This is a genomic window from Enterobacter cloacae complex sp. S1 (assembly GCF_014930525.1).
GTDB lineage: Bacteria > Pseudomonadota > Gammaproteobacteria > Enterobacterales > Enterobacteriaceae > Enterobacter > Enterobacter hormaechei_C.
This window is the reverse complement of record NZ_JADBRE010000024.1, coordinates 1-51865: the sequence shown is the minus strand read 5'-3', so window position 1 is coordinate 51865 and position 51865 is coordinate 1. Positions and strand designations below refer to the sequence as shown.

Genomic DNA, 51865 nt, shown 5'->3' with positions numbered 1-51865 from the left:
AGTTCTTCTGAAGTGACAAGCACTAAATACAAAAAAAATTTCGTTCGCTCATTTTTCAAACTCAACGCTTATTTATCCCGCGCATCGTCCGTTAAACGCGCAATTTCACGGGCAAAACTGGCGACCTGGGCCCAGTCGGTATAAACCACTTCTTTACGCGTATCCGTTTCCCCGCCCGTCATTTTCATGATCAGGCGGATCATAAAGCGGTCATACCAGCGGTAACGCGGGTAACGCAGCGCGCCAGCAAAGACAGAACAGATATCGGGCTGCCATGGCGAACTTAGCAAAAACTTGCGCGTATAGCTGTTGGTCTGCGGCGTACGCTTCTCCGCTTTACGGGCAACCAGGTTGACCGAGTAAAACGCGCCAGGCAGTTGAGCGAGCTCCGCCGTATGCTTTTTCACAAAGCGATCCAGCGCCGGATGGAAATGGCCGTAACGAATTGAAGCGCCAATGACCACGCGGTCGTAATCCTGCCAGGCAATCTGCTCTGTGCGATTCAGGTTCACCACATCAGAATAAATGCCCAGCTCTTTGAGTTCAGAAGCCAGATATGAAGCAATCTCACGCGTTTGTCCGTCACGCGTTGAGAAAAGAATTAACGTTTTCACCAATGTCTCCTTACTCACGCCAGAATGTTGGGGTAAACAGCACCAGCAGCGTAAAGACCTCAAGACGCCCAAACAGCATATTGGCGATTAAGATCCACTTCGCCACCGGGTTCATACTGGCGAAGTTATCCGCCACGACGCCCAGCCCCGGCCCCAGGTTGTTTAACGTTGCCACCACAGAGGCGAAGGCAGAGAAATCATCCACGCCCGTGGCGATAATCGCCAGCATACTGACAATAAAGACCAGCGCATAAGCGGAGAAGAATCCCCACACCGCTTCGAGGATGCGCTCCGGCAACGCGCGGTTCCCCAGCTTAATACTGTAAACCGCATTCGGGTGGACCAGACGTTTCAGCTCACGGTTCCCCTGCTTGAACAGCAGCAGAATGCGGATCACCTTCAGACCGCCGCCCGTTGACCCGGCGCAACCGCCGATAAACGCAGAGCACAACAGCAGCACCGGCAGGAACAGTGGCCAACGCGCAATACTGTCCGTGGTGAAACCAGCGGTTGTCGCCATCGATACCACCTGGAAGAAGGCCTGGTTCAGGGTCGTGACCGCCGAGTTATAAACATCGTGGAACCACAGTACCAGGGTACAGATAACCACCAGGGTCAGCTGGACGCCAATAAACATCCGGAATTCCGGGTCGCGCCAGTACACCTTCAGGCTCCTTCCGCTAAGCAACGAGAAGTGTAGACCGTAGTTACAGCCTGAGATCAGCAAAAAGATGGCAATGATGGTATTGATTGTCGGGCTGTCGAAGTAGCCGACGCTGGCATCGTGGGTGGAGAACCCGCCGATAGCAATAGTCGCAAAGCTGTGCCCGATGGCATCAAACGCAGGCATCCCGGCAAACCACAGCGCCAGCGCGCAGGCCACCGTCAGCAGGACATAGATAAGCCACAGGGTCTTCGCCGTCTCCGCAATACGCGGGCGCATCTTGTTATCTTTCAGCGGGCCGGGCATCTCCGCCCGGTAAAGCTGCATCCCCCCGACGCCCAGAATCGGCAGGATAGCCACCGCCAGGACGATGATCCCCATACCGCCGAACCACTGGAGCATCTGCCGGTAAAAGAGAATCGCATGCGGGAGCGAATCCAGCCCCACAAGCGTGGTGGCGCCGGTGGTCGTTAATCCGGAGAACGATTCAAAAAACGCATCCGTGACGGTGAGATTCGGTTGTTCGGAGAAGATAAACGGCAGCGCACCCACGCTTCCCAGTACCGTCCAGAACAGGACCACAATCAGAAACCCCTCCCGGGATTTCAGTTCACCTTTCTCACGGCGGTTTGGCCACCACAGCAGGGAGCCAATCGTCAGCGCGACAAAAAAGGTTTGCGTAAATGCACGCCCCGCGCCGTCCCGGTAGATGAGCGCCACCAGTCCGGGAATGATCATTGTCCCGGAGAAAAGTATGACCAGCAATCCAACGATTCGGGTAATGGCACGAAAATGCATCTCTGCCGCTTCCTTAGGTATTCAAAATTGTGAGGTGGGGATTATTCTTCAATCGGCAGTAATTGCAATGAACCGCGACTAAAATCAGCGAGTTTTGCTGAAAAAGCAGCCAGTTCCGCCTGAGGAAGCGCCACGCGTAATTGCACCATTGCCTGATAATCACTGTGTGCGATGACACCGTTAAACTGTTTAAGCAGTGCTTCGATACCCGATAGCTGGGCGTAATCGCATAACAAAGTATATTCCGTAAGAGGCGTTTTGCGGGTTGTTATCAGCAGATTAAGCGCCTGCTGGACACCACCTCCGTAGGCTTTAACCAGCCCTCCGGTGCCTAACAAAATGCCCCCGTAGTAGCGGACAACAACGGCGGTGATTTCACCCACGCCGCTGCCCATCAACTGGGATAGCATCGGTTTTCCGGCCGTACCCGCCGGTTCACCGTCGTCAGAAAACCCGAGCTGCTGTGAGTCGTCTGGCGGCCCTGCGACCCACGCCACACAGTGATGGCGGGCATCGGGGTGCTGCGCGCGGACGGACTCGACGAACGCCTTCGCCGCCTCCACGCCGTCGGTATGCGCCAGCAGCGTGATAAAGCGGCTTTTCTTGATTTCCTCAACAAAGGTGACCGGCTCGGCCGGTATCAGCCAGCTTTCCATCAGGCCAGCTTCAGATCTCGCGTCATGTTCTCAATGCTGTTCTCGTGAATAACCACGTTATCCTCGATACGAATGCCGCCATACGGCTTCAGCGCTTCAATTTTCTCCCAGTTGAAGTGCTTGCTGAATTGCCCTTCGCGCCACGGTGCCAGCAGGGATTCAATAAAGTAGATGCCCGGCTCGATGGTCAATACCATACGCGGCGCCAGAACGCGGGTGCAGCGAAGATAAGGATATTTAGACGGTGCCGCCAGGTGCGTACCGGTATCATCCTGCATAAAGCCCGCGACGTCATGAACCTGCAAACCCAGCGGGTGACCGATACCATGCGGCATAAATGGCCCGGTCAGATCGTTCTCAACCATCGCCTCTTCGCTCATGTCTTTGACAATCTGATGCTTACGCAGCAGTTTAGCGATGCGCTGATGGAACTGGATGTGATAATCCACGTAGCTGGTTCCGGCCTTCATGGTGCCAATCAGCGCCAGCTGTTCGTCGTTCACGTCTTTGATCAATTGCGCAAAATCGGTGTCCGCATTCGCCGCCCAGGTACGGGTCAGGTCTGCCGCATAACCATTGTACTCAGCCCCCGCGTCCAGCAGGAAGCTGCGCATCTCAGCCGGAACCTGATGATCCAGTTTGGTGTAGTGCAGAACCGAGGCATGTTCATTCAGCGCCACGATGTTGCTGTACGGCACGTCGGTATCGCGGTGGCCGGTCGCCGTCAGGTAGGCCTGATTAATATCGAACTCGCTCATACCGGACTGGAACGCTTCGTGCGCCGCACGGTGGCCATTCACCGCCGTTTTTTGCGCTTCACGCATGCAGTAAAGTTCGTAGTCGGTCTTGTAGGCGCGATAGTAGTGCAGATAATCCAGCACGCCTTTCGGGTTGAGTTTATCTGCCGGAATATCCAGACCCAGCGCACGCTCAGGAACCGGACCAATGTAGCCGATGTTGCCGCGCGCCGCTGGCAGCTGGCTGCCAATGCCGTCTGCTTTTGGCAGCGCAATCACGTCAATTTCTTCGGTCCAGAATGAGGTCGGCAACGGCTCAACGTTGTGCCAGTAATCGACCGGCAGGTAGAACCACAGTTTCGGCTTGTTCACGCCATCCACCAGCAGCCAGCAATTTGGAACCTGCGTGACAGGCACCCAGGCTTTAAACTGCGGGTTAACCTTGAAGGGATAAGCATGGTCATCAAGAAAAGTATTCATCAGCTCGCCGGAGTGGATCAGCAGGGCATCCAGCTTGAAGCGGGCCAGTACATCGCGGGTACGTTCCTGTAGGGTAACGATATGATTTTTATAAAGCGAAGCCAGTGAGTCCATCATTCTTCCTTTCGTTTTTTTGACCTCAAGTCATCGCATCTTAGCACACCTCACTGCGGCTGCGTGATTTCCACCGACCGTGATCAGCGCAGCAATTTCTTAATGACTAATTTGCATTTTATTAACATAAATTCCACACTCCGTTTCATCTGGTATGACCAGATCCAATTGCTGGATTCAGGAGACCGACATGCTCTACAAAGGCGACACCCTGTACGTAGACTGGCTGGAAGATGGCATTGCCGAACTGGTGTTCGATGCCCCCGGCTCAGTGAACAAGCTTGATACCGCGACGGTGGCCAGTCTTGGCCAGGCGCTGGATATACTTGAAAAGCAATCAGATTTAAAAGGGCTGCTGCTGCGCTCCAACAAAGCGGCCTTTATCGTTGGCGCGGATATCACCGAATTCCTGTCGCTGTTCCTGGTGCCCGAAGAACAGCTGAGCCAGTGGCTGCACTTCGCGAACAGCGTCTTTAATCGTCTGGAAGATCTGCCTGTCCCGACCCTTTCCGCCGTTAACGGTTACGCGCTGGGCGGCGGCTGTGAATGTGTATTAGCCACCGATTACCGTCTCGCCACGCCGGACCTGCGTATCGGCCTGCCGGAAACCAAGCTGGGCATCATGCCGGGCTTTGGCGGTTCCGTGCGTATGCCGCGCATGCTGGGTGCCGACAGCGCGCTGGAAATCATTGCCGCAGGTAAAGATGTGGGCGCGGAACAGGCACAGAAAATCGGACTGGTGGACGGCGTGGTTAAGCCTGAAAAACTGGTTGAAGGCGCTGTCGCCATTCTGCGTCAGGCGATTAACGGCGATCTCGACTGGAAAGCCAAACGTCAGCCAAAGCTGGAGCCATTAAAGCTCAGCAAAATTGAAGCCACCATGAGCTTCACCATCGCCAAAGGCATGGTGATGCAGACGGCGGGTAAACACTACCCGGCGCCGATCACGGCGGTGAAAACCATTGAAGCGGCAGCCCGTCTGGGCCGTGATGACGCTCTGAAGCTTGAAAACCAGAGCTTTGTCCCGCTGGCGCACACCAACGAAGCCCGCGCGCTGGTTGGTATCTTCCTTAACGATCAGTTCGTGAAAGGCAAAGCCAAACAACTCACCAAAAACGTTGAAACGCCAAAACACGCGGCGGTACTCGGCGCGGGCATTATGGGGGGCGGCATCGCCTATCAGTCTGCCTGGAAAGGCGTGCCGGTGGTGATGAAGGACATCAACGAGAAATCCCTGACGCTGGGCATGACCGAAGCGGCCAAGCTGCTGAATAAACAGCTTGAGCGCGGCAAAATTGATGGTCTGAAGCTTGCAGGCGTGATCTCCACCATCCAGCCAGTGCTGGAATACAGCGGTTTCGACCGTGTGGACGTGGTGGTTGAAGCGGTCGTCGAGAACCCGAAAGTGAAAAAAGCGGTGCTGGCCGAAACCGAAGACAAGGTGCGTCCGGAAACCGTGCTGGCCTCTAACACCTCCACCATTCCTATCAGCGAACTGGCGAGCGTGCTGAAGCGTCCGGAAAACTTCTGCGGGATGCACTTCTTTAACCCGGTGCACCGCATGCCGCTGGTCGAAGTGATCCGAGGGGAAAAAACCTCCGACGAAACCATCGCCAAAGTGGTGGCGTGGGCGAGCAAGATGGGCAAAACGCCGATCGTGGTTAACGACTGCCCGGGCTTCTTCGTTAACCGCGTGCTGTTCCCGTACTTCGCCGGTTTCAGCCAGCTGCTGCGCGACGGCGCAGACTTCCGCAAAATCGACAAAGTGATGGAAAAACAGTTCGGCTGGCCGATGGGCCCGGCGTATCTGCTGGACGTTGTCGGCATCGACACTGCCCATCACGCGCAGGCGGTGATGGCGGCGGGCTTCCCGCAGCGCATGCAGAAAGATTATCGCGACGCCATTGACGCCCTGTTCGACGCCAACCGCTTCGGGCAGAAAAACGGTCTGGGCTTCTGGCGCTATAAAGAAGACAGCAAAGGCAAACCGAAGAAAGAAGAAGATCCGGCGGTGGATGGCCTGCTGGCCGACGTCAGTCAGCCAAAACGCGACTTCACCGACGATGAGATCATCGCCCGGATGATGATCCCAATGGTCAACGAAGTGGTGCGCTGCCTCGAAGAAGGCATTATCGCCAGCCCGGCAGAAGCGGATATGGCGCTGGTGTACGGCCTCGGCTTCCCTCCGTTCCACGGAGGCGCGTTCCGCTGGCTGGATACGCTCGGCAGCGCCCGCTATCTCGATATGGCTCAGCAGTACCAGCACCTCGGCCCGCTTTATGAGGTGCCGGAAGGGCTGCGTAACAAAGCGCGCCATAACGAACCCTACTACCCAGCAGTTGAGCCAGCCCGTCCGGTTGGCGAACTGAAAACGGCTTAAGGAGTCACAATGGAAAAGGTTGTCATTGTTGATGCGATTCGCACCCCGATGGGCCGTTCAAAAGGCGGTGCATTCCGTAACGTGCGCGCGGAAGATCTCTCCGCGCATCTGATGCGTAGCCTGCTGGCGCGTAACCCGGCGCTGGACCCAGCAGCGCTGGACGATATCTACTGGGGCTGCGTGCAGCAGACGCTGGAGCAGGGCTTCAACATTGCCCGTAACGCGTCCCTGCTGGCGGAGATCCCGCATTCGGTTCCGGCCGTCACCGTCAACCGTCTTTGCGGTTCGTCGATGCAGGCGCTGCACGACGCGGCGCGGATGATCATGACCGGCGATGCGCAGGCCTGTCTGGTGGGCGGCGTGGAGCATATGGGCCACGTGCCAATGAGCCACGGGGTCGATTTCCATCCTGGCATGAGCCGCAACGTGGCGAAAGCCGCCGGTATGATGGGCCTGACCGCCGAGATGCTCTCCCGTCTGCACGGCATCAGCCGTGAGATGCAGGATGCGTTTGCCGCACGCTCGCATGCCCGCGCCTGGGCCGCCACGCAGTCTGGTGCCTTTAAGAATGAGATCATCCCAACCGGCGGTCACGACGCAGACGGCGTACTGAAGCAGTTCAGCTACGACGAAGTTATCCGCCCGGAAACCACGGCCGAAGCGCTTTCTACCCTGCGTCCGGCGTTTGATCCGGTCACCGGTACGGTAACGGCGGGCACCTCGTCTGCCCTGTCCGACGGTGCCGCCGCGATGCTGGTAATGAGCGAAAGCCGCGCCCGCGAATTAGGCCTGACGCCACGCGCCCGCGTGCGTTCGATGGCGGTCGTGGGCTGCGATCCTTCCATCATGGGTTACGGTCCGGTTCCGGCGTCAAAACTGGCGCTGAAAAAAGCGGGGCTGAGCGCAAGTGATATCGACCTCTTTGAGATGAACGAAGCGTTCGCCGCGCAGATCCTGCCGTGCATTAAAGATCTGGGGCTGATGGATCAGATCGACGAGAAGATTAACCTCAACGGCGGCGCGATCGCCCTCGGTCACCCGCTGGGCTGCTCCGGGGCGCGTATCAGTACCACGCTGATTAACCTGATGGAACGCAAAGATGCCCAGTTCGGACTGGCAACGATGTGTATTGGGTTGGGTCAGGGTATCGCGACGGTGTTTGAGAGGGTGTAAAGAAAAAGTATCTCAAAGTAACGTAGGCCCGATAAGCATCGCGCCATCGGTCTTTTGCCGGGAGGCGCTACGCTTTCCCGGCCTACGAAGAGAAAAAGTTTAGTTGCCGTTCTTCCCGCCTGTCAGGGGCGGGTTTTTTACGTTATTGCAGCAGCGAAATATCCGCCACGCGCAGGAACAGCTCACGCAGTTTCTCAAGCATTGAGAGACGGTTAATCCGCAGCTCTTTATCTTCCACGTTCACCATCACCTTCTCGAAGAAGGCGTCGATGACGTCACGCAGCTCCGCCAGCTCCACCAGCGCTTCCTGGTAGCGACCTTCCGCAAAATACGGCTCCAGCTTGTCGCGCAGCACCACAACCTGCATCGCCAGAGAAATCTCTTCCGGCTCTTTCAGGGTTGCAGCGTTGACGCGCTCGTTCAGCGTTTCGTCGGATTTCGCGAGGATGTTGGATACACGCTTGTTGGCCGCGGCCAGCGCAGACGCCGCTTCCAGCGTACGGAAGTGGGATACCGCTTTCATACGCGCATCGAAATCTGCCGGACGGGTCGGACGACGCGCCAGCACCGCCTGAATGGTATCAACGGAGTAACCTTCGTCCTGATACCACGCGCGGAAACGACCGAGCATAAAGTCGATAACATCATCCACAACCTTCGCGTTGGTCAGCTTATCGCCGTACAGACGTACCGCTTCTTCGGTCAGCGTTTGCAGATCGAGATTGAGGTTCTTCTCTACGATGATTCGCAGCACGCCCAGCGCAGCACGACGCAGCGCGAACGGGTCTTTGTCGCCTTTCGGATGCTGACCGATACCGAAGATACCCGCCAGGGTGTCCATCTTATCGGCAATCGCCACGGCGCAGGCAACCGGGTTAGACGGCAGATCGTCACCGGCAAAGCGCGGCTGATACTGCTCGTTCAGGGCTACCGCCACGTCTTCCGCTTCGCCATCGTGACGCGCGTAGTGCATGCCCATCACGCCCTGGGTGTCGGTAAATTCGAACACCATGTTGGTCATCAGGTCGCACTTGGAGAGCAGGCCCGCGCGGGTAGCGTGGTTAACGTCGGCGCCAATTTCACGGGCAATCCAGCCGGACAGCTCCGCGATACGGTCGGTTTTGTCGCGCAGCGTACCCAGCTGCTGCTGGAACAGTACGGTTTGCAGACGCGGCAGGTTATCTTCCAGACGTTTTTTACGGTCGGTGTTGAAGAAGAACTCGGCATCCGCCAGACGCGGACGCACCACTTTCTCGTTACCGGAGATAATCTGGCTCGGATCTTTCGATTCGATGTTCGCCACGAAGATGAAGTTTGGCAGCAGCTTGCCGTCGTTGGCGTAAACCGGGAAGTACTTCTGGTCACCCTTCATGGTGTAAACCAGCGCTTCTGCCGGAACGGCCAGGAATTTCTCTTCGAATTTCGCGGTCAGTACAACTGGCCATTCGACCAGCGAGGTCACCTCTTCCAGCAGGCTGTCGCTCAGATCGGCATTACCGCCAATTTTGCGCGCCGCGTCTTCTGCGTCCGCTTTGATTTTGGCTTTACGCTGTTCGTAGTCAGCAATGACCTTGCCGCGCTCCAGCAGGATCTGCGGGTACTGGTCAGCATTGTCGATAGTGAACTCCGGCTCGCCCATAAAGCGATGGCCGCGGATCACGCGATCGGACGCCACGCCCAGAATGGTCGCCGGGATAACGGTATCGCCCAGCAGCAGGGTCACGGTGTGAACCGGACGCACAAAGTGTACGTCGGACGCGCCCCAGCGCATCAGCTTAGGAATCGGCAATTTTGCCAGCGAGGTCGCGATCATGTCAGGCAGCAGCGCTTCGGCGCTTTCGCCTTTCACATGGGCACGGTACAGCAGCCATTCACCTTTGTCGGTGGTCAGACGCTCAGCCTGATCAACGGTGATGCCGCAGCCGCGCGCCCAGCCTTCTGCCGCTTTGCTCGGCTTGCCTTCCGCGTCGAACGCCTGAGCAATGGCCGGGCCACGTTTTTCAACTTCGCGATCCGGCTGGGACGCCGCCAGGTTTGCCACTTTCAGCGCCAGACGACGCGGCGCAGCAAACCACTCAATTTTACCGTGCGCCAGGCCAGCGTTATCCAGCTCAGCAGTGACGTTCGCAGCGAAAGATTCAGCCAGGCTGCGCAGGGCTTTTGGTGGCAGCTCTTCAGTGCCGATTTCCACCAGGAAAGTTTTCTCAGACATGGCCGCCTCTTATTTGTTTCGGTTGCACATCGGGAAGCCAAGGGCTTCACGGGACGCGTAGTAAGCTTCTGCAACGGCTTTGGTCAGGGTACGAATACGCAGAATGTAGCGCTGACGTTCAGTCACGGAGATCGCTTTGCGGGCATCCAGCAGGTTGAAGCTGTGGGCAGCCTTCAGAATACGCTCGTAGGCAGGCAGCGGCAGCGGAGTCTCCAGCGCCAGCAGCTGCTGGGCTTCTTTCTCGTACTGCTCGAAGCAGGTGAACAGGAAGTCCACGTCCGCGTATTCGAAGTTATAGGTGGATTGCTCCACTTCGTTCTGATGGAACACGTCGCCGTAGGTGGTTTTACCCAGCGGGCCGTCGCTCCAGACCAGGTCGTAAACGCTGTCTACGCCCTGAATGTACATGGCCAGACGTTCCAGACCATAGGTGATTTCGCCGGTAATCGGTTTACATTCCAGACCGCCAACCTGCTGGAAGTAAGTGAACTGGGTCACTTCCATGCCGTTCAGCCACACTTCCCAACCCAGACCCCAGGCACCCAGCGTTGGGTTTTCCCAGTTATCTTCCACGAAACGAATGTCGTGAATGGTTGGATCCATACCCAGCTCTTTCAGTGACCCGAGGTACAGTTCCTGAATGTTGTCGGGTGATGGCTTAATCACCACCTGGAACTGATAGTAATGCTGCAAACGGTTCGGGTTTTCACCATAACGGCCATCGGTCGGACGACGGGATGGCTGCACATAGGCGGTCGCCATTGGCTCTGGCCCTAACGCACGCAGGCTGGTCATCGGGTGTGAGGTGCCTGCGCCAACTTCCATGTCCAAAGGTTGAACAATGGTGCAGCCCTGACGAGCCCAGTAATCCTGTAAGGTCAGGATCAGGCCCTGGAAGGTCTTGGTATCAAACTTTTGCATAGTATTTCGTGCTGGATACGTGTGGTTTTAAATGGAAGGGATCAGTATACCCGCTGGCTGCAAGATATACAGTACGAAACGGGGTTGTTTAGGGAAAATTGGGGAATAAGCCCTACAGCCAGAACCTGCGAAGGCTCTGGTTGCTGCTTATACGAGCAATTTAACGCATTGAGAGATGTAAAAACTGGCCGTCTGCATCAAAAGAGCAGACAAAGCCCTCTTTACGCGCCGTATAGCCTTTCAGTTCATAGCTGCCCTGAAAGCGCTCGAAGCCGTTTATATGAATTTTCTGTGCTTCGGAATTATAGCGGTGAGCCGCCTGATCCCTGCACAGCTGTTCCATATTCAGGGAACGCTCCGGGCTCATTTTCCCCTGCTGCGCTTTTTGGACAGGTATCTCCTCAGAAGCACTGCATCCTGTTAATAAGAGCAGCAGAAAGAGTGACACCCCACGCTTCATCATCATTTTTATTACCGCCCTGGTCAGTGGCTGTTATTTTTAGTAGCAACACGTTTATAGATTAAAGTCCGTCATTCTGCGAATCTCGCCAGCTCCCTACAAGTTAGCCTGGCTAAACTCAGAATTTTCCAAGGGAAAAGTTTTACACAATCGCAGTCACACTTTTTTTATCAGGAATACAGAGGAACTGATGCAGTCAAAAATTAACTGGATTGATAACCTGCGGGGAATAGCCTGTCTGATGGTGGTGATGATCCACACAACGACCTGGTATGTCACGAACGCGCACAGTATCAGCCCTGTTAACTGGGATGTCGCCAATATTCTGAACTCGGCCTCCCGCGTGAGCGTCCCGCTGTTCTTTATGATTTCCGGTTTTCTCTTTTTTGGCGAGCGTAGCGCGCAGCCAAGACATTTCATCCGTATTGTCTCCTGTCTGCTGTTTTACAGCGCCATTTCGCTGCTCTATATCATCCTGTTCACTTCAATTAACGCTGAACGTTCCCTGCTCAATTTGTTGCAAAAACCGGTATTCTATCATCTGTGGTTTTTCTTCGCGATAATCGTTATCTATCTGGTGTCACCGTTAATTCAGGTAAAAAACGTCAGCGGTAAAATGCTGCTGGCCTTGATGGTAATAATCGGGATCGTGGCCAACCCGAATACCGTTTCACAGAAAATTGATGGCTTTGAATGGCTGCCCGTTAACCTTTATATCACCGGGGATACGTTTTATTACGTGCTGTACGGCATGCTGGGGCGCGCCATTGGCATGATGGAGACGCAAAAGCGAGGAATAAACTGGCTATGCGCGGCCGCGTTTCTCGTCGGTGTGTTTATTATCTCTCGCGGGACGCTGCATGAGCTGCAATGGCGCGGCAACTTTGCCGATACCTGGTATCTCTACTGCGGGCCGATGGTCTTTATCTGCGCGATCTCTCTGCTGACGCTGGTTAAAAACACCCTGAATGCCCGCCCGCTTCCGGTGCTGGGGTTTATCTCTCGCCACTCGCTGGGCATTTACGGTTTTCACGCGCTGGTGATCCACGCCCTGCGCACCCGCGGCGTTGAGCTTAAAAGCTGGCCGGTGCTGGATATTGTCTGGATATTTACCGTTACGCTGGTTGTCAGCCTGCTGCTGTCAATGTTGCTGCAAAGAATCGATACGCGCAGGTTTGTAAGCTAACCCGGTTGAAGGCTGGTAGGCCGGGTAAGCGTTAGCGCCACCCGGCTCCTGTTTATGACATTAGCGGCAAAAGCTGCTGATAGATTTTGCGGAACACGTCTCGTCTTTCAGCATAGCGAGCATGATTTTTCGCATCAGGACGATGCTGCCGTTCAAGCGGCAGCTGGGGCAAAAGCTGGTGCAGTGGTTTATCCGGGTTCAGCGCAATTTGCGCCAGCCGTGCCGCACCGAGCGCCGGGCCGACATCGCCTCCCGTACGATAGTCCAGCTGCAACCCGCTGATATCGGAAAGCATTTGCCGCCAGTAGCTGCTTCGTGCACCGCCGCCAATTAACGTAATGCTGGATGGCGTCAGTCCACAGTCATGCACGACATCCATTCCGTCCGCCAGAGCATAGCCAACGCCTTCAAGCACCGCGCGCGCAAGCTCTGCCGGGCCGTGCTGATGGGTAAGACCGAAGAACACCCCTTTCGCTTCCGGGTTGTTATGCGGCGTCCGCTCGCCGGAAAGGTACGGTAAAAACCAAACCGCACCGGCATTATCATCTGCCTGCTGTGCCGCTGTGATAAGCGCCGGGACGTCCGCCATTCCGGTTAGCTTTGCCGCCCAGTCGAGGCAGGAAGCCGCGCTCAGCATCACCGACATCAAATGCCATTTACCCGGCAACGCGTGGCAGAAGCTGTGTACGGCGCTTCCAGGGTTGCTACGATACCCGTCACTGACGGCAAAATAGACGCCGGAGGTACCGAGTGAGAGCATGGCCTGCCCTGCCTCGACCATCCCCACGCCGACCGCACCCGCCGCATTATCGCCGCCGCCGGCAACGACAGGTACGGCTGGCATGTTCCAGCGTTCAGCAACAGAAGGCTGTAAAGCCCCCGTGATTTCACTGCCTTCAAACAGCGCAGGCATATGGTCGCGCGTCAGCTGGCAGGCATCCAGCATCGCCTCGCTCCAGTCCCGTTTCGCCACGTCGAGCCACATCGTGCCCGCGGCGTCAGACATGTCGCTGGCAAAATCCCCCGTCATGCGAAAACGCAGGTAGTCTTTCGGCAACAGAACCTTCGCCACCTGACGAAAAATCTCAGGCTCATGGCGCTGCACCCACAGGAGTTTTGGCGCGGTAAAACCGGGCATCATCAGGTTGCCCGTAATTTCGCGGGACGCAGGCACACGCTCCTCAAGGATCGCGCACTCTTCCGCACAGCGGCCATCGTTCCAGAGAATAGCCGGGCGCAGAACGCGATGCTGGCTATCCAGCAACGTTGCGCCATGCATTTGCCCGGCAATGCCCAGCGCTTTCACGTCGCGCAGGCTGTGCTGCTCGCCTAAGGCTTTCATCGCACGGTCCGTCGCCTGCCACCACTGCTCCGGATCTTGTTCCGACCAAAGCGGATGCGGGCGTGAAACCTGCAACTTTTCAGTCTGCGTGGCTAATACATCGCCCTGCTCGCTTAACAGGATGGCTTTCACCCCCGACGTGCCAAGATCGATCCCGATATACATGTGGTGGCTCCTTTGACGAAAATGCCCGGTGGCGCTGCGCTTACCGGGCCTGGATGCTGTTATTTATCGAACAGGTAGTGATTGACCAGGTTTTCCAGCAGTTCCTGATGGCCGCTCTGATGCTGCGGCGCAAGCTGATGCTGTTCAGCGTACTTCGCGATCTCCGCAAGCGATAACTGACCTTTCAAAATTTGCTGGCCCAGCTCACTGTTCCAGCCGCTGTAGCGCTTCGCCACGCGCTTATCCAGCCCACCGTCTTCAATCATACGGGCCGCCACTTTCAGCGCCAGCGCCATGGTGTCCATCGCGCCAATATGCCCGTAGAACAGATCGTATTTGTCGGTGCTCTGGCGACGCACTTTGGCGTCGAAGTTCAGGCCGCCGGTAGTGAAACCGCCCGCTTTGATGATTTCGTACATCACCAGCGCATTCTCTTCCACGCTGTTCGGGAACTGGTCGGTATCCCAGCCCAGCTGTGGATCGCCACGGTTAGCATCGACAGAGCCGAAGATGCCCAGCGCAATCGCAGAGGCAATTTCGTGATGGAACGAGTGGCCCGCCAGGGTAGCGTGGTTAGCCTCAATATTCACTTTGATCTCTTTTTCCAGACCAAACTGCTTCAGGAAGCCATACACGGTGGCGACATCATAATCATACTGATGCTTGGTTGGCTCCTGTGGTTTTGGCTCAATCAGCAGCGTGCCGCGGAAACCGATTTTGTGTTTGTGGTCCACAACCATCTGCATAAAGCGACCAATCTGCTCACGCTCCTGACGCAGGTCGGTATTCAGCAGCGTTTCATAGCCTTCACGACCGCCCCAGAGTACATAGTTCTCACCGCCCAGCTGATGCGTGGCGTTCATCGCGGTCACGACCTGGGTTGCCGCCCAGCTGAAGACTTCCGGGTCCGGGTTGGTTGCCGCACCCGCGCCATAGCGAGGATTGGTAAAGCAGTTAGCCGTACCCCAGAGCAGCTTCACGCCGCTTTGCTGCTGTTTTTCAGCCAGTACGTCGACCATCTGCGCGAAATTGTTCAGATACTCTTTCAGCGATGCCCCTTCCGGCGACACGTCCACATCGTGGAAACAGTAGTACGGCACGTTCAGCTTATGGAAGAACTCGAATGCGACGTCGGCTTTACGCTTCGCCAGCTCAATGGCCTCGCCCGGCTGTTGCCATGGACGGTCAAAAGAGCCCACGCCGAACATATCGGCACCGTTCCAGCAGAAGGTGTGCCAGTAGCAGGCGGCAAAGCGCAAGTGATCTTCCATGCGCTTACCCAGCACCAGCTCATCCGGGTTGTAGTGACGAAATGCTAAAGGATTGGTCGTTTTCGTGCCTTCGAAACGAACGCGATCGAGTTGGTCGAAATAAGCTTGCATATTGAGCTCCATAATCAGGGTATGCGGCGTGGTCTTGCTTCTGGAGTAATAGTGAATAGACATTGGAGGTTGCTCAATTACGTTATTTCACACTGCTATTGAGAGAATGCGCAATTGTGCGCTGGCTCGCAAAATAATGCGCAGACAAACTATTTTTCGGCGCGCATTCCAGAATCAAATGTAATTAATAGGTTACGCTTTTTAAAATCCGATCGCGGTCATAAATTCAGAAATAAACCAAATATCGTAATGAGAAGATAAAAATCTGTAATTGCCAGCAGGCCTTTCCACGTTAAAAATTTGCTGCGTCTCAGCAGTGAACGTTTCTTTTATCTCAGCTACACATACCCCTACAAAAAGGCCTAATAATTATGAAGATAAAGAACCTGACCCTAACGCTCTGCACTACTCTCCTGCTTGCAAGCTTTGCCGGACACGCCAAAGAGGTCAAAATCGGCATGGCGATTGATGACTTACGCCTGGAGCGCTGGCAAAAAGATCGCGATATCTTTGTTAAAAAAGCGGAATCTCTCGGCGCGGAGGTGTTCGTTCAGTCCGCTAACGGCAACGAAGAGACGCAAATGTCGCAAATCGAGAATATGATCAACCGTGGCGTCGATGTGCTGGTCATTATCCCGTATAACGGCCAGGTATTAAGCAACGTGGTGAAAGAAGCGAAACAGGAAGGGATAAAAGTCCTGGCTTATGACCGCATGATTAATAATGCCGATATTGATTATTATATTTCGTTCGATAATGAAAAGGTGGGCGAATTACAGGCTAAAAGCCTGGTCGCAAAAGTGCCACAAGGGAATTATTTCCTGATGGGCGGCTCGCCCGTGGATAACAACGCCAAACTGTTCCGCCAGGGACAAATGAAAGTGCTGAAGCCGTATATCGACGAGGGCAAAATTAAAGTCGTCGGCGACCAGTGGGCTGACGGTTGGTTACCGGAAAACGCGCTGAAAATTATGGAAAACGCGTTGACCGCAAATAACAACAAAATCGATGCGGTGGTGGCCTCTAACGATGCCACTGCGGGTGGCGCCATTCAGGCGCTGAGCGCGCAGGGTCTGGCCGGGAAAGTCGCTATTTCCGGCCAGGACGCCGACCTTGCGGGTGTAAAACGCATCATCGCGGGTACCCAGACCATGACGGTGTATAAGCCCATTACCGAGCTTGCCAATACGGCCGCCGAAATTGCCGTTGAGCTGGGCAATGGCCAGCAACCTAAAGCAGACGCGACGTTAAATAACGGCCTGAAAGACGTACCTGCTCGCCTGCTTACCCCTATCGAAGTCAACAAAGAGAATATTGACGCCACCGTGGTGAAAGACGGTTTCCATAAGAAGAGTGAACTGTAATCCAGCGCAGCCCCTGCCCGGCAGGGGCGCATTGACCTGCCCTGTTCATCTGTTGGGCTATGCGGAGCAGTTATGTCTTATTTACTTGAAATGAAAAGCATCACCAAAGCCTTCGGAGCGGTGAAAGCAGTCGATAACGTAAGCCTGCGGCTGAATCCCGGCGAAGTGATGTCGCTGTGCGGCGAAAATGGCTCGGGAAAATCCACGCTGATGAAAGTGTTGTGCGGGATCTACCCGCACGGCAGCTACGAGGGCGAAATTGTTTTTGCCGGTGAGGTGCTCCAGGCCACGCACATTCGCGATACCGAACGTAAAGGCATCGCTATCATTCACCAGGAGCTGGCGCTGGTGAAGCACCTTACCGTGCTGGAAAATATCTTTCTCGGTGCCGAACTCTCACACCACGGCGTACTGGATTACGACACCATGACGCTGCGCTGCGAAAAACTGCTGGCTCAGGTGAGCCTGGCTATCTCACCGGATACGCGCGTGGGCGACTTAGGTTTAGGCCAGCAGCAGCTGGTCGAGATCGCCAAGGCGCTGAACAAACAGGTGCGCCTGCTGATCCTCGACGAACCAACCGCCTCACTCACCGAACAGGAAACCGCCGTACTGCTCAATATCATCCGCGATCTGCAAAACCACGGTATCGCCTGCATCTATATTTCGCACAAGCTCAATGAGGTGAAAGCCATTTCCGACACCATCTGCGTCATCCGCGACGGGCAGCACATTGGCACGCGTGAAGCAGAAGGCATGAGCGAGGATGACATCATCACCATGATGGTGGGTCGCGAACTCACCGCGCTGTATCCCAACGAACCGCACACCATCGGCGAAGAGCTCCTGCGCGTGGAAAACCTGACTGCGTGGCATCCCGTTAACCGCCATATCAAGCGCGTGGATAACCTCTCCTTCTCGCTGCACCGCGGCGAAATTCTCGGCATTGCGGGTTTAGTGGGTGCCGGAAGAACCGAGGCCGTGCAGTGTCTCTTTGGCGTCTGGCCGGGGCGCTGGGAAGGCAAAATTTATATCGACGGTCAGCCGGTAAAAATCGACAACTGCCAGCAGGCTATTGCTAAGGGCATTGCCATGGTGCCAGAAGATCGCAAAAAAGACGGCATCGTGCCGGTAATGGCGGTGGGAAAAAATATCACGCTGGCGGCGCTCAGCCAGTTTTCCGGCGCGCTGGGCAGCCTGGATGATGCCGCAGAACAGCAGTGTATTCTCCAGTCGCTTGCCCGGCTTAAGGTGAAAACCTCCTCGCCGGAGCTGGCGATAGGACGCCTGAGCGGCGGCAACCAGCAGAAAGCGATTCTGGCGCGCTGCCTGCTGCTTAATCCGCGCATTTTAATTCTGGACGAACCCACCCGCGGGATCGATATCGGCGCGAAGTATGAAATCTACAAGCTGATCAACCAGCTTGTGCAGCAAGGGATTGCCGTCATTGTTATCTCGTCCGAATTGCCTGAAGTGCTGGGGCTGAGCGACCGCGTGCTGGTCATGCATGAAGGGAAACTCAAAGCCAACCTGAACAACCAGAACCTGACGCAAGAGCAGGTGATGGAAGCTGCCTTAAGGAGCGAACGCCATGTCGAAAAGCAACCCGTCTGATATCAAAGTCGCTGTTCCGACGCCCGGTGCGTTCGCAGGACTTAAATCGCTGAATCTGCAAGTTTTTGTAATGATTGCCGCCATTATCGTGATCATGTTGTTCTTTACCTGGATGACCGATGGCTCCTATTTAAGCGCACGTAACGTCTCTAACCTGCTGCGTCAGACCGCCATCACCGGGATCCTGGCGGTGGGGATGGTCTTTGTGATTATCTCAGCGGAAATTGACCTGTCGGTAGGGTCGATGATGGGTCTGCTCGGCGGCGTGGCGGCAATTTTTGACGTCTGGCTAGGCTGGCCGCTGCCGCTGACGATTGCGGTCACGCTGGTGCTAGGTCTGCTGCTGGGGGCGTGGAATGGCTGGTGGGTGGCCTACCGTAAAGTCCCGTCGTTTATCGTCACCTTAGCGGGGATGCTGGCCTTCCGCGGCATTCTGATTGGGATCACCAACGGCACCACCGTCTCCCCGACCAGCGCCTCGATGTCCCAGATTGGCCAAAGCTACCTCTCTGATGGCGTCGGTTTTACGATCGGCGTGGTTGGGCTGATGGCGTTTGTCGCGTGGCAATGGCGAGGACGCATGCGTCGCCAGGCGCTGGGGCTGGCCTCGCCTGCCTCAACCTCGGTTGTCGGCCGTCAGGCGCTTACTGCGGTGATTGTGCTGGGCGCCATCTGGCTGTTAAACGATTATCGCGGCGTCCCAACGCCCGTTCTGCTGCTGGCGCTGTTGCTGTTAGGTGGAATGTTTATGGCCACACGTACCGCATTCGGTCGCCGTATTTATGCCATCGGCGGCAATCTGGAAGCCGCGCGTTTATCTGGTATCAACGTAGAACGCACCAAACTCGCCGTCTTTGCCATCAACGGCCTGATGGTGGCCATCGCGGGGCTGATCCTCAGTTCGCGACTGGGGGCGGGCTCCCCGTCTGCGGGTAATATTGCCGAGCTGGACGCCATCGCCGCCTGCGTGATTGGCGGGACCAGCCTCGCCGGGGGCATTGGCAGCGTGGCGGGGGCGGTGATGGGCGCATTTATTATGGCTTCGCTGGATAACGGGATGAGTATGATGGACGTGCCGACGTTTTGGCAGTATATCGTCAAGGGTGCCATTCTTTTGCTGGCAGTCTGGATGGACTCTGCCACCAAGCGGCGCGCCTGATAACACTATCGTGACTAATTTGGGAAATGAGCCATGTTTGAAAAGCGTCACCGCATTACGTTGTTATTCAATGCCAACAAAGCCTATGACCGGCAGGTGGTTGAAGGGGTTGGCGAATATTTGCAGGCGTCGCAATCCGAATGGGATATTTTCATCGAAGAAGATTTTCGTACCCGTCTGGAGAACATCAAAGACTGGCTGGGAGATGGGGTCATCGCTGACTTTGACGACCCCGTGATTGAACAGTTGCTGAGTGGCGTCGACGTGCCTATCGTGGGCGTTGGCGGCTCTTACCATACACCGGAACATTACCCCCCCGTTCACTACATCGCCACGGATAACCATGCTCTGGTCGAGACCGCCTTCCTCCATTTAAAGGAGAAAGGCGTACATCGTTTTGCGTTTTACGGATTGCCCGCCACCAGCGGAAAGCGCTGGGCGATGGAGCGTGAATATGCCTTCTGCCAGCTGGTTGCCCAGGAGAAGTATCGCGGCGTCGTTTATCAGGGGCTGGAAACCGCGCCAGAAAACTGGCAGCACGCACAAAATCGCCTGGCTGACTGGCTGCAAACTCTGCCGCCCCAGACAGGGATTATCGCCGTGACGGACGCCCGCGCCCGCCACGTATTACAGGTGTGCGAACATTTGCATATTCCGGTGCCTGAAAAGCTGTGCGTGATTGGTATTGATAACGAAGAGCTTACGCGCTATCTGTCGCGCGTGGCGCTCTCATCCGTGGCTCAGGGTACCCGTCAGATGGGCTATCAGGCCGCAAAGCTGCTGCACAGACTGTTAGACAACGAATCCCTGCCGCTCCAGCGTCTGCTGGTTCCGCCCGTTCGCGTGGTCGAGCGTCGCTCAACTGACTACCGCTCCTTAAACGATCCGGCCGTGATTCAGGCGATGCACTACATTCGCAATCATGCCTGCAAAGGGATTAAGGTCGATCAGGTGCTCGATTCGGTCGGCATTTCACGTTCGAATCTGGAGAAGCGGTTCAAAGAGGAAGTCGGTGAGACGATTCACGCCGTGATCCATGCGGAAAAGCTGGAGAAAGCGCGCAGTCTGCTGATCTCCACCTCGCTGTCGATCAACGAGATTTCACAGATGTGCGGCTATCCGTCGCTTCAGTATTTCTATTCGGTGTTCAGAAAAGAGTATGACACCACGCCGAAGGAGTACCGGGAACGGTACAGTGAAGTCCTGCTCTAGAAAAAAGAACGCCTTCCAGTGGAAGGCGTTTTTCATTACATATGTGCGGCAATCAGTCGCTGGTTATCCTGGTACATGGAGAACAGGTAATTGTTATAACGCTGTCCCTGAGTAGAATAACCTTTCAGCTTGTGGATCATCGCCGTAGCCGTTACTTCCTGATCCGCCTTACGCAGCTGAGCGCGTGACTTACGGAACGAGGAGTAGGCCGGATGGGTGTTCAGGTTCACCACATAGGCATTCACGGAATCTTTCACCGATTCAAACTGTGAATAGCCCTTCACCTTGCCGGGTGCATTAGTACAACGACCTTTTGCGCATTTCATGCCAAACAGATTGTTGTTGTTGCGCGCCAGCTTCGAGGTGCCCCAACCGCTTTCGGCGGCGGCCATTGTCGCGACCATACTGCCTGGAATAATGTCCACACGCTCTAACAGAGTGTTCCACGGCACACGACGCGTGTTCCCGCTCCACTTCACTTTATAGCGTTTGGCGATGTCTTTCAGGCGAGTGCGCTCAGACGGCGACCAGCGGCTATCGTACTGTTTGGAAATCAACCAGTTACGATCCGCAGTAATCGCGGCATTTTGACTTTTAATGTAAGGCATTACCGTCCGGAGAAACGCTTTTTTCCTTGGTGTCCCGGAAGGGTATTTTCGCAAATCAGGAAGTGAACTACTCTTTGCACTATTGCGAGAATACTCTTGTTTACTGCTAACCTTACTGCTTGTCGTCTTTATTACGTGGGCTTTCTTACTCGTTGTATCCGCGTGCGTCTTTGCAAGCACCTCACCTGAAAATGCCATGGTGAGTAACATGAGTATCGCGGCCCCATATCGTCGAATGGGAGTCGATATCATTAGGTCTCCTGGTCGGATATAAACATTCCAACACCTTATTTTCTTCAAAAATTTGAGAGCGGAATCTCAAATCATACCAAAAATAGTCCTCAAGAGCACGTATACAAATAGTCCAATTCCGAAACTATGTCATCCGGAACATGCTCATTAAATCACCAGCACTAGAAAAATGTGCGCGATATCGCAGATAACTGCCTAATTTTGCGCGGGATCACTCATCCCTTCGCGTCCTCCTGGCAGAAAGCCTCAGAGGAGGAGTTTTTCCCCTGAGCCGAGTGGCACACTGGTCAAAAATGCCGCGACAGGAAAATGGAATGAAACGCACTGCATTAGCTGTTCTGATGTTACCCGCATTCGCGCATGCCGACTGGTCATCGCCGGGATTTAACGCGTTTAGCGCTGAAGGTACCGGCGTCTTTACCAGCCAGGCAACGCTTGCGAAGGGTACCCGCCCGCTGACGTTGAGTCTTGATAACGCGTGCTGGCAGCCGACAGGTGCCATTAAACTCAACGAGATGTTGTCGCTCAAACCCTGCGAAGGGACCCCACCGCAGTGGCGGTTATTCCGTGACGGCGTTTATCAGATGCGTATTGATACGCGCTCGGGAACGCCGACGCTGATGTTGACGGTACAAAGTGCGGCGCCACAGCCTGTCGCAAACGTTACCCGCCAGTGCCCGAAGTGGGACGGCAAACCGCTCACGATCGATGTCGTTAACACCTTTCCGGAAGGGACGGTGGTGCGTGATTTTTACAGCAAACAGACCGCGACCGTTCAAAACGGCAAAGTAATTCTTCAGCCAGCCGCCAACAGCAATGGTCTGCTACTGCTTGAGCGCGCCGAGACGGACAAACCCGCGCCGTTCAGCTGGCAAAACGCCACCGTCTATTTCGTGCTGACCGATCGCTTCGTGAATGGCGACCCCACCAACGACAACAGCTATGGCCGCCATAAAGACGGTATGCAGGAGATTGGTACTTTCCACGGCGGCGATCTGAAAGGGCTTACCAGCAAACTGGATTACCTTCAGCAACTGGGCGTGAATGCGCTCTGGATAAGCTCGCCGCTGGAGCAAATCCACGGCTGGGTTGGCGGCGGCACCAAAGGGGATTTCCCCCACTACGCCTATCACGGCTATTACACTCAGGACTGGACGAAACTCGACGCCAACATGGGCAGCGAAGATGATTTACGCCTGCTTGTCGACGACGCGCACAGGCGCGGTATCCGCGTCCTGTTTGACATTGTCATGAACCACGCGGGTTATGCGACGCTTGCAGATATGCAGGAGTATCAGTTTGGCGCGCTCTATTTGCAGGGCGATGAGCTGAAAAAAACCCTCGGCGAGCGCTGGACTGACTGGAAGCCAGGCGCGGGTCAAAGCTGGCACAGCTTCAACGATTACATCAACTTCAGTGACAAAGCCGCATGGGAAAAATGGTGGGGTAAAAAATGGATCCGTACCGATATCGGTGATTATGACAACCCGGGCTTTGACGATCTGACCATGTCGCTGGCCTTCCTGCCGGATCTGAAAACGGAATCTAAGATCCCGTCAGGTTTGCCGAACTTTTATCAACACAAGCCCGACACCAACGCGAAAGTGATGACGAATTTCACGCCGCGAGATTACCTGACCCACTGGCTCAGCCAGTGGGTACGTGACTACGGCATCGACGGCTTCCGGGTCGATACCGCTAAGCACGTTGAGCCTGAAGCCTGGCAGCAACTGAAAAACCAGGCCAGCCAGGCGCTGGCCGCGTGGAAAGCCGCCAACCCGGACAAAAAACTCGACAATGCGCCATTCTGGATGACCGGTGAATCCTGGGGCCACGGCGTGATGCAGAGCGATTATTACCGCCACGGCTTCGATGCGATGATCAACTTTGACTATCAGGAGCAGGCGGCAAAAGCGGTGGACTGCCTGGCCGATATGGATTTGACCTGGCAGCAAATGGCAGAAAAGCTGCAAAGTTTTAATGTGCTGAGCTATCTCTCCTCCCATGATACGCGTCTGTTCCGTGAAGGGGGCCAGCGCGCCGCTGAGTTACTGCTGCTGGCGCCGGGAAGCGTCCAGATCTATTACGGCGATGAATCAGAGCGTCCATTCGGCCCGACGGGCTCCGATCCGCTACAGGGAACCCGTTCGGATATGAACTGGCAGGACGTCACGGGTAAACAGGCGTTAACTGTCGCCCACTGGCAGCTTCTGGGGCAGTTCCGCGCCCGTCATCCGGCGGTGGGTGAAGGCAAGCAAACAACGCTGTCGATGAAAGAAGGCTACGGTTTTGTGCGCGAGCACAAGGGCGATAAGGTGATGGTGGTGTGGGCGGGTAATCAATAGACCCTCTCACCCTAACCCTCTCCCCAGGGGGAGAGGGGATTGCACGGTGCGCTCTTTCTCCCTCGCCCCTTTGGGGAGAGGGCCGGGGTGAGGGGCATTCACCAGAACAATTCACCACACAAATACAAACCTACCACATAAAACAACAAATCCGACCACATTCGCCGATTTGCACCAACACGGTGCTGGCGTTATGGTTACTGCCTTTCATATTAAGCCCGACAGATCACCTGCTATGACGTTTTCACTATTCGGCGACAAATTTACCCGCCATTCAGGCATTACCCGCCTGATGGAGGACCTCAACGACGGGCTGCGCACCCCAGGCGCTATCATGCTTGGCGGCGGAAACCCGGCTCAAATTCCGGAGATGAACACCTACTTCCAGACGCTGCTGGCAGAGATGCTGGAGAACGGTAAAGCAACCGATGCGCTATGTAATTACGACGGCCCTCAGGGTAAAACAGAACTACTGACGCTTCTGGCGGCAATGCTGCGGGAAGCGCTGGGTTGGGATATCGAACCACAGAATATTGCACTGACAAACGGCAGTCAGAGCGCGTTTTTCTACTTATTCAATCTGTTCGCCGGACGCCGCGCCGACGGCACCACGAAAAAAGTGCTGTTCCCGCTGGCACCGGAGTATATCGGCTATGCCGATGCCGGCCTCGAAGAAGACCTGTTTGTTTCCGCACGTCCGAATATCGAGTTGCTGCCAGAGGGCCAGTTCAAATATCACGTCGATTTTGAACATCTGCATATCGGTGAAGAGACGGGCATGATCTGCGTATCACGTCCCACCAACCCGACGGGCAACGTGATCACCGACGACGAGCTGATGAAGCTGGATGCGCTGGCGAATCAGCACGGCATCCCGCTGGTGATCGATAATGCCTATGGCGTACCGTTCCCGGGGATCATCTTCAGCGAAGCGCGTCCGCTATGGAACCCGAATATCATCCTCTGCATGAGCCTCTCCAAGCTGGGCCTGCCGGGCAGTCGTTGCGGCATTATCATTGCTAACGAGAAAATCATCACCGCCATTACCAACATGAACGGCATTATCAGCCTTTCCCCTGGCGGCATCGGCCCGGCGATGATGTGCGAGATGATCAGGCGTAACGACCTGCTGCGCCTGTCGAATGAGGTGATTAAGCCGTTTTACTCTCAGCGCGTTCAGGAAACTATCGCCATCCTTCGCCGCTACTTACCCGAAGAACGCTGCCTGATCCATAAACCGGAAGGGGCAATTTTCCTGTGGCTGTGGTTCAAGGATCTGCCCATTACGACAGAGCTGCTTTATCAGCGTCTGAAAAAACGTGGCGTACTGATGGTGCCAGGGGATTACTTCTTCCCGGGGCTGGATAAGCCGTGGCCGCACACGCACCAGTGCATGCGCATGAACTACGTCCCGGACCCGGAAAAAATCGAAGCGGGTGTGAAAATTCTCGCCGAAGAGATTGAGAACGCCTGGTGCGAGGCCGGTTAATAAAACCTCAGGCCAGATTACGCAGCCGTTCCGCGCGTAATCTGGCGGGGTCTATGCAGCGCAGCGCGTGGGTGGGACAGGCTTCGACGCAGGCGGGACCGCCCTCGCGATGCGCGCACAAATCACATTTCAGCGCCTGAACGCGATCTTCCACGACCCGAACCTGCATTGCCCCGAACGGGCACGCCACCATACAGCTTTTGCAGCCGATACAGCGAGCCTGCTCAACGAGCCAGGCTCCCGCAGCGCGGTGAATGGCCCCCGTCGGGCAGACATTCGCGCAGGGCGCATCTTCACACTGGTGGCAGCCCACCGCCGTAGTGAAGGTACCCCCCTTAACCACGCGGATCCGTGACGTAAGCGCTTCTGGCGTGGCGCTGCTTTGATGCGACATCATGCACGCCACCTCACAGGTGCGGCACCCGATACATTTTTCTGGATCCGTCAGAATAAATCGGTTCATCAGTTACGCCTCGCGCACGTTAAACCCCAGTTCTTTCGAGATAGCTTCCGCCGTGTCACGCAGCGGTTTTAGCAAGTTTTTCTCACCCACCTGCTTCATGCGCGACGTCGACAGCGAAATGGAGATGGCATAGGGCACGCGCCCGTGAATATCAAAGACCGGCACGGCGATACATGACACACCCAGTTCGTTCTCTTCTTTATCCATCGCCATACTGTGATCGCGAATTTCCGCCAGCTCATCATACATCGCGCTCAGTTCGGTGATGGTGTTGCGGGTCAAAGGTTGGATCTGTTCCTGGTGGCTTTCCCAGTAGCTCGCCACGTAATCCTGATGACCAAACGCCATATAGATTTTGCCCATCGCAGAACAATAGAGCGGCATATGCTGGCCGATATATGCGCGCGTGCGCAGCATACCGGTTGTCGGCTCAAGCTTATAAATCAGGATCGCGTGATCATCTTCACGGCTGGAGAAGTTGACCGTTTCGCCGGTGGCAATGTTCAGCGCCTCGAGGTGCGGCGCCGCCACGTGAATAATATTGAGCGATGAAAGCGCCTTTTGCCCGACGGCGATAAATTTGGTGGTCAGACGATAGCTCCCTGCCGCCGGCGCCGGCGTCACGTACCCGCACGACTGCAACCCCTGCAATAACCGGTGCACGGTGCTTTTATTCAGCCCCGCCAGTTCTGATAAATGCGCAAGCGGACACCCGTTCGGATAGTTACTGAGGATTTCAATCAGCATCAGGCCGCGAAACAAGCTCTGGCTACCTGCTGGCCTCTCTTTTTCTTGCGTCATTTCGCTCTCTTTTATGCTCATCAAATGGCTCCTGTTTATCGCGCCCTGATGGTAGCGCAAAGTGTGGTTTAGTTCACGATCTCAACAGAAAAAACACAACCATTTGATTTTAATCGATTTTGAAAAACGTGAATGTCGTTGATCTGACAAAATTTGATCGTTATATTTGAAATCAGATTTCGTATAGTGAAATTTAGTGATAAAAAAGCACTCGCACTTGCCCCTAAAAAAACAGGAGAACAGGGATGAAAGTGACCTTCGAAGAGTTGAAAGCGGCGTTCAATCGGGTTCTGCTCGATCGCGGTGTAAAAGCGGATACTGCAGACGCCTGCGCCGAGATGTTCGCCCGCACCACGGAGTCCGGCGTTTATTCACACGGCGTCAACCGCTTCCCGCGATTTATTCAGCAGCTTGACGCAGGCGACATCATCCCTGACGCCCAGCCGAAACGCGTAACGACATTAGGCGCCATCGAACAGTGGGATGCCCAGCGTTCCATCGGCAACCTGACGGCGAAGAAGATGATGGACCGTGCTACCGAGCTGGCGTCCGATCACGGGATCGGCCTGGTGGCGCTTCGTAACGCTAACCACTGGATGCGCGGCGGCAGCTACGGCTGGCAGGCGGCGGAGAAAGGCTATATCGGCATCTGCTGGACCAACTCTATTGCCGTGATGCCCGCGTGGGGATCAAAAGAATGCTGCATCGGCACAAACCCGCTGATCGTCGCTATCCCGTCGAATCCAATCACCATGGTCGATATGTCGATGTCGATGTTCTCCTACGGCATGCTGGAGGTGAATCGCCTGGCCGGACGCGAATTACCGGTCGACGGCGGCTTTGACGATGAAGGCAATCTGACCAGAGAGCCGGGCGTGATTGAGAAAAACCGTCGCATTCTGCCCATGGGCTACTGGAAAGGTTCCGGCTTGTCGATTGTGCTCGACATGATCGCCACCCTGCTCTCTGACGGCGCGTCCGTCGCGGAAGTGACCCAGGACAACAGCGACGAATACGGCGTATCGCAGATCTTTATCGCCATCGAAGTGGATCGCCTGATCGACGGTCCAACCCGCGATGCCAAACTACAGCGCATCATGGACTTCATCACCACCGCAGAACGCGCTGATGAAAATGTCGCCGTCCGTCTGCCAGGCCATGAGTTCACACGCCTGCTGGAGGAGAATCGCCGCAACGGCATCACGGTTGACGACAGCGTGTGGGCGAAAATCCAGTCTCTGTAAGGAGTGGGTCATGATATTCGGACATATTGCACAGCCAAATCCATGTCGCCTGCCGCTGGCGATAGAAAAGGCGCTTAATTTTCTGCGTACCACGGATTTCACCACCCTGGCGCCGGGCGTGATCGAAATTGAAGGCCGCAACATTTTTGCCCAGGTTCTCGACCTCACCACAAAGGAACAGCACGAGAACCGCCCTGAAGTCCATCGCCGCTATCTGGATATCCAGTTTCTGGCCTGGGGCGAAGAGAAAATCGGTATTGCTATTGATACCGGGAATAACAAAATCAGCGAATCATTGCTGGAGCAACGGGATATTATTTTTTATCACGACAGCGAACATGAGTCATTTATCGAAATGATACCTGGCAGTTACGCCATATTTTTCCCGCAGGATGTTCACCGTCCTGCCTGTATTAAAAACAAGGGATCCGCAATTCGTAAAATTGTGGTGAAAGTGGCCATCAGCGAATTAGATTAATTTTCTGATAAATACAGGAATGCGAAATGACCAACACCGGTTTTATTATTGGTGCGTACCCCTGTGCACCCTCATTTCACCAGAAAGGGGAGCAGGAAGAATACGCCTTCTGGCGGGAACTTTCCGACACGCCAAATATTCGCGGGCTGGAACAACCTTGCCTTGAAAATCTCCATCCGTTTGGTGATGAATGGCTGTTTCGTCATACGCCGGGCGACTGGCAGATCGTTGTCACAGCCGTTATGGAAACCATGCGCCGCCGCGGCAGCAACGGCGCGTTTGGCCTGGCGTCCGCGGACGAAGAACAGCGTAAAGCGTGCATTGAATATTACCGCCATCTGCATCAAAAGATTGATGCCGTTAACACCCGCTTTCCCGGGAAAGTGATCGCTCTGGAAATGCAGGCCGCACCGCAGGCGGGTAATGATTCTGTCGAGCAAGCGACAGAAGCATTCTCCCGCTCGGTACGGGAAATCGCGAGCTGGGACTGGGGCTGCGATCTGGTGCTGGAACACTGTGATGCGATGAATGGCCCGGCGCCGCGTAAAGGGTTCTTGCCCTTAGAGCAGGTGCTGGAGGTAGTGAAAGAGACCGATATCAGCGTCTGTATCAACTGGGCACGTTCGGCCATCGAAGGTCGCAACACCGCCCTTCCGCTGGAACATGTTCAGGCGGCACTCGCTGCCGGGAAGCTGGGGGCGCTGATGTTTTCGGGCACGACCCCTCACGGTGAGTATGGAGAATGGCAGGATCTGCACGCGCCGTTTTCTTCGTTCTGCGCCGACAGTCTCATGTCCACTGAACATGTAAAAACGCTGTTTACTGCGGCGAGCGCCGCAACATTGAAATTCTCCGGTATTAAATTACTGGAAATAAATGCTAATGCTGACGTCAGCCATCGCATCGCTATTTTGCGCGACGGCATTAGCGCTATGAATAAAGCGTCACAATAAAAATAAAGAATACATTTTCCGGTTACCTTCAATGAGATATTAACTATGAATATTTCTTCTAATGCTCTACACGCGGACATTCCGCGCCAGCGCTGGCTAAGGATCATTCCCCCTATTCTTATCGCCTGCATTATTTCCTATATGGACCGCGTAAATATAGCTTTTGCGATGCCCGGCGGTATGGATGAAGAGCTGGGCATTTCCGCCACGATGGCGGGCCTGGCGGGGGGGATCTTTTTTATCGGCTATTTGTTCCTGCAAGTTCCCGGCGGCAAAATTGCCGTGCACGGCAGCGGTAAGAAGTTTATCGGCTGGTCGCTGGTTGCCTGGGCGGTGATCTCGGTTCTGACCGGGCTTGTGACCAACCAGTATCAGCTGCTGGTACTGCGCTTCTTACTCGGCGTGGCGGAAGGTGGGATGCTGCCCGTTGTGCTCACGATGATCAGTAACTGGTTCCCGGATGCCGAGCGCGGCCGCGCCAACGCGATTGTGATCATGTTCGTGCCCATCGCCGGGATCATCACCGCCCCGCTGTCGGGCTGGATTATTACCGCTCTCGACTGGCGCTGGCTGTTCATTATTGAAGGTCTGATGTCCGTTGTTGTGCTGGTGCTGTGGGCGTTCACCGTCTACGACCGACCGCAGGAAGCACGCTGGATCTCTGAGGCCGAGAAAAACTACCTGGTACAAACGCTGGCGGCAGAGCAGCAGGCCATTGCGGGTAAAGAGGTGAAAAACGCCTCGCTCAGCGCGGTGCTGTCTGACAAAACCATGTGGCAGCTGATCGCCCTCAACTTCTTCTACCAGACTGGCATTTACGGTTACACCCTCTGGCTGCCCACCATTCTGAAGGAGCTGACGCACACCAGCATCGGCCAGGTGGGAATGCTCGCCATTCTGCCTTACATCGGCGCCATTGCCGGCATGTTCCTGTTCTCTACGCTCTCTGACCGCACCGGCAAGCGCAAGCTGTTTGTCTCCCTGCCATTGATTGGCTTTGCGCTCTGCATGTTCCTCTCCGTGGCGCTGAAAGAGCACACCTGGCTGGCCTATGCCGCGCTGGTGGGCTGTGGCTTCTTCCTGCAATCCGCAGCGGGGGTGTTCTGGACCATCCCGGCGCGTCTGTTCAGCGCTGAGATGGCGGGTGGCGCTCGCGGCGTGATTAATGCCCTGGGCAACCTCGGCGGGTTCTGCGGTCCTTATGCGGTAGGCGTACTGATCACCCTGTACAGCAAAGACGCAGGCGTTTACTGCCTGGCAGTTTCGCTGGCGCTGGCATCGCTGCTGGCCCTGCTGTTACCGGCGAAATGCGATGCCGGAGCAGAGCCTAATCCCACGGTGAACTCGCATAAGCGTGCGGCCTGAGGCCCTCACCTGACCCACTAAACCAAACCGTAGGCCGGGTAAGCGAAGCGCCACCCGGCAATTAAGCGAGAAGAAGATGAGTGAAAAAGAGCACTTCTGGCTGGGTATCGATTGTGGCGGTACTTATCTGAAAGCCGGTTTATACAACAGCCAGGGCAAAGAAGTCTGTATTGAACGCCGCTCAGTGGCCACGCTCAGCCCCCGCGCCGGCTACGCCGAGCGGGATATGCACCAGCTCTGGCAGCACTGCCACAAAACCGTCGCCCTGCTGCTCAAAAATTCAGGCGCTGACGGCGGTCAGATCAAAGGCGTTGGCATTTCAGCCCAGGGCAAGGGGCTGTTTCTGCTCGATAAACAGGATCGCCCCCTGGGTAACGCCATTCTCTCCTCCGATCGCCGTGCGCTGGAGATCGTACAACGCTGGCAGCAGGACGGTATACCCGAAAAGCTCTATCCGCATACTCGCCAGACGCTGTGGACGGGGCATCCGGCCTCACTCCTGCGCTGGGTTAAAGAGAACGAGCCGCAGCGGTATCAGCAAATCGGCAGCGTGATGATGGCGCACGATTACCTGCGCTGGTGTCTGACCGGAGTCAAAGGCTGCGAAGAGAGCAATATCTCGGAATCCAATCTCTACAACATGCATACCGGGCAGTACGATCCGCAGCTCACGCGCTGGCTCGGCATCAGCGACATTGACGGTGCCCTGCCGCCCATTATCGGTTCAGCAGAAATTTGCGGGGAAATCACCGCTCAGGCAGCCGCACTGACCGGTCTCACGGCGGGTACTCCCGTCGTTGGTGGACTGTTTGATGTGGTTTCCACCGCGATCTGCGCCGGGCTGCATGACGAACATACGCTGAATGCCGTAATGGGGACCTGGGCCGTGACCAGTGGGATTGCCCACGGCATCCGCGACAACGAGCCGTTCCCCTACGTCTATGGCCGCTACGTCCATCCGCAACTGTTCATCGTTCATGAAGCCAGCCCCACGTCGTCCGGCAACCTGGAATGGCTGACGGCCCAATGGGGCGATATGTCATTCGATGAGATTAACCACGCCGTGGCCAGCCTGCCAAAAGCTGAAAGCGATGTGTTCTTCCTGCCTTTCCTCTACGGCAGCAACGCCGGGCTGGAGATGACCAGCGGCTTCTATGGCTTGCAGGCGCTGCATACCCGCGCGCACCTCCTCCAGGCGGTTTATGAAGGGGTGGTATTCAGCCACATGACCCACCTCAACCGTATGCTCGAACGCTTTCCCCACGTGCAGGCCTTGCGTGTGACGGGCGGCCCAACCCATTCGGACGTGTGGATGCAGATGCTCGCAGACGTCAGCGGCCTGGCGATTGAACTCCCGCAGGTGGAAGAGACCGGCTGTTCCGGTGCGGCGCTGGCCGCGCTCGTCGGTACAGGCCTTTATCCCGATTTTTACGCCGCTCAGCGCGCCCTCAGGCATGACATCCGGATGATTGAACCTGACATGCGTGCCCATGCCGCCTACCAGCGCAAATATCACCGTTACCAGCTACTGATTTCAGCATTACAGGGCTATCACGCCCGTGTTAAGGAGTACGACCTATGAGCCGACCATTATTGCAGCTGGCGCTCGACCACACTTCGCTTCAGGCCGCACAGCGCGATGTCGCGACGCTTTCCGATCACGTCGACATCGTCGAAGCCGGCACCATCCTGTGCCTGACCGAAGGGCTAAACGCCGTTCGCGCCCTGCGCGCGCAGTGTCCGGATAAAATTATCGTGGCGGACTGGAAAGTCGCCGATGCCGGAGAAACGCTGGCTGAGCAGGCGTTTGGCGCAGGCGCAAACTGGATGACCATCATCTGTGCCGCCCCGCTGGCCACCGTTGAACGTGGCCACGAGGTCGCACTGCGCGGCGGCGGCGAGATCCAGATGGAGCTGTTTGGCAACTGGACGCTGGACGACGCGCGCGCGTGGCACCGCATCGGGGTGAAGCAGGCGATTTACCACCGCGGGCGCGACGCACAGGCCAGCGGCCAGCAGTGGGGCGAGGCGGATCTCAGCAAAATGAAGGCGCTGTCCGATATCGGTTTGCAGCTTTCTATAACTGGCGGTATCACCCCCGCTGACCTGTCGCTGTTTAAGCAGATCAACGTCAAAGCCTTCATTGCCGGGCGCGCGCTGGCAGGCGCCGATAATCCGCCGCAGGTAGCACAGGCATTCCATTCGCAAATTCGCGACATCTGGGGAGAGTAACCATGCGTCAGCATCCGTTAGGCATTTACGAAAAAGCGCTGCCAAAAGATCTCTCCTGGCCGGAGCGCCTGGTTCTGGCAAAAAGCTGCGGCTTCGATTTTGTGGAGATGTCGGTGGATGAGACCGACGAGCGTTTATCGCGCCTTGAATGGAGTACCACGCAGCGCGCCTCTCTGGTGGAAGCGATGCTGGAGACCGGCGTGGCCATCCCGTCGATGTGCTTGTCTGCCCACCGTCGCTTCCCGTTTGGCAGCCGGGATGAAATCGTGCGTCAACGCGCCCGCGAGATCATGACCAAAGCCATCCGGCTGGCCCGTGATTTGGGTATTCGCACCATCCAGCTTGCGGGTTATGACGTGTACTACGAGGAGCATGACGAGGGCACGCAACAGCGCTTTGCCGAAGGGCTGGCGTGGGCCGTAGAGCAGGCCGCTGCCGCGCAGGTAATGCTGGCGGTAGAGATCATGGACACCGCGTTTATGAACTCCATCAGCAAGTGGAAAAAGTGGGACGACATGCTCGCCTCGCCGTGGTTCAGCGTTTACCCGGACGTCGGCAACCTGAGCGCGTGGGGCAACGACGTCACCGCCGAGCTGACGCTGGGCATTGACCGCATCGCCGCTATCCACCTGAAAGATACCCGGCCCGTTACCGAAAAAAGCCCCGGACAGTTCCGCGACGTGCCGTTTGGCGAGGGCTGCGTCGATTTCGTGGGCGTGTTTAACACGCTGAATCAACTTAACTATCGCGGCGCATTTCTGATTGAAATGTGGACCGAGAAAGCCAAAGAGCCGGTACTGGAGATCATCCAGGCGCGCCGCTGGATTGAAGCCCGAATGCAGGAAGGAGGCATGACATGTTAGAACAACTTAAAGCCGAGGTGCTGGCGGCAAATCTCGCCCTGCCCGCCCACCAGCTGGTGACGTTCACCTGGGGCAACGTCAGCGCGGTTGACCGTGCCAGCGGCATGATGGTGATCAAACCATCCGGCGTGGAGTACGACGTGATGACCGCAGAAGATATGGTGGTGGTAAATATCGCCACGGGTAAAGTGGTCGAGGGGAGTAAAAAACCCTCCTCCGACACCCCGACCCATCTCGCGCTGTATCGTCGTTACCCGGAAATTGGCGGCATTGTGCATACCCATTCCCGCCACGCCACCATCTGGTCGCAGGCGGGGCAGGATTTACCCGCGTGGGGAACGACGCACGCGGACTATTTTTACGGTGCGATCCCCTGCACGCGGCTGATGACCCCGGCTGAAATCGCGGGTGAATATGAATACCAGACGGGGGAAGTCATTATCAAAACCTTCGAGGAGCGCGACATAAGCCCGATGCAGGTCCCGGCGGTGCTGGTTCATTCTCACGGCCCGTTTGCCTGGGGCAAAGACGCTGCCGATGCGGTACACAATGCCGTGGTGCTGGAAGAGTGCGCCTATATGGGACTTTTCTCGCGCCAGCTTGCACCTCAGCTTCCGGTTATGCAGCAGGAATTGCTGGATAAGCATTACCTGCGCAAGCATGGCGCAAATGCCTATTACGGCCAGTGATCATCCGGAATTAATATGCTCTTTACAGTACCGCCGTTTCCAGACGGCGGGCGTTAACCCGGTATGTTTTGAGAATATTTGCCGGAAATAACCCACGTCATTAAAACCGCACCGGGCGGCCACTTCAGTTAATGAGGCCGCATCGTTCAGCAGCAGTTTTTCAGCGGCCCTGACGCGCTGGCGGTGAATTGCCTCCGTCAGGGTTAAATGAACATCCGGTGACTCACACGCTGACGTTACCGATGCCGGTCCGCCGCGTGTACGGCAAACACACAGGTGCGCCAGCAGGCGAGGAAAGTCGCATTGCAGCGTGGACCGCTGGTTTACTGCCTGGAAGAAGCCGATAACGGCGCAAATCTGCATAACCTTTCTTTGCCTCATGACAGCGCGTTTCGGGTTTTTGAAGGCAAAGGCATTTTCGCGCACAAGATGCTGATACAGGCGGAAGGGATCGGGTGTCAGGCGAAGGACGCTGACCTTTATTCCGTAGTTTAGCTGGGCAAACCGGGGAGAAGGGGAAATGCGGATATGGGTGGATGAAAGCTGAATAACTGCGGCCTGTTGCCCTCACCCCAGCCCTCTACCACGGGAGAGGGAGTAAAAAGTAGGCCGGGTAAGGCGAAGCCGCCACCCGGCTTTAACCCGGCTCAGGTCACCCTACCCGGAACGACCTGAGCCCGGAGATTAAAACAGCCCCAGCGGTTTATCGGAGTAGCTGACCAACAGACATTTCGTTTGCTGGTAGTGCTCCAGCATCATCTTATGGGTTTCACGCCCGATGCCCGACTGTTTGTAGCCGCCAAACGCCGCATGAGCCGGATAGGCGTGATAGCAGTTTGTCCATACGCGTCCGGCCTGAATGCCGCGGCCCATTTTATAGGCCAGATTACCGTTACGACTCCAGACGCCCGCCCCCAGGCCATACTGCGTGTCGTTAGCGAGCTCCAGCGCCTCGTCCATGGTTTTAAACGTGGTGACGGCAAGCACCGGTCCAAAAATTTCCTCCTGGAAAACGCGCATGTTGTTCTTACCGAACAGGATGGTCGGCTCAAGGTAGTAACCCTCCTGCAAATCGCCGCCCAGCACCTTACGACGACCGCCGGTCAACACATCGGCCCCCTCTTTTTTACCGATATCAATATAGTTGAGGATGGTTTCCAGCTGGCCATGCGATACCTGCGCTCCCATCTGGGTGACGTTATCCAGCGGATTACCGCTGCGAATCGACTCCACGCGCCGGATCGCCCGCTCCATAAAGCGCTCATAAATGGATTCCTGCACCAGCGCGCGGCTCGGACAGGTGCAGACTTCACCCTGGTTGAACGCGAACAGCGCAAACCCTTCCAGCGCTTTGTCGAAGAAGGCGTCCTCTTCATCCATCACGTCGGCAAAGAAGATGTTCGGCGATTTCCCGCCCAGCTCCAGGGTGACCGGAATGATGTTCTGGGTCGCGTACTGCATGATCTGCTGACCCACTTCCGTTGAGCCGGTAAACGCCACTTTAGCAATACGCTTTGAAGTAGCCAGATATTCGCCGATCTCTCCCCCGGCCCCGTTGACCACGTTAATGACCCCCGGCGGCAACAGGTCGCCAATCACCTCCATCAGCAGCAGTACCGAAAGCGGCGTTAAGCGTGCAGGTTTCAGCACAACGCAGTTACCCGCCGCCAGCGCGGGCGCCATTTTCCAGCTCGCCATCAGCAGCGGGAAGTTCCACGGAATAATTTGCCCCACCACGCCGAGCGGCTCGTGGAAGTGATACGCCACGGTATCTTTGTCAACTTCACTTATTCCCCCCTCCTGGGCACGAATGCAGGACGCAAAATAGCGGAAATGGTCGATCGCCAGCGGCACGTCCGCCGCCATGGTTTCCCGGATCGGCTTGCCGTTGTCCCACGTTTCCGCCGTTGCCAGCAGCTCCAGATTCTGCTCCATCCGATCGGCGATTTTGAACAAAATGGCCGCTCTGTCCTGAACGGACGTTTGCCCCCACTTATCTTTCGCCTTATGTGCCGCATCCAGCGCTAAATCGATATCCCGCTTGCCCGAACTGGCAATTTCACACAGCGGCTGGCCGGTAACGGGCGTCAGGTTGGAATAGTATTCACCGTCGACGGGCGCCACCCAGTCGCCGCCGATAAAGTTGTCATAGCGGGGCTTCAGCTTAAGAGGAAAACCATACTCGCCTGGCTGGATACGCGATGAGGGAGGATTGTTTGTCATGACCGTCTCCTTGCAGTAGGTGTACAACAAGGGTAGTTCCGGCTGGTGATTTTCTCGCCAGTCGGTAACGGGTTTACGAGCCGTATCACGGATTACCGTACTTTACGTTTCGTTTCTGCCGCCGGAGCCATACTTAATAGCTCAGGGGCTCATGAGGAACGATGCAATGCAGCTATTTATCGGCTTTGACGTGGGCGGAACCCACATCAAACACGGCGTGATCAACGAAAACGGCGAAGAACTGACATCCGATGAATATGATACGCCTGACGATGAAAGCACCTTCAAACAGAAGTGGAAAACGGTGGTGGATAAGTACCGCCAGGAGCATGAGATCGTCGGCATCGGCGTGAGTTTTCCGGGCCACATCAATCACCATACCGGCGAAGCGGCCAAGGCCGGGGCGCTGGATTACCTTGACGGTGAAAACCTGTGTGAGCTTTTCTCACAGCTGACCGATCTTCCCGTAACAACCGAAAATGACGCCAACTGCGCGGCGCTGGGCGAACGCTGGCAGGGCGCCGGTAAGGACTATGAGCATTTTGTCTGCATCACCATCGGCACCGGCATCGGCGGCGGTATCGTCATGGAGGGCGATCTCTACCGTGGGTCGCACTACCGGGCGGGTGAGTTTGGCGTGCTGCCCGTTGGCAACAACGGCGAGCCGATGCACGAAGTGGCGTCCGCCAGCGGCCTGATGAAAGCCTGCCGCCGCGCGCTGGCCGTGTCGGAAGATGAGATGCCTGATGGTGAGGAGCTGTTTAGACGCATGGACAGCGACGTGCATCTGCGTGAGGCCATAGAAGAGTGGGCGCATTTCCTCTCGCGGGGCATCTACAGCGTGATCTCCATGTTTGATCCGCAGGCGGTGCTGATTGGCGGCGGCATTAGCGAGCAGGAGAAAATCTATCTCCTGCTGGATAAATACCTACAGCGATTCGAGGAGTGGGAAGCGCTCCGGGTGCCCATCCTTCCCTGCGAGCTGGGTAACCAGGCGGGAAGGCTGGGCGCGGTCTGGCTGGCTAAGCAGAAGCAGGCGCGCAGCGCTTAACGCTTAGGGAAATAACTGCGCGTCGCGTAGCACATGGTCATTGCCACGACGACGCGTAAACCCGATGCGGTTGAAATACTCCAGGATCTGAATCGCCAGTTTGCGTCCCACGTTCAGCCGATCGCGGAAGTCTGCGGCGCAGGTTGATCCGCGCGCCTGATCCAGCTCCCGGATCAGGTTCGCAAACGCCACGATCCGATCGTTGCGGTAATAACGATCTTTCACGATCGCCACAATCATCCCCTGCTGCGCCGCATGGCGCAGTACCTGACGCATCAGCTGCTCATCGGTATTGGTTTCACGCGCCAGATCGCGCACCCACCACGGTTCATCGCCAAACAGCGCCGCCACTTTTTGCCAGACCGCGTCCTGCTCAGCGGTAAAACCGGCCTTGTGTTCCGGCAGGTGCAGCCAGCCGTGATGACTTGCAATCACGCCGCTTTCACGCATGTTTTCAATCAGCAACAGCACCAGCGCGTCGTCTTCCATGGGCAACGCCATGCGCCGCAGACGTTCACGGCCCGGGCCGGGCTCATCCTGATGCTGTTCATGGTAGGTCGCCAGCGTGCTCAGCACTTTGCGCTGCCAGCGCGCCGCCACTGGCGCGTTCAGCAGGCTGTTCCCGGCCTGAATAAAACCTGGCTCCTGCGTCAGAAGACGCAATCCTTCGCCGCTGAGCTGGCGCGCCCAGGCGAACGCCGCCAGATCCACCGCACCACGCTCAAGGTGGATATCTAACGCAGACTTATCATCGCGGGCCTGGGCCAGTGCGGCCAGCCACTGTAAATACTCGGGCTTACGCTTGCCGCGACGGGGCGGATCCAGCATGACCACGCGCGCGCCCGCCAGCGTTTCCCGCGCCGAAATATCGCGCAGAACCAGGCGGTCGTTATCCGCCAGCCAGAGCGGGGAGTCGAACACCAGTTCGGCGAGATCGTTTTCCAGCAGCGACACGCGTCCGGTGATGTGGCTGGCCGCGTGGTGGATATGCAGCGGCTGCCACTGGGTCAGCGGGGTATGGGTCTGGAGAGAAACGATGAGCCGTTCAGAAGGCTCCGGCGGTGCGTCGGCCAGCAACCAGTCGCCGCGGTTAAGCTGGTCTTTTTCGGCATCACCGGCAATATTCAGCGCGATACGCTGCCCGGCATGGGCCTGTTCCACCGGCTGGTTTTGCGCGTGAAGCCCGCGCACGCGCATCGGTTTGTTCACGCCCGTCAGCCACAGGGTATCGCCAACGTTCACTTCGCCGCTCAGGGCGGTACCGGTCACCACCAGCCCAGCCCCTTTCACGGTAAATGCCCTGTCGATCGCCAGACGGAAGCGGTGATGGCTGGCATGTTCACGAGACGGGATCTGCTGCAAATGGTCGCGAAGAGCGTCGATACCGCGGCCTTCTGTCGCCACGGTGACAAACAGTGCGGCATCCTTAAAACCGTATTCACTCAGCGCCGCCAGCACCTCTTCACGCACCTCGTCGATACGCGCCTCATCCACACGGTCCGCTTTGGTGAGGGCGACGGTCAACTGCGGGTTTCCCGTCAGCTGGAGGATCGCCAGATGCTCGCGCGTTTGCGCCATCACCCCGTCATCGCACGCGACCACCAGCAGGGCGTGATCGATCCCGCCCACGCCCGCGAGCATATTGGAAAGAAACTTCTCGTGGCCGGGCACGTCGATAAAGCCCAGCACGCGACCGTCGGGCTGCGGCCAGTAGGCGTAACCCAGGTCAATGGTCATGCCGCGCTTTTTCTCTTCCGGCAGGCGATCGGCATTCACGCCCGTAATGGCCTGCAATAACGTGGTTTTGCCGTGGTCAACGTGACCGGCGGTGGCAATAATCATTTCAACATCATCTCCAGAAACCGCACTTCATCTTCCAGACAGCGTAAATCCAGCCACATGCGACCGTCACCGATCCGGCCAATCACCGGCGTCGGTAATGCGCGCCAGCGCGCCGACAGCGCCTCAAGCTGGCTTCCGCGTCCGTCGCGCGGGGTGAACGTCAGCGCTTCGCTCGGTAACCTGTCCACCGGCAGCGAGCCGCTGCCAATTTGCGACAGGCAAGGCTCGATACGAACGTCAAACTCAGGGTAATGAGGAGCAACCTGCGGCAGTAGCGCTTCCGCCTGCGCGCGAATGGAGGCCGCATCACGGCTCAGCAAACGCAACGTGGGCAGGCGGTCAGCCAGTTTCTCCGGGTGGAGATAGAGCCGCAGCGTGGCTTCCAGCGCGGCCAGCGTCATTTTATCGGCACGCAGGGCGCGCTTCAGCGGGTGCTGCTGTAGCTGCACAATCAGCTCGCGCCTGCCGACGATAATCCCCGCCTGCGGCCCGCCCAGCAATTTATCACCGGAGAAACTGACCAGGCTTACGCCCGCGGCAACCATTTCCTGCACCATGGGCTCTTTCGGCAGACCGTACTGGCGCATATCCACCAGCGACCCGCTGCCGAGATCGGCAATCACCGGCACGTTTAGCTCGCGCCCGATGGCGGCCAGTTCGGCCTCTTCCACCGTTTTGGTGAAACCCTCAATGTGGTAATTGCTGGTATGCACTTTCATCAGCAGGGCGGTGTTTTCATTCACCGCCGCGCGATAATCTTTTGCATGGGTACGGTTGGTTGTGCCCACTTCATGCAGCGTGCAGCCCGCCTGGCGCATGACATCCGGAATACGAAACGCCCCGCCGATCTCCACCAGCTCGCCGCGAGAGACGACAACCTCTTTTCCGCTCGCGGTGGCCGCCAGCATTAACAGCACCGCCGCCGCGTTGTTATTCACAATGCAGGCATCTTCCGCGCCGGTGATCTGGCAGAGAAGATCCGCCAGTGCGCGATCGCGATGCCCACGCCCGGCGCCGTCCAGATCGTACTCCAGCGTCACCGGCGAGCGCATGGCACGGGTGACGGCCTCTGTTGCCTCTTCTGCCTGCTGTGCCCGGCCCAGATTGGTGTGCAGAACCGTGCCCGTCAGGTTAATAACCGGGCGCAACGCGCTTTGCCCGTGCTTGCTCAGCCTGCGTTCAACTTCCTGCTCCCACGCCTCGCACCAGCCGGGTAGCGCGTTCTTAGCCTGAATATGGCGACGCGCATCGTCCTGAAGCTGGCGTAGCATGTCGACCGTTGCAGTATGGCCAAACTGCTCCAGCACCGCAGTGATGCGCGGGTCACGAAGCAGTCGATCGGTAGCGGGGATCTGGCTGTAGAGGGAATGATGAGTAGTCATGAATGCGCCTGGCGAGTAAATATCTTCCCCCCTCCCGACGGGAGAGGGAGTTAACATGTGGGGGGATTGTACCGCCTCCCGCCAGGAAGTGTTATAACCCGCATCAAGCCTTTGGCGGTTCAGTCCGGGCAAAACTTTCGCGCTGGAAGAGCGTTTCCGCCAGTTTGACCAGCAGCGGACGATCCACGCACCAGCCCGGCGAGACGCGGCGGAAATTGAGGTAGCCAATGGCGCAGGCGATGGCGATCGTCGCCAGATTCAGGCTATCGCTCTGAATTTTCCCGTCGCGGATCAGCTGTTCGCACATATCCAGGCTGCGGCTGATTTTTTCGCGCTGGCGTAGCAGCTCATTTTCTGACTGCTGGGCGGCGGGCCTTGCCTGCTCGCGTACGGACGTCAATGCCGCATCCATAATGCCATCCGCCAGGGCTTCAATTTGCTTCATCACCAGCGCTGCTTTTGGATCCGCCGGCAGCATGGCTGGCGCAACGCCAAGCAGCTCGATGTACTCCGCAATGATCGGGGAATCAAACCAGTAGTCGCCCTCGTCCGTTACCAGCGCCGGGACTTTCCCCAGCGGGTTGTACTGCGCAACGCCGTTCTCTGCGTTGTAGGGCTGTTCATTCACGAATTCAAATTCAATCCCTTTCTCCAGCAGGAGAATCGAAATCTTACGCACGAAAGGACTGGTATAACTGCCGATGAGTTTCATTGCTTATCCTTAATGCCCATAAAGAGGTCAGTATGGATCAAGCCGTGGAAAAAGGCAGGTATGCGTATCGCATTCCTGCCATGAGGGGATACGGGAGAAATCTGCATAAAAATATTTTGTGAATCAAATCACAATTTGGAAACAAACAGCCCACTTAACATTGTGATATAAGTCACAAAACAACGCCCATTTTGGCGTAACTTTGAGCGATGTATTTTTTTTACACACTCATTTTGTGATCATGATCACTTCATTAATATCCTCACCCCCTACATTCATGTGATTCAGATCACACAAAATTTCACTGTCTGGACAGTTGAACGATTCAGTGCCAGATTTCACAGCATCAGAACAGGGCCCGGCTACCTCTGCCGCCGCACATTAACGATAAACCTCGGGCCACAAGCCTAAGCGTAAACATAAGAAGGGGTGTTTTATGTCATCCGATTTCAAGATCAAAGTGCAAAGCTTTGGTCGTTTCCTCAGCAACATGGTGATGCCAAATATCGGCGCGTTTATCGCGTGGGGTATTATCACCGCATTATTTATTCCGACAGGGTGGTTGCCTAACGAAACGCTGGCAAAACTTGTTGGCCCAATGATTACCTATCTCCTGCCACTGCTCATCGGTTATACCGGTGGTCGTCTGGTGGGCGGTGACCGCGGTGGCGTCGTGGGTGCCATCACAACCATGGGGGTGATTGTCGGTGCGGATATGCCGATGTTCCTCGGTGCGATGATTGCCGGTCCTCTGGGCGGCTGGGCGATCAAGAAATTTGACGTCTGGGTTGATGGCAAGATCAAATCCGGCTTCGAAATGCTGGTGAACAACTTCTCTGCGGGCATCATCGGGATGATCCTCGCGATTCTGGCGTTCCTCGGCATTGGCCCGGCGGTTGAAGTGCTGTCCAAGCTGCTGGCGGCGGGCGTTAACTTCATGGTGGCACACGACATGCTGCCACTGGCGTCTATCTTTGTTGAACCAGCGAAAATCCTGTTCCTGAACAACGCCATCAACCACGGTATCTTCTCACCGCTGGGTATTCAGCAGTCACACGATCTCGGCAAGTCCATCTTCTTCCTGATTGAAGCGAACCCGGGTCCAGGTATGGGCGTTCTGCTGGCGTACATGTTCTTTGGTCGCGGCAGCGCGAAACAGTCTGCTGGCGGCGCGGCGATCATTCACTTCCTGGGCGGTATTCACGAAATTTACTTCCCGTATGTGCTGATGAACCCACGTCTGATCCTGGCCGTTATCCTTGGCGGTATGACCGGCGTGTTCACCCTGAGCGTACTGGGCGGTGGTCTGGTGTCTCCTGCTTCTCCAGGCTCTATCCTGGCGGTGCTGGCGATGACCCCGAAAGGCGCCTACTTCGCGAACATCGCGGCGATCTGTGCGGCCATGGCGGTCTCCTTCGTGGCCTCCGCTATCCTGCTGAAAACCAGCAAAGTGAAAGAAGACGACGATATTGAAGCGGCAACCCGTCGTATGCATGACATGAAAGCCGAATCCAAAGGCGCAACACCGCTGACGGCGGGTGATGTCTCTAACGACCTGAGCCACGTGCGCAAAATTATCGTGGCCTGTGATGCCGGTATGGGCTCCAGCGCAATGGGTGCGGGCGTACTGCGGAAGAAAGTGCAGGATGCGGGTCTGACCAACATCTCCGTCACCAACAGCGCGATTAACAGCCTGCCGCCGGACGTTGACCTGGTGATCACGCACCGCGATCTGACCGAACGCGCTATGCGTCAGGTACCGCAGGCGCAGCACATTTCCCTGACCAACTTCCTCGACAGCGGCCTGTACGCCAGCCTGACCGAACGCCTGGTGGCGGCGCAGCGCCATGAAGATAACGAAGTGAAAGTGCGTACCAGCCTGCAAGACAGCTTCGACGAGAGCAACGCGCATCTGTTCAAACTGGGCGCTGAAAACATCTTCCTTGGCCGCACGGCGACCAATAAAGAAGAGGCCATTCGCTTCGCCGGTGAGCAGCTGGTGAAAGGCGGCTACGTTCAGCCTGAGTACGTTGAGGCGATGCTGGAACGCGAAAAGCTGACCCCAACCTACCTGGGTGAATCCATCGCGGTGCCACACGGTACGGTGGAAGCCAAAGACCGCGTGCTGAAAACCGGCGTGGTGTTCTGTCAGTATCCTGATGGCGTGCGCTTCGGTGAAGAAGAGGACGACATCGCCCGGCTGGTGATTGGTATCGCCGCTCGCAACAACGAGCATATCCAGGTGATTACCAGCCTGACCAATGCGCTGGATGACGAAACGGTTATTGAGCGTCTGGCCAACACTACCAGCGTTGAAGAAGTTCTGGCCCTGCTGAACAAGTAACAGCGCCTCTTCCCTCTCCCCCCGGGGAGAGGGCTAGGGTGAGGGGAAAACGTTCCTCACCCCAGCCCTCTCGGGTAAAAACATTGATGAAGGTTAACACTATGAAAGCATTACATTTTGGCGCAGGTAATATCGGTCGTGGCTTTATCGGTAAACTGCTGGCAGACGCGGGCATTACCCTGACATTCGCCGATGTGAATCAGGTGGTTCTGGATGCCCTGAATGCCCGTCATAGCTATCAGGTTCACGTGGTGGGTGAAAACGAACAGGTTGAAACGGTCTCTGGCGTCAACGCGGTAAGCAGCATTGGCGACGACGTGATTGACCTCATCGCGAGCGTTGATCTGGTCACCACAGCCGTCGGTCCGGTGGTGCTTGAGCGTATCGCCCCGGCGGTTGCGAAAGGCCTGGCGAAACGTAAAGCACAGGGCGTTGAAACGCCGCTGAACATCATCGCCTGTGAAAACATGGTGCGCGGCACCACGCAGCTGAAAGGCCACGTTATGGCAGCCGTGGCTGACGAAGATAAAGCCTGGGTTGAAGCGCACGTGGGTTTTGTGGATTCCGCCGTTGACCGCATCGTTCCGCCGTCAGCATCCGCCACCAACGACCCGCTGGAAGTGACCGTGGAAACCTTCAGCGAGTGGATCGTTGATAAAACCCAGTTTAAGGGCGCGCTGCCGACCATTCCGGGAATGGAATTAACCGATAACCTGATGGCATTTGTCGAACGTAAACTCTTCACGCTGAACACCGGGCATGCTATAACCGCGTACCTCGGAAAATTGGCCGGTCATCAGACGATTCGTGACGCGATCCTCGATGAGAACATCCGTGCGGTGGTCAAAGGGGCAATGGAAGAGAGCGGCGCGGTGCTGATCAAACGCTACGGTTTTGATGCTGATAAACACGCGGCATACATCCAGAAAATCCTCGGTCGTTTTGAAAACCCGTATCTGAAAGATGACGTTGAGCGCGTGGGTCGTCAGCCGCTGCGTAAACTAAGCGCGGGCGACCGCCTGATTAAACCGCTGCTGGGCACGCTGGAATACGGCCTGCCGCACGCTAACCTGGTGAAGGGCATCGCTGCCGCCATGCACTACCGCAGCGAGCAGGACCCGCAGGCGATTGAGCTGGCTCAGCTGATTGATGACAAAGGCGCGCAGGCTGCGCTGGCGCAGATCTCCGGTCTGGATGCCAACAGTGACGTAGTTGCGGAGGCGGTCAGCGCATACAACGCAACCAAATGATGCAGAGTCCGGCGCAGGTTAGCCTGCGCCCGAATAACAGATTGTCAGATATGCAGGCAATAATGGAACAAACCCAGGCCTTTGAAAATCGTGTGCTTGAGCGTCTGAATGCTGGCAAAACCGTACGAAGTTTCCTGATTGCCGCCGTCGAGCTGTTAACCGAGGCGGTGAACATTCTGGTGCTTCAGGTGTTTCGCAAAGACGACTACGCGGTAAAGTATGCTGTAGAACCGTTACTGGACGGAGACGGACCGCTGGGCGATTTATCGGTACGGCTGAAGCTGATTTACGGTCTTGGCGTGCTGAACCGCCAGGAGTATGAAGACGCCGAGCTGTTAATGGCGCTGCGCGAAGAGCTCAATCATGACGGTAATGAGTACACCTTTACCGATGATGAGATACTGGGGCCCTTCGGCGAACTGCACTGCGTATCCGCGCTTCCTCCCGCACCTCAGTTTGATAACAGCGACCCTGAGCTGTACGCGATGCAAAAGCTGCGTTATCAACAGGTTGTGCGCTCCACCATGGTGCTTTCCCTGACTGAGCTGATTTCTAAAATCAGCTTAAAAAAAGCGTTTCAGAAGTAAGCCCGCACACATTGGTGTATCCTTCCCTGTAAATTCCCCGTTTTCAGAGTTATTTGTCATGAAAGAAGTCGAAAAGAACGAAATTAAACGCCTGAGCGACCGTCTGGATCTGATCCGCCATCAGATGGCTGGCCTCTCCCTGGTCGATTCCGCCGAGAAATATGCCGAGCTGGAAAAAGAGTCCGTGAAGCTGGAGGCGGAAATTGAACGCCTGCGCGAAGTGAAAGGCCAGAAGCTGAGTAAAGAAGCGCAGAAGCTGATGAACATGCCGCATCGCCGCGCGATCACCAAAAAAGAGCAGGCCGACATGGGCAAGCTGAAGAAAAGCGTCCGTGGCCTGGTGGTGGTGCACCCGATGACTGAGCTTGGTCGCGAAATGGGCCTGAAAGAGATGACGGGTTTTTGTAAGACCGCGTTCTGATCGTCCTCCCCTGCCGCTGCGGCAGGGGAAACTCAGTTGTAAATCAGGTTAAACGTCGCCATCGCATCCGCTTTTCCCGCCGTCACATTCTCTTCCGTCTGAAGGTAATGCGCATCAAACCAGAAGGTTTGCGTCTGGTTATCCCCCACTTGCCCAAATGCTGACACCTGTGGGGTGTTCCATGGTACCACCTGCCCCTGAACCGAACCGGTATTGTCACCGTAAAGCAGTTCGATCCCGACACCGCTGGCGCTATCCTCCTGCTTCGTCAATGCCAGCGCCCGATCGTTGCCCGGCGTGGTATCGCCAAAGAAACCCATCTTCACCGCCGTGTTATTTTCGCAGGTCACCGGAATGCTGAAGCGCCTGCCTCCGGCCCGTGAGCCTATGCCATGAAATTCACGCTGGCTCACGCTCCCCATGGGAACAAGAATGCTGCGAGAGCCCACTGAACAGCTGGTACGCCTGACGGTGAAGCTGGCGAGATGGATCTGTACCGGTGTCGCCACGTTGGTGGCGCTGGCTTGATTTTCTCCCGCCTGCAATATCAGCGATCCGACATTTTGCTCCTGGGAATTGGCGTTATCGTCAGGCATGGCGCTGGTCGTTGGAATTTTGTAAAACACCACCCAGAACTGCATTTTATACATTGAGGCGCTGGCAAAGGCGGGGTTTTGCGATGCGTCGCAAATGCGCCTGGACTCATTGCCATTCACCTGACTTGTGCCGTCAATATAGCGTACCGCATCGGCGCCGCAGTACTGCTGTTCCCGGAACCCCAGCGCGTAGCCGATGCCGTCGATCTGAGTTTTATAGACGTGACGTGACGCGCCGTCTTCACCAACCACGGTGCCGACGGGGTTATCCACGTCGACAAAGCCGATACTACGCCAGGCATCATTCCCGCCATCACAGCTGTAGAAATCCGCCCCGGTAGACTGTATCGGCGCAGATATCGGCGTCCAGTCCGCCGTGCCGGGCGCATACCCTATGGCGTAGGGCACCTGAACGACCCACTGATCGCGCGTGGTGCGGCAAGATGAGGTCTGAGCATGGGCATGAAAACTCAGCATGCCAAAAAGCGAAAGAAGGCTCAGGTAGAAAAACCAGTGAATAAAACGACGCATGATATTCCTCTAATGGCACTCAACGGATAGCGTGGCGATACCGGGGGCCATATGAGCTTTCCCCAGTCTGAAAGGTGTCTGGCATTGCTGCTGCTCCCCGTCCTGATACCAGCTGACGCGCAGGGTGCCGCGCTCTGGTACCCCGCTCAGGTAGGCCTGACCGCCGTCAGCGACCATGCTTCGGTTTGCAGAATGGCGGTTCTGCTCCACCACTTCAGCCTGCGCGCCAAACGGCAACGGTTCGCCGTGGTAGCGCAGGGAAAACAGAACGCGATAACCAATGTGGGTTTTGTAATTGGCCAGCACCACCGCGCCGCTGGTGGGAATGAGCGTCAGACCGCTCTGCTCAACGTCGACGTTCTCACCCAGCGTTGCCGTATCAAGGCTGACGGTATTTTTGCGATACGCCGAGAGCGTTGGCATGACCGCATAGCCGCGGCTGTCGGTATGGATCCCGTTGTAGCCCTCCGGCTCAACGTTCGCCGCACCGGGCACGCGTAGCAGGGCGACGGTATCGCCCAGCGGCTGGCTAAGCGTGACGCCATACTGCGTGGCGATAACGCCTCCGGCGAGTCCGAGACTCGCGTTGCTACCGCTTCGGCTGTGGTCATAACCGAGACTGACGTTGCCATAGCCACCGTTGTATTGCAGCGCCAGGCTGGTACTGTCGGCTTGTCCCTCGCTGGCCTTACTCTGCTGAACGCTGTAATTAAGGTTGCGATTCGCCAGCGCACTGCCGTTGAGTGACACCTGCTGAGTGGTCATCCCACGATTGTTGTGGTTGATGAAGTAACTGACCGAGCTGTCCGGTAACCAGTGACCAAGCGGAACATTGACGTTAAACGACACGGTACGATCGGGATGCTGCTCAAGCGCTGAGTCGGTGTAGTCATACCCCGCGCCCCAGGTAATGCCCCGCCAGCTGGTGTACCAGCCAATGTGGATGGTTTTATCCTGCCCGGACGTCTGCCAGTAATCCTGCATCCATGCCGAAACGCTGAGGCTGCCGAACTGACCCAGCGTCTGTGAGAAGGTGACCTGCGAGCGGCTACGGCGATTATTGAGTTGCAGCTGTTGGCTGTCAGACTGATTCAGTTCACTGAATTCATAGTAATTGCGCGAGGCATAGCGATAACTCGCCAGGTTGAAGGCGGTGCCGGTAGCGCTGAAATCTTTCTGATACTGAATGCGCCACGCCTGCCCCATCGCGCTTTTGCCATTGGGTAAACGGCTTTTTGCCAGCGTATCGTCAATGCCCAGCGAGCCAAATGCGCCAAACCCTCTGCCTACGCCAATTGCACCGGCCTGATAGTTGCTCGCCGTACGAAAGCCGCCATACACCGTCATTCTGGAGAGCAGGCCGTAGAAGAAAGCGCCTTCAACAAACTCAGGTGAACGCGCATCGCCGGAGCCGGAGTGAAATCGTCCGGCATTGAGGCTGTATTTCAGGCTGCCCAGGCGTCGCATAAACGGCACCGCAGAATAGGGTTGGGTAAAGACGCGCGTTGAGCCGTCACTTTCCGTGACCGTAACCTGTAGATCGCCACTTTGTGCGCCGGGGAACAGATCGTTAATGATAAATGGCCCGGCGGCCACCCAGGTTTCATAGATCACATAGCCATTTTGCGAAACGGAGACTTTAGCGAAGCTGTGTGCGACGCCGCGGATGGTTGGTGCGAAGCCGCGCTGGCTGTCGGGCAACATGCTTTCGCTTGATGTGAGCTGTACCCCGCGAAACGCCACGCTATCAAAGACGTCGCCTGCGGTCCGGGCATCGCCGATCCGTAGCTGGCTGTTAAGACGGCGAATATCCCGGGTCAGCCAGCTACTTTGCGACTGAAAATGGTCGCCGCCCGCGTCGCTGTGGCTCCAGGCGGAGGTGTTGCGCAACCGCCACGCCCCCAGATTGATACCGTTACGCAGGCTCAGATAGCTGGATGTCGTGACGCCACGCTGATGATGTGCCTGGCCGCCCGACAGACTGTAATCAGTAAATGCCGCCGGGATACCATCGTCCCACAGCGACTGCGGCACGTAGCCACGGCTGCGGTATTTCATCGCCGCCTGCGGCAGGCTGAGAAAAAGACGCTGCTGGTTGAAATCATAGGAGGTTCGCGCTGCCGGAATGAAATCCGCGAGGTGCGTGAACGTTTCTCCCTCCCGCAACCGTGAGAATGCAGGAATGGCCCTGACATTCACCCCAAGCGCTTCCAGCAGCGATACGCTAAAAACGGGTTGCAGGCTGCCTTTCTCATTGACGAAGGTGATCTCCTGATGCCGCTCCTCGCGTCCGTTAATCTCCAGCGTCACGAGCCAGGTGCCTGGCATCTGCCCGCCCTTTTCAGAGAAATAGTGCAGATCCGCCGTTTTCTGTTCGGTAGAGGAAAGCTCCAGCGCGGCGGGATCAAAGTAATCCTCGGCCATCCCCGCGCGGCTGAAGCTAAGCAGCAACACCGAAAGCGGCGCGTAACGAAACAGGCGAAAAGACATGGTCTTAAAGAGGCTGGGTGTGGGTGGCGGTGATGGCACCAAAATCATTAATAGCCGACCAGCTTACGCCCCCGGAGGCGGACACAGGCCATTCGCGGATTTCCCCTGGACCGATCATGCCCGGCTGCTCAATTTTATGCCCGCCAACGGACAGTCGATAAAAAGAGACGTAGTATGGCGTCGGGTTGGCGGCCTTAAGCCCTTTTCCCGTCCGCGAAAACGTTATTTTCTGCCAGGCAGTGGCAGCGTCCCCTTTAAGGTTGTCCGGGCGGTAGAAAATTTTAAATTTCGATTTAACGTTAACTTGTAATTCGTTGCTGCTCTCTTTTGGCTTTGGCGCAATCGCTTTAATATCGAGCCAGAATACAGATTCACGATCTGTGGGCAGCGGAGCGCCGGTATATTGAATACGCAGCGTGTTGGTCTGCTCCGGATCAAGTCTGAACAGAGGTGGTGTGACAATAAATGGCGCAGCGTTATTTTTATCCTGCCCATCACCTTCAACCCACGACTGAATAAGATAGGGAACCGCACTTTCCATATTAGAAACAGAAAATGCCACCTCCTTGCTGTGTTGTGGGTATACGATCCGTGTTCCCCCCATTACAACGCCCGCGGAAACTGACGCAGAACTAACCATTAATGCAGTGAGCATAATATACGATAAACGTTTCATCATTATTATCTCTGGAGGTGGCTGAGAGTGAAATCAGTTATAAACCATCAGGAAGTTGGAAACGGCATTGACGTCGCCCGCGTTAATTTCCGACCCGTCTTTGTCGAGAGAGGCATAAAACGTTAATTCAGCGTTGCCTTCAGCATCCGGTGCGGTTGTTTCAGATACCGTACCCGGTTTAATCGCGGTGCTGCGATCGCTGTTATAAAGCTTCACGCCGACACCCGTCGCCATCCCCTCGCCTGGGGTAACCTGTAGCAGTGTGTCATTCACCGTATCTTTGGTTCCGTCAAACAGTACCGCAACCGATTCAACCGTCTCCGGGCAGTTCTCTACGTTGATTTTGAACTCACGCGGCGTCGTTTCGCTGTGATCGTCAAAGTAGCTTTTCGCCCACGCGCCGAGGTCTACCGTTTTGCTTTTTGACGCAGGGGTAATATCACAGGAAATAAGGGTGATTTTCCCGGTAAAGTTGATCACGCCGCCTGTGCTCTGCGAGCCAGCGCCTGTATCCAGGGAAGCATTAACGCCAGAATCACTGCTTGCCAGTACTGATTGAGAAGATAACAGCAGCCCCGCCGCGGCAATCGCCAGCGCCACATTTTTGATTTTCATTTGGAACACTTTCCCCTCTGTAAATTAAACAGATATAGACTTGTTGTACCAGGTACAATAACCGCTATAAGGATTTAAAAACGCCACCAAAAGGGTTTTAGCAGAATGGGTGACGCGACCTTATAGAATAAAGCAGGGTCCATCCCATGGTGATAATCCGTATATTTTCAAAAGGCCATACACAGATATCCTGCAACTGAGGAAATGACTTCTGGCCGAAAATAACACTGAATACGTTGTGGTTAGTAATAAATTTAATATCTTCTGTAACGTTGCTTCTGAATAAATAGTAAATCATATGCCTTTTAACGTCTACGTATTGAAAAGCAATACGCCGCGTCTGTAAACACTCTGGAATTAACACTCAGCTAACAAATTTAACCCCTTTCGATTGCCCTGATAATTATTAATTTGCTTTTAATACCGTAACTAAATTACAAGAGAGCCAACTGATCATTGTTTGATCAATTTATTTCAGAATATTATTAGCCAAAAAATGTTACTTCAGCAAAAAATTCTTGCCCTTTATCCTGAAAAATCACGGTTAAACAGGATATTTCTTTATCGATCAGCAATTGATCGTTTGTAATACACTGTTAAAATCTATATGTGAAATTTACCTTAATTAAAATTTTTTGCTACAGCTTAGATTTCGCATTTTTAACCAAAAAAATTTTATTTATAGCAAATAAATCACTCTGCTCACATATATACAGCTTTTCAAAAACAC

Annotated in this window: 42 protein-coding genes and 2 pseudogenes; 23 read left to right on the top strand and 21 right to left on the bottom strand. The window is 55.9% G+C overall.

The features are described 5' to 3' along the window. Positions 1-68: 68 nt before the first annotated feature. The 4 genes from hemG to pepQ are packed head-to-tail and all read right to left on the bottom strand — an operon-like array spanning position 69 to position 4063. On the bottom strand, positions 69-614 hold the full coding sequence (hemG, locus tag IM290_RS16725; RefSeq protein WP_017382603.1) for a menaquinone-dependent protoporphyrinogen IX dehydrogenase: 546 nt from the start codon (positions 612-614) through the stop codon (positions 69-71). Positions 615-624: 10 nt separating this feature from the next. Continuing rightward, positions 625-2076, bottom strand: coding sequence for a Trk system potassium transporter TrkH (trkH, locus tag IM290_RS16720; protein ID WP_006808591.1), 1452 nt, complete (start codon positions 2074-2076; stop codon positions 625-627). Between the two features lie 41 nt (positions 2077-2117). Further along, complete coding sequence (locus IM290_RS16715; protein WP_015572737.1) at positions 2118-2732, bottom strand: IMPACT family protein; 615 nt, start codon at positions 2730-2732, stop codon at positions 2118-2120. Continuing rightward, entirely contained in the window at positions 2732-4063 is a 1332-nt protein-coding gene (gene pepQ, locus IM290_RS16710) for a Xaa-Pro dipeptidase (protein ID WP_017382602.1), read from the bottom strand. Before pepQ ends, IM290_RS16715 begins: the two co-directional genes overlap by 1 nt. Before the next feature lie 190 nt (positions 4064-4253). On the opposite strand from pepQ, the gene fadB reads away from it, so the two are divergent. Next, positions 4254-6443 (top strand): fatty acid oxidation complex subunit alpha FadB, encoded by a 2190-nt coding sequence (fadB, locus tag IM290_RS16705; protein WP_193042076.1) that lies wholly within the window; start codon positions 4254-4256, stop codon positions 6441-6443. Between the two features lie 9 nt (positions 6444-6452). Next, positions 6453-7616, top strand: a complete 1164-nt coding sequence (gene fadA, locus IM290_RS16700) for an acetyl-CoA C-acyltransferase FadA (protein ID WP_193042077.1) — start codon at positions 6453-6455, stop codon at positions 7614-7616. 142 nt (positions 7617-7758) lie between these two features. Here the strand turns inward: fadA and glyS are convergent, their stop codons facing one another. From glyS to IM290_RS16685, 3 genes are all read right to left on the bottom strand, one after another. Next, a complete protein-coding gene (gene glyS, locus IM290_RS16695) occupies positions 7759-9828 on the bottom strand; it encodes a glycine--tRNA ligase subunit beta (RefSeq protein WP_006808596.1) in 2070 nt (689 codons plus the stop codon). A gap of 9 nt (positions 9829-9837) precedes the next feature. Then, positions 9838-10749, bottom strand: a complete 912-nt coding sequence (gene glyQ, locus IM290_RS16690) for a glycine--tRNA ligase subunit alpha (protein WP_003860141.1) — start codon at positions 10747-10749, stop codon at positions 9838-9840. Positions 10750-10909: 160 nt separating this feature from the next. Continuing rightward, complete coding sequence (locus tag IM290_RS16685; RefSeq protein ID WP_017693801.1) at positions 10910-11215, bottom strand: YsaB family lipoprotein; 306 nt, start codon at positions 11213-11215, stop codon at positions 10910-10912. Between the two features lie 184 nt (positions 11216-11399). Here IM290_RS16685 and IM290_RS16680 point away from each other — a divergent pair, with 184 nt between their 5' ends. Continuing rightward, positions 11400-12395 (top strand): acyltransferase, encoded by a 996-nt coding sequence (locus IM290_RS16680; RefSeq protein ID WP_023304607.1) that lies wholly within the window; start codon positions 11400-11402, stop codon positions 12393-12395. Positions 12396-12447: 52 nt separating this feature from the next. On the opposite strand, the gene xylB is transcribed toward IM290_RS16680, so the two are convergent. Together xylB and xylA are read right to left on the bottom strand one after the other, a co-directional pair. Continuing rightward, positions 12448-13902 (bottom strand): xylulokinase, encoded by a 1455-nt coding sequence (xylB, locus tag IM290_RS16675; protein WP_193042078.1) that lies wholly within the window; start codon positions 13900-13902, stop codon positions 12448-12450. A gap of 59 nt (positions 13903-13961) precedes the next feature. Continuing rightward, positions 13962-15284, bottom strand: coding sequence for a xylose isomerase (xylA, locus tag IM290_RS16670; protein ID WP_126291946.1), 1323 nt, complete (start codon positions 15282-15284; stop codon positions 13962-13964). A gap of 371 nt (positions 15285-15655) precedes the next feature. On the opposite strand from xylA, the gene xylF reads away from it, so the two are divergent. The 4 genes from xylF to xylR all read left to right on the top strand — a co-directional run bounded on the left by xylF (position 15656) and on the right by xylR (position 20633). Further along, entirely contained in the window at positions 15656-16648 is a 993-nt protein-coding gene (xylF, locus tag IM290_RS16665) for a D-xylose ABC transporter substrate-binding protein (protein WP_006808602.1), read from the top strand. Between the two features lie 72 nt (positions 16649-16720). Continuing rightward, on the top strand, positions 16721-18262 hold the full coding sequence (locus IM290_RS16660; protein ID WP_193042079.1) for a xylose ABC transporter ATP-binding protein: 1542 nt from the start codon (positions 16721-16723) through the stop codon (positions 18260-18262). Next, positions 18240-19421, top strand: coding sequence for a xylose ABC transporter permease XylH (gene xylH, locus IM290_RS16655; protein WP_003860151.1), 1182 nt, complete (start codon positions 18240-18242; stop codon positions 19419-19421). The genes IM290_RS16660 and xylH overlap by 23 nt, the downstream gene beginning before the upstream one ends. A gap of 33 nt (positions 19422-19454) precedes the next feature. Next, positions 19455-20633, top strand: coding sequence for a D-xylose utilization transcriptional activator XylR (gene xylR, locus IM290_RS16650; protein WP_003860152.1), 1179 nt, complete (start codon positions 19455-19457; stop codon positions 20631-20633). Between the two features lie 35 nt (positions 20634-20668). Here xylR and IM290_RS16645 read toward each other — a convergent pair whose 3' ends face one another. Then, entirely contained in the window at positions 20669-21493 is an 825-nt protein-coding gene (locus IM290_RS16645; RefSeq protein ID WP_023295596.1) for a protein bax, read from the bottom strand. A 314-nt stretch (positions 21494-21807) separates the two neighbouring features. On the opposite strand from IM290_RS16645, the gene IM290_RS16640 reads away from it, so the two are divergent. Both IM290_RS16640 and avtA read left to right on the top strand, forming a co-directional pair. Continuing rightward, positions 21808-23838, top strand: coding sequence for an alpha-amylase (locus IM290_RS16640; protein ID WP_193042080.1), 2031 nt, complete (start codon positions 21808-21810; stop codon positions 23836-23838). Between the two features lie 235 nt (positions 23839-24073). Beyond that, the gene (gene avtA / locus IM290_RS16635) at positions 24074-25327 is read left to right on the top strand and encodes a valine--pyruvate transaminase (protein WP_058685861.1); all 1254 of its coding nucleotides are present in this window, start codon (positions 24074-24076) and stop codon (positions 25325-25327) included. 7 nt (positions 25328-25334) lie between these two features. Here avtA and IM290_RS16630 read toward each other — a convergent pair whose 3' ends face one another. Together IM290_RS16630 and yiaJ are read right to left on the bottom strand one after the other, a co-directional pair. Continuing rightward, positions 25335-25790, bottom strand: a complete 456-nt coding sequence (locus IM290_RS16630) for a 4Fe-4S dicluster domain-containing protein (RefSeq protein ID WP_023295598.1) — start codon at positions 25788-25790, stop codon at positions 25335-25337. Positions 25791-25793: 3 nt separating this feature from the next. Then, complete coding sequence (gene yiaJ, locus IM290_RS16625) at positions 25794-26612, bottom strand: IclR family transcriptional regulator YiaJ (RefSeq protein WP_015572751.1); 819 nt, start codon at positions 26610-26612, stop codon at positions 25794-25796. 224 nt (positions 26613-26836) lie between these two features. Between yiaJ and yiaK the strand changes: the two genes are divergently transcribed. The 8 genes from yiaK (at position 26837) to araD (ending at position 34415) form a co-directional block, all read left to right on the top strand. Next, positions 26837-27835, top strand: a complete 999-nt coding sequence (yiaK, locus tag IM290_RS16620; protein WP_015572752.1) for a 3-dehydro-L-gulonate 2-dehydrogenase — start codon at positions 26837-26839, stop codon at positions 27833-27835. Positions 27836-27845: 10 nt separating this feature from the next. Continuing rightward, complete coding sequence (locus tag IM290_RS16615) at positions 27846-28313, top strand: YhcH/YjgK/YiaL family protein (RefSeq protein WP_015572753.1); 468 nt, start codon at positions 27846-27848, stop codon at positions 28311-28313. A gap of 26 nt (positions 28314-28339) precedes the next feature. After that, entirely contained in the window at positions 28340-29266 is a 927-nt protein-coding gene (locus IM290_RS16610) for a DUF4862 family protein (RefSeq protein ID WP_015572754.1), read from the top strand. 45 nt (positions 29267-29311) lie between these two features. After that, complete coding sequence (locus IM290_RS16605; protein WP_032651927.1) at positions 29312-30631, top strand: MFS transporter; 1320 nt, start codon at positions 29312-29314, stop codon at positions 30629-30631. 76 nt (positions 30632-30707) lie between these two features. Further along, complete coding sequence (locus tag IM290_RS16600; RefSeq protein ID WP_193042081.1) at positions 30708-32213, top strand: FGGY-family carbohydrate kinase; 1506 nt, start codon at positions 30708-30710, stop codon at positions 32211-32213. Next, positions 32210-32863 (top strand): 3-keto-L-gulonate-6-phosphate decarboxylase UlaD, encoded by a 654-nt coding sequence (ulaD, locus tag IM290_RS16595; protein ID WP_017693795.1) that lies wholly within the window; start codon positions 32210-32212, stop codon positions 32861-32863. Before IM290_RS16600 ends, ulaD begins: the two co-directional genes overlap by 4 nt. Positions 32864-32865: 2 nt before the next feature. Continuing rightward, positions 32866-33726 (top strand): L-ribulose-5-phosphate 3-epimerase, encoded by an 861-nt coding sequence (locus IM290_RS16590; RefSeq protein ID WP_193042082.1) that lies wholly within the window; start codon positions 32866-32868, stop codon positions 33724-33726. Further along, positions 33720-34415: an L-ribulose-5-phosphate 4-epimerase gene (araD, locus tag IM290_RS16585; RefSeq protein WP_023304611.1), complete on the top strand. Its 696-nt coding sequence runs from the start codon at positions 33720-33722 to the stop codon at positions 34413-34415. The genes IM290_RS16590 and araD overlap by 7 nt, the downstream gene beginning before the upstream one ends. On the opposite strand, the pseudogene IM290_RS16580 reads toward araD, so the two are convergent. Beyond that, positions 34416-34625, bottom strand: a pseudogene (locus IM290_RS16580) (helix-turn-helix domain-containing protein); the annotation flags it as partial. 20 nt (positions 34626-34645) lie between these two features. On the opposite strand from IM290_RS16580, the pseudogene IM290_RS16575 reads away from it, so the two are divergent. Beyond that, a pseudogene (locus IM290_RS16575) lies at positions 34646-34962 on the top strand (glycoside hydrolase family 127 protein); the annotation flags it as partial. A 137-nt stretch (positions 34963-35099) separates the two neighbouring features. Here IM290_RS16575 and aldB read toward each other — a convergent pair. Continuing rightward, the gene (gene aldB, locus IM290_RS16570) at positions 35100-36638 is read right to left on the bottom strand and encodes an aldehyde dehydrogenase AldB (protein WP_006808612.1); all 1539 of its coding nucleotides are present in this window, start codon (positions 36636-36638) and stop codon (positions 35100-35102) included. A 166-nt stretch (positions 36639-36804) separates the two neighbouring features. Between aldB and IM290_RS16565 the strand changes: the two genes are divergently transcribed. Then, on the top strand, positions 36805-37689 hold the full coding sequence (locus IM290_RS16565) for an ROK family protein (RefSeq protein ID WP_193042083.1): 885 nt from the start codon (positions 36805-36807) through the stop codon (positions 37687-37689). A gap of 3 nt (positions 37690-37692) precedes the next feature. On the opposite strand, the gene selB is transcribed toward IM290_RS16565, so the two are convergent. The 3 genes from selB to IM290_RS16550 all read right to left on the bottom strand — a co-directional run bounded on the left by selB (position 37693) and on the right by IM290_RS16550 (position 41625). Further along, the gene (gene selB / locus IM290_RS16560) at positions 37693-39531 is read right to left on the bottom strand and encodes a selenocysteine-specific translation elongation factor (RefSeq protein ID WP_193042084.1); all 1839 of its coding nucleotides are present in this window, start codon (positions 39529-39531) and stop codon (positions 37693-37695) included. Beyond that, entirely contained in the window at positions 39528-40913 is a 1386-nt protein-coding gene (selA, locus tag IM290_RS16555; protein WP_193042085.1) for an L-seryl-tRNA(Sec) selenium transferase, read from the bottom strand. The genes selB and selA overlap by 4 nt, the downstream gene beginning before the upstream one ends. Positions 40914-41016: 103 nt before the next feature. Next, on the bottom strand, positions 41017-41625 hold the full coding sequence (locus IM290_RS16550; RefSeq protein WP_045339422.1) for a glutathione S-transferase: 609 nt from the start codon (positions 41623-41625) through the stop codon (positions 41017-41019). A 436-nt stretch (positions 41626-42061) separates the two neighbouring features. On the opposite strand from IM290_RS16550, the gene IM290_RS16545 reads away from it, so the two are divergent. The 4 genes from IM290_RS16545 to IM290_RS16530 all read left to right on the top strand — a co-directional run bounded on the left by IM290_RS16545 (position 42062) and on the right by IM290_RS16530 (position 46227). Beyond that, on the top strand, positions 42062-43969 hold the full coding sequence (locus IM290_RS16545) for a PTS mannitol transporter subunit IICBA (RefSeq protein ID WP_047736582.1): 1908 nt from the start codon (positions 42062-42064) through the stop codon (positions 43967-43969). 101 nt (positions 43970-44070) lie between these two features. Next, positions 44071-45219, top strand: a complete 1149-nt coding sequence (gene mtlD, locus IM290_RS16540) for a mannitol-1-phosphate 5-dehydrogenase (protein WP_045907570.1) — start codon at positions 44071-44073, stop codon at positions 45217-45219. Further along, positions 45216-45806: a mannitol operon repressor MtlR gene (gene mtlR / locus IM290_RS16535; RefSeq protein WP_015572766.1), complete on the top strand. Its 591-nt coding sequence runs from the start codon at positions 45216-45218 to the stop codon at positions 45804-45806. The genes mtlD and mtlR overlap by 4 nt, the downstream gene beginning before the upstream one ends. A gap of 58 nt (positions 45807-45864) precedes the next feature. Next, complete coding sequence (locus IM290_RS16530; protein ID WP_015572767.1) at positions 45865-46227, top strand: YibL family ribosome-associated protein; 363 nt, start codon at positions 45865-45867, stop codon at positions 46225-46227. A 32-nt stretch (positions 46228-46259) separates the two neighbouring features. On the opposite strand, the gene IM290_RS16525 is transcribed toward IM290_RS16530, so the two are convergent. Genes IM290_RS16525 through IM290_RS16510 form a run of 4 tightly spaced genes read right to left on the bottom strand, consistent with a single transcriptional unit; the run spans position 46260 to position 51135 of the window. After that, the gene (locus tag IM290_RS16525) at positions 46260-47354 is read right to left on the bottom strand and encodes a fimbrial protein (protein WP_193042086.1); all 1095 of its coding nucleotides are present in this window, start codon (positions 47352-47354) and stop codon (positions 46260-46262) included. Between the two features lie 9 nt (positions 47355-47363). Further along, positions 47364-49844 (bottom strand): fimbria/pilus outer membrane usher protein, encoded by a 2481-nt coding sequence (locus tag IM290_RS16520; RefSeq protein WP_193042087.1) that lies wholly within the window; start codon positions 49842-49844, stop codon positions 47364-47366. 4 nt (positions 49845-49848) lie between these two features. After that, the gene (locus IM290_RS16515; protein ID WP_023295610.1) at positions 49849-50523 is read right to left on the bottom strand and encodes a molecular chaperone; all 675 of its coding nucleotides are present in this window, start codon (positions 50521-50523) and stop codon (positions 49849-49851) included. 30 nt (positions 50524-50553) lie between these two features. Beyond that, a complete protein-coding gene (locus IM290_RS16510; protein ID WP_015572771.1) occupies positions 50554-51135 on the bottom strand; it encodes a fimbrial protein in 582 nt (193 codons plus the stop codon). Between the last annotated feature and the right edge of the window lie 730 nt (positions 51136-51865).

Excerpts from the sequence above, each read along its gene's own strand:
- yiaJ (WP_015572751.1), bottom strand. The coding sequence starts at position 26,612 with ATGAGCATAAAAGAGAGCGAAATGACGCAAGAAAAAGAGAGGCCAGCA.
- mtlD (WP_045907570.1), top strand. The coding sequence starts at position 44,071 with ATGAAAGCATTACATTTTGGCGCAGGTAATATCGGTCGTGGCTTTATC.
- fadA (WP_193042077.1), top strand. The coding sequence starts at position 6,453 with ATGGAAAAGGTTGTCATTGTTGATGCGATTCGCACCCCGATGGGCCGT.
- IM290_RS16640 (WP_193042080.1), top strand. The coding sequence starts at position 21,808 with ATGAAACGCACTGCATTAGCTGTTCTGATGTTACCCGCATTCGCGCAT.
- xylB (WP_193042078.1), bottom strand. The coding sequence starts at position 13,902 with ATGTATATCGGGATCGATCTTGGCACGTCGGGGGTGAAAGCCATCCTG.
- yiaK (WP_015572752.1), top strand. The coding sequence starts at position 26,837 with ATGAAAGTGACCTTCGAAGAGTTGAAAGCGGCGTTCAATCGGGTTCTG.
- IM290_RS16645 (WP_023295596.1), bottom strand. The coding sequence starts at position 21,493 with ATGATATCGACTCCCATTCGACGATATGGGGCCGCGATACTCATGTTA.
- xylH (WP_003860151.1), top strand. The coding sequence starts at position 18,240 with ATGTCGAAAAGCAACCCGTCTGATATCAAAGTCGCTGTTCCGACGCCC.
- IM290_RS16545 (WP_047736582.1), top strand. The coding sequence starts at position 42,062 with ATGTCATCCGATTTCAAGATCAAAGTGCAAAGCTTTGGTCGTTTCCTC.
- IM290_RS16615 (WP_015572753.1), top strand. The coding sequence starts at position 27,846 with ATGATATTCGGACATATTGCACAGCCAAATCCATGTCGCCTGCCGCTG.
- glyS (WP_006808596.1), bottom strand. The coding sequence starts at position 9,828 with ATGTCTGAGAAAACTTTCCTGGTGGAAATCGGCACTGAAGAGCTGCCA.
- IM290_RS16680 (WP_023304607.1), top strand. The coding sequence starts at position 11,400 with ATGCAGTCAAAAATTAACTGGATTGATAACCTGCGGGGAATAGCCTGT.
- avtA (WP_058685861.1), top strand. The coding sequence starts at position 24,074 with ATGACGTTTTCACTATTCGGCGACAAATTTACCCGCCATTCAGGCATT.
- IM290_RS16600 (WP_193042081.1), top strand. The coding sequence starts at position 30,708 with ATGAGTGAAAAAGAGCACTTCTGGCTGGGTATCGATTGTGGCGGTACT.
- IM290_RS16550 (WP_045339422.1), bottom strand. The coding sequence starts at position 41,625 with ATGAAACTCATCGGCAGTTATACCAGTCCTTTCGTGCGTAAGATTTCG.
- selA (WP_193042085.1), bottom strand. The coding sequence starts at position 40,913 with ATGACTACTCATCATTCCCTCTACAGCCAGATCCCCGCTACCGATCGA.
- IM290_RS16530 (WP_015572767.1), top strand. The coding sequence starts at position 45,865 with ATGAAAGAAGTCGAAAAGAACGAAATTAAACGCCTGAGCGACCGTCTG.
- IM290_RS16605 (WP_032651927.1), top strand. The coding sequence starts at position 29,312 with ATGAATATTTCTTCTAATGCTCTACACGCGGACATTCCGCGCCAGCGC.
- xylA (WP_126291946.1), bottom strand. The coding sequence starts at position 15,284 with ATGCAAGCTTATTTCGACCAACTCGATCGCGTTCGTTTCGAAGGCACG.
- IM290_RS16685 (WP_017693801.1), bottom strand. The coding sequence starts at position 11,215 with ATGATGATGAAGCGTGGGGTGTCACTCTTTCTGCTGCTCTTATTAACA.
- IM290_RS16715 (WP_015572737.1), bottom strand. The coding sequence starts at position 2,732 with ATGGAAAGCTGGCTGATACCGGCCGAGCCGGTCACCTTTGTTGAGGAA.
- IM290_RS16630 (WP_023295598.1), bottom strand. The coding sequence starts at position 25,790 with ATGAACCGATTTATTCTGACGGATCCAGAAAAATGTATCGGGTGCCGC.
- fadB (WP_193042076.1), top strand. The coding sequence starts at position 4,254 with ATGCTCTACAAAGGCGACACCCTGTACGTAGACTGGCTGGAAGATGGC.
- IM290_RS16515 (WP_023295610.1), bottom strand. The coding sequence starts at position 50,523 with ATGATGAAACGTTTATCGTATATTATGCTCACTGCATTAATGGTTAGT.
- glyQ (WP_003860141.1), bottom strand. The coding sequence starts at position 10,749 with ATGCAAAAGTTTGATACCAAGACCTTCCAGGGCCTGATCCTGACCTTA.
- xylF (WP_006808602.1), top strand. The coding sequence starts at position 15,656 with ATGAAGATAAAGAACCTGACCCTAACGCTCTGCACTACTCTCCTGCTT.
- IM290_RS16660 (WP_193042079.1), top strand. The coding sequence starts at position 16,721 with ATGTCTTATTTACTTGAAATGAAAAGCATCACCAAAGCCTTCGGAGCG.
- aldB (WP_006808612.1), bottom strand. The coding sequence starts at position 36,638 with ATGACAAACAATCCTCCCTCATCGCGTATCCAGCCAGGCGAGTATGGT.
- trkH (WP_006808591.1), bottom strand. The coding sequence starts at position 2,076 with ATGCATTTTCGTGCCATTACCCGAATCGTTGGATTGCTGGTCATACTT.
- IM290_RS16525 (WP_193042086.1), bottom strand. The coding sequence starts at position 47,354 with ATGCGTCGTTTTATTCACTGGTTTTTCTACCTGAGCCTTCTTTCGCTT.
- ulaD (WP_017693795.1), top strand. The coding sequence starts at position 32,210 with ATGAGCCGACCATTATTGCAGCTGGCGCTCGACCACACTTCGCTTCAG.
- IM290_RS16510 (WP_015572771.1), bottom strand. The coding sequence starts at position 51,135 with ATGAAAATCAAAAATGTGGCGCTGGCGATTGCCGCGGCGGGGCTGCTG.
- IM290_RS16520 (WP_193042087.1), bottom strand. The coding sequence starts at position 49,844 with ATGTCTTTTCGCCTGTTTCGTTACGCGCCGCTTTCGGTGTTGCTGCTT.
- pepQ (WP_017382602.1), bottom strand. The coding sequence starts at position 4,063 with ATGGACTCACTGGCTTCGCTTTATAAAAATCATATCGTTACCCTACAG.
- IM290_RS16565 (WP_193042083.1), top strand. The coding sequence starts at position 36,805 with ATGCAGCTATTTATCGGCTTTGACGTGGGCGGAACCCACATCAAACAC.
- mtlR (WP_015572766.1), top strand. The coding sequence starts at position 45,216 with ATGATGCAGAGTCCGGCGCAGGTTAGCCTGCGCCCGAATAACAGATTG.
- IM290_RS16590 (WP_193042082.1), top strand. The coding sequence starts at position 32,866 with ATGCGTCAGCATCCGTTAGGCATTTACGAAAAAGCGCTGCCAAAAGAT.
- selB (WP_193042084.1), bottom strand. The coding sequence starts at position 39,531 with ATGATTATTGCCACCGCCGGTCACGTTGACCACGGCAAAACCACGTTA.
- araD (WP_023304611.1), top strand. The coding sequence starts at position 33,720 with ATGTTAGAACAACTTAAAGCCGAGGTGCTGGCGGCAAATCTCGCCCTG.
- xylR (WP_003860152.1), top strand. The coding sequence starts at position 19,455 with ATGTTTGAAAAGCGTCACCGCATTACGTTGTTATTCAATGCCAACAAA.
- IM290_RS16610 (WP_015572754.1), top strand. The coding sequence starts at position 28,340 with ATGACCAACACCGGTTTTATTATTGGTGCGTACCCCTGTGCACCCTCA.